General features: G+C 53.2%; 54 protein-coding genes. 39 read left to right on the forward strand and 15 right to left on the reverse strand.

Translation table 11 applies throughout. From position 1 onward, the window contains the following. Nucleotides 1-108: 108 nt before the first annotated feature. The 3 genes from rnjA to CV945_RS17755 form a co-directional block, all read right to left on the reverse strand. Nucleotides 109-1776 (reverse strand): ribonuclease J1, encoded by a 1668-nt coding sequence (gene rnjA / locus CV945_RS07105; protein ID WP_033008479.1) that lies wholly within the window; start codon nt 1774-1776, stop codon nt 109-111. Continuing rightward, nucleotides 1773-1988 (reverse strand): DNA-dependent RNA polymerase subunit epsilon, encoded by a 216-nt coding sequence (locus CV945_RS07110; protein ID WP_033008480.1) that lies wholly within the window; start codon nt 1986-1988, stop codon nt 1773-1775. The genes rnjA and CV945_RS07110 overlap by 4 nt, the downstream gene beginning before the upstream one ends. Nucleotides 1989-2134: 146 nt before the next feature. Further along, the gene (locus CV945_RS17755; RefSeq protein ID WP_255350129.1) at nt 2135-2269 is read right to left on the reverse strand and encodes a hypothetical protein; all 135 of its coding nucleotides are present in this window, start codon (nt 2267-2269) and stop codon (nt 2135-2137) included. Between the two features lie 183 nt (nt 2270-2452). Between CV945_RS17755 and CV945_RS07115 the strand changes: the two genes are divergently transcribed. Then, nucleotides 2453-3229, forward strand: coding sequence for a Cof-type HAD-IIB family hydrolase (locus tag CV945_RS07115; RefSeq protein ID WP_033008483.1), 777 nt, complete (start codon nt 2453-2455; stop codon nt 3227-3229). A gap of 56 nt (nt 3230-3285) precedes the next feature. Here the strand turns inward: CV945_RS07115 and def are convergent, their stop codons facing one another. Beyond that, nucleotides 3286-3840, reverse strand: a complete 555-nt coding sequence (gene def / locus CV945_RS07120) for a peptide deformylase (RefSeq protein ID WP_100659463.1) — start codon at nt 3838-3840, stop codon at nt 3286-3288. A 527-nt stretch (nt 3841-4367) separates the two neighbouring features. Here def and pdhA point away from each other — a divergent pair. From pdhA to CV945_RS07145, 5 genes are all read left to right on the forward strand, one after another. Next, nucleotides 4368-5477 carry a pyruvate dehydrogenase (acetyl-transferring) E1 component subunit alpha gene (gene pdhA / locus CV945_RS07125; RefSeq protein WP_033016215.1) on the forward strand — a complete coding sequence of 370 codons (1110 nt, stop codon included), beginning with the start codon at nt 4368-4370 and terminating at the stop codon, nt 5475-5477. Nucleotides 5478-5480: 3 nt separating this feature from the next. After that, nucleotides 5481-6458: a pyruvate dehydrogenase complex E1 component subunit beta gene (pdhB, locus tag CV945_RS07130; protein ID WP_033008487.1), complete on the forward strand. Its 978-nt coding sequence runs from the start codon at nt 5481-5483 to the stop codon at nt 6456-6458. A gap of 73 nt (nt 6459-6531) precedes the next feature. Then, a complete protein-coding gene (locus tag CV945_RS07135) occupies nt 6532-7818 on the forward strand; it encodes a dihydrolipoamide acetyltransferase family protein (RefSeq protein WP_044741487.1) in 1287 nt (428 codons plus the stop codon). Between the two features lie 4 nt (nt 7819-7822). Next, the gene (lpdA, locus tag CV945_RS07140; protein WP_050368463.1) at nt 7823-9235 is read left to right on the forward strand and encodes a dihydrolipoyl dehydrogenase; all 1413 of its coding nucleotides are present in this window, start codon (nt 7823-7825) and stop codon (nt 9233-9235) included. A 134-nt stretch (nt 9236-9369) separates the two neighbouring features. Beyond that, nucleotides 9370-9612, forward strand: coding sequence for a hypothetical protein (locus CV945_RS07145; protein ID WP_033008528.1), 243 nt, complete (start codon nt 9370-9372; stop codon nt 9610-9612). A gap of 65 nt (nt 9613-9677) precedes the next feature. Here CV945_RS07145 and CV945_RS07150 read toward each other — a convergent pair whose 3' ends face one another. Further along, the gene (locus CV945_RS07150; protein ID WP_033008491.1) at nt 9678-10055 is read right to left on the reverse strand and encodes a DUF1885 family protein; all 378 of its coding nucleotides are present in this window, start codon (nt 10053-10055) and stop codon (nt 9678-9680) included. 202 nt (nt 10056-10257) lie between these two features. On the opposite strand from CV945_RS07150, the gene CV945_RS07155 reads away from it, so the two are divergent. Further along, a complete protein-coding gene (locus CV945_RS07155) occupies nt 10258-10383 on the forward strand; it encodes a GapA-binding peptide SR1P (RefSeq protein ID WP_033008492.1) in 126 nt (41 codons plus the stop codon). 111 nt (nt 10384-10494) lie between these two features. Here CV945_RS07155 and CV945_RS07160 read toward each other — a convergent pair whose 3' ends face one another. Beyond that, nucleotides 10495-11967, reverse strand: coding sequence for an aminotransferase class I/II-fold pyridoxal phosphate-dependent enzyme (locus CV945_RS07160; protein ID WP_033008495.1), 1473 nt, complete (start codon nt 11965-11967; stop codon nt 10495-10497). Between the two features lie 157 nt (nt 11968-12124). On the opposite strand from CV945_RS07160, the gene CV945_RS07165 reads away from it, so the two are divergent. The 4 genes from CV945_RS07165 (at nt 12125) to CV945_RS07180 (ending at nt 14604) form a co-directional block, all read left to right on the forward strand. Then, complete coding sequence (locus tag CV945_RS07165; RefSeq protein WP_033008497.1) at nt 12125-13084, forward strand: NAD(P)H-dependent flavin oxidoreductase; 960 nt, start codon at nt 12125-12127, stop codon at nt 13082-13084. Nucleotides 13085-13100: 16 nt separating this feature from the next. Next, nucleotides 13101-13409 carry a UPF0223 family protein gene (locus CV945_RS07170; RefSeq protein ID WP_047818080.1) on the forward strand — a complete coding sequence of 103 codons (309 nt, stop codon included), beginning with the start codon at nt 13101-13103 and terminating at the stop codon, nt 13407-13409. 84 nt (nt 13410-13493) lie between these two features. Next, nucleotides 13494-13709, forward strand: coding sequence for a hypothetical protein (locus CV945_RS07175; RefSeq protein ID WP_171697956.1), 216 nt, complete (start codon nt 13494-13496; stop codon nt 13707-13709). Between the two features lie 100 nt (nt 13710-13809). After that, a complete protein-coding gene (locus CV945_RS07180; protein ID WP_063330698.1) occupies nt 13810-14604 on the forward strand; it encodes an inositol monophosphatase family protein in 795 nt (264 codons plus the stop codon). 72 nt (nt 14605-14676) lie between these two features. Here the strand turns inward: CV945_RS07180 and CV945_RS17220 are convergent, their stop codons facing one another. Then, nucleotides 14677-14850: a DUF5325 family protein gene (locus CV945_RS17220; RefSeq protein ID WP_158236218.1), complete on the reverse strand. Its 174-nt coding sequence runs from the start codon at nt 14848-14850 to the stop codon at nt 14677-14679. A 119-nt stretch (nt 14851-14969) separates the two neighbouring features. On the opposite strand from CV945_RS17220, the gene typA reads away from it, so the two are divergent. The 3 genes from typA to CV945_RS07195 all read left to right on the forward strand — a co-directional run bounded on the left by typA (nt 14970) and on the right by CV945_RS07195 (nt 17539). Continuing rightward, nucleotides 14970-16814: a translational GTPase TypA gene (gene typA, locus CV945_RS07185; protein ID WP_100659464.1), complete on the forward strand. Its 1845-nt coding sequence runs from the start codon at nt 14970-14972 to the stop codon at nt 16812-16814. A 135-nt stretch (nt 16815-16949) separates the two neighbouring features. Next, on the forward strand, nt 16950-17258 hold the full coding sequence (locus CV945_RS07190; protein WP_033008502.1) for a YlaH-like family protein: 309 nt from the start codon (nt 16950-16952) through the stop codon (nt 17256-17258). Next, nucleotides 17255-17539: a hypothetical protein gene (locus CV945_RS07195; protein WP_033008503.1), complete on the forward strand. Its 285-nt coding sequence runs from the start codon at nt 17255-17257 to the stop codon at nt 17537-17539. Before CV945_RS07190 ends, CV945_RS07195 begins: the two co-directional genes overlap by 4 nt. A 59-nt stretch (nt 17540-17598) precedes the next feature. On the opposite strand, the gene CV945_RS07200 is transcribed toward CV945_RS07195, so the two are convergent. Further along, nucleotides 17599-17799, reverse strand: coding sequence for a YlaI family protein (locus tag CV945_RS07200; RefSeq protein WP_044742649.1), 201 nt, complete (start codon nt 17797-17799; stop codon nt 17599-17601). 215 nt (nt 17800-18014) lie between these two features. Next, complete coding sequence (locus CV945_RS07205; RefSeq protein ID WP_044742650.1) at nt 18015-18611, reverse strand: YhcN/YlaJ family sporulation lipoprotein; 597 nt, start codon at nt 18609-18611, stop codon at nt 18015-18017. 134 nt (nt 18612-18745) lie between these two features. Between CV945_RS07205 and CV945_RS07210 the strand changes: the two genes are divergently transcribed. Beyond that, nucleotides 18746-20077 (forward strand): PhoH family protein, encoded by a 1332-nt coding sequence (locus CV945_RS07210; protein ID WP_033008508.1) that lies wholly within the window; start codon nt 18746-18748, stop codon nt 20075-20077. A 118-nt stretch (nt 20078-20195) separates the two neighbouring features. Here the strand turns inward: CV945_RS07210 and CV945_RS07215 are convergent, their stop codons facing one another. Further along, the gene (locus tag CV945_RS07215) at nt 20196-20702 is read right to left on the reverse strand and encodes a hypothetical protein (RefSeq protein WP_044742651.1); all 507 of its coding nucleotides are present in this window, start codon (nt 20700-20702) and stop codon (nt 20196-20198) included. Nucleotides 20703-20866: 164 nt separating this feature from the next. Between CV945_RS07215 and CV945_RS07220 the strand changes: the two genes are divergently transcribed. The 3 genes from CV945_RS07220 to pyc all read left to right on the forward strand — a co-directional run bounded on the left by CV945_RS07220 (nt 20867) and on the right by pyc (nt 25993). After that, entirely contained in the window at nt 20867-21154 is a 288-nt protein-coding gene (locus tag CV945_RS07220) for an Fpa/YlaN family protein (RefSeq protein WP_033008511.1), read from the forward strand. 121 nt (nt 21155-21275) lie between these two features. Next, entirely contained in the window at nt 21276-22487 is a 1212-nt protein-coding gene (locus CV945_RS07225; RefSeq protein ID WP_100659465.1) for an FtsW/RodA/SpoVE family cell cycle protein, read from the forward strand. A gap of 62 nt (nt 22488-22549) precedes the next feature. Beyond that, nucleotides 22550-25993: a pyruvate carboxylase gene (gene pyc, locus CV945_RS07230; RefSeq protein WP_100659466.1), complete on the forward strand. Its 3444-nt coding sequence runs from the start codon at nt 22550-22552 to the stop codon at nt 25991-25993. An 85-nt stretch (nt 25994-26078) separates the two neighbouring features. On the opposite strand, the gene CV945_RS07235 is transcribed toward pyc, so the two are convergent. Next, nucleotides 26079-27032, reverse strand: a complete 954-nt coding sequence (locus tag CV945_RS07235; RefSeq protein WP_145994815.1) for a COX15/CtaA family protein — start codon at nt 27030-27032, stop codon at nt 26079-26081. Between the two features lie 390 nt (nt 27033-27422). On the opposite strand from CV945_RS07235, the gene cyoE reads away from it, so the two are divergent. From cyoE to CV945_RS07275, 8 genes are all read left to right on the forward strand, one after another. Next, nucleotides 27423-28352 (forward strand): heme o synthase, encoded by a 930-nt coding sequence (cyoE, locus tag CV945_RS07240; RefSeq protein WP_100659468.1) that lies wholly within the window; start codon nt 27423-27425, stop codon nt 28350-28352. Between the two features lie 75 nt (nt 28353-28427). Next, nucleotides 28428-29498 (forward strand): cytochrome c oxidase subunit II, encoded by a 1071-nt coding sequence (gene coxB / locus CV945_RS07245; protein ID WP_100659469.1) that lies wholly within the window; start codon nt 28428-28430, stop codon nt 29496-29498. Between the two features lie 22 nt (nt 29499-29520). Beyond that, nucleotides 29521-31392 carry a cytochrome c oxidase subunit I gene (ctaD, locus tag CV945_RS07250; protein WP_100659470.1) on the forward strand — a complete coding sequence of 624 codons (1872 nt, stop codon included), beginning with the start codon at nt 29521-29523 and terminating at the stop codon, nt 31390-31392. Beyond that, complete coding sequence (gene ctaE, locus CV945_RS07255) at nt 31392-32012, forward strand: cytochrome c oxidase subunit III (protein WP_100659471.1); 621 nt, start codon at nt 31392-31394, stop codon at nt 32010-32012. Before ctaD ends, ctaE begins: the two co-directional genes overlap by 1 nt. 4 nt (nt 32013-32016) lie before the next feature. Next, nucleotides 32017-32349 (forward strand): cytochrome c oxidase subunit IVB, encoded by a 333-nt coding sequence (ctaF, locus tag CV945_RS07260; protein ID WP_100659472.1) that lies wholly within the window; start codon nt 32017-32019, stop codon nt 32347-32349. A gap of 106 nt (nt 32350-32455) precedes the next feature. Then, nucleotides 32456-33358, forward strand: a complete 903-nt coding sequence (ctaG, locus tag CV945_RS07265) for a cytochrome c oxidase assembly factor CtaG (protein ID WP_044742660.1) — start codon at nt 32456-32458, stop codon at nt 33356-33358. A 43-nt stretch (nt 33359-33401) separates the two neighbouring features. Further along, nucleotides 33402-33857, forward strand: coding sequence for a DUF420 domain-containing protein (locus CV945_RS07270; protein WP_033010275.1), 456 nt, complete (start codon nt 33402-33404; stop codon nt 33855-33857). Nucleotides 33858-33928: 71 nt separating this feature from the next. Further along, nucleotides 33929-34222, forward strand: coding sequence for an Asp23/Gls24 family envelope stress response protein (locus tag CV945_RS07275; RefSeq protein ID WP_033010274.1), 294 nt, complete (start codon nt 33929-33931; stop codon nt 34220-34222). A 36-nt stretch (nt 34223-34258) separates the two neighbouring features. Here CV945_RS07275 and CV945_RS07280 read toward each other — a convergent pair whose 3' ends face one another. Beyond that, nucleotides 34259-34618 carry a YugN family protein gene (locus CV945_RS07280; RefSeq protein WP_033010273.1) on the reverse strand — a complete coding sequence of 120 codons (360 nt, stop codon included), beginning with the start codon at nt 34616-34618 and terminating at the stop codon, nt 34259-34261. A 175-nt stretch (nt 34619-34793) separates the two neighbouring features. On the opposite strand from CV945_RS07280, the gene CV945_RS07285 reads away from it, so the two are divergent. The 7 genes from CV945_RS07285 (at nt 34794) to CV945_RS07315 (ending at nt 38358) form a co-directional block, all read left to right on the forward strand. Continuing rightward, the gene (locus CV945_RS07285; RefSeq protein WP_033010272.1) at nt 34794-35219 is read left to right on the forward strand and encodes a CBS domain-containing protein; all 426 of its coding nucleotides are present in this window, start codon (nt 34794-34796) and stop codon (nt 35217-35219) included. Between the two features lie 125 nt (nt 35220-35344). After that, nucleotides 35345-36352 carry a CAP domain-containing protein gene (locus CV945_RS07290; protein ID WP_033010282.1) on the forward strand — a complete coding sequence of 336 codons (1008 nt, stop codon included), beginning with the start codon at nt 35345-35347 and terminating at the stop codon, nt 36350-36352. A gap of 81 nt (nt 36353-36433) precedes the next feature. Then, nucleotides 36434-36817 (forward strand): YlbD family protein, encoded by a 384-nt coding sequence (locus CV945_RS07295; protein ID WP_033010270.1) that lies wholly within the window; start codon nt 36434-36436, stop codon nt 36815-36817. Nucleotides 36818-36829: 12 nt separating this feature from the next. Further along, on the forward strand, nt 36830-37063 hold the full coding sequence (locus tag CV945_RS07300) for a YlbE-like family protein (protein WP_033010269.1): 234 nt from the start codon (nt 36830-36832) through the stop codon (nt 37061-37063). 40 nt (nt 37064-37103) lie between these two features. Beyond that, complete coding sequence (locus CV945_RS07305) at nt 37104-37475, forward strand: hypothetical protein (protein WP_033010268.1); 372 nt, start codon at nt 37104-37106, stop codon at nt 37473-37475. Between the two features lie 148 nt (nt 37476-37623). Continuing rightward, complete coding sequence (locus tag CV945_RS07310) at nt 37624-38070, forward strand: YlbF/YmcA family competence regulator (protein ID WP_033010267.1); 447 nt, start codon at nt 37624-37626, stop codon at nt 38068-38070. Nucleotides 38071-38088: 18 nt separating this feature from the next. Next, the gene (locus CV945_RS07315; RefSeq protein ID WP_044742663.1) at nt 38089-38358 is read left to right on the forward strand and encodes a YlbG family protein; all 270 of its coding nucleotides are present in this window, start codon (nt 38089-38091) and stop codon (nt 38356-38358) included. Between the two features lie 37 nt (nt 38359-38395). Here CV945_RS07315 and CV945_RS07320 read toward each other — a convergent pair whose 3' ends face one another. Next, a complete protein-coding gene (locus CV945_RS07320) occupies nt 38396-38785 on the reverse strand; it encodes a DUF7147 family protein (protein ID WP_033010264.1) in 390 nt (129 codons plus the stop codon). Nucleotides 38786-39145: 360 nt separating this feature from the next. Here CV945_RS07320 and rsmD point away from each other — a divergent pair, with 360 nt between their 5' ends. Together rsmD and coaD are read left to right on the forward strand one after the other, a co-directional pair. Beyond that, complete coding sequence (gene rsmD / locus CV945_RS07330; protein ID WP_044742664.1) at nt 39146-39754, forward strand: 16S rRNA (guanine(966)-N(2))-methyltransferase RsmD; 609 nt, start codon at nt 39146-39148, stop codon at nt 39752-39754. Continuing rightward, the gene (gene coaD / locus CV945_RS07335) at nt 39720-40214 is read left to right on the forward strand and encodes a pantetheine-phosphate adenylyltransferase (protein ID WP_033010262.1); all 495 of its coding nucleotides are present in this window, start codon (nt 39720-39722) and stop codon (nt 40212-40214) included. The genes rsmD and coaD overlap by 35 nt, the downstream gene beginning before the upstream one ends. A gap of 139 nt (nt 40215-40353) precedes the next feature. Here coaD and ylbJ read toward each other — a convergent pair whose 3' ends face one another. Next, nucleotides 40354-41589: a sporulation integral membrane protein YlbJ gene (gene ylbJ, locus CV945_RS07340; protein WP_033010260.1), complete on the reverse strand. Its 1236-nt coding sequence runs from the start codon at nt 41587-41589 to the stop codon at nt 40354-40356. Nucleotides 41590-41722: 133 nt separating this feature from the next. On the opposite strand from ylbJ, the gene CV945_RS07345 reads away from it, so the two are divergent. Together CV945_RS07345 and CV945_RS07350 are read left to right on the forward strand one after the other, a co-directional pair. Beyond that, nucleotides 41723-42511: a patatin-like phospholipase family protein gene (locus tag CV945_RS07345; protein ID WP_100659473.1), complete on the forward strand. Its 789-nt coding sequence runs from the start codon at nt 41723-41725 to the stop codon at nt 42509-42511. Beyond that, nucleotides 42508-43527, forward strand: coding sequence for a SepM family pheromone-processing serine protease (locus CV945_RS07350; RefSeq protein WP_044742629.1), 1020 nt, complete (start codon nt 42508-42510; stop codon nt 43525-43527). Before CV945_RS07345 ends, CV945_RS07350 begins: the two co-directional genes overlap by 4 nt. Here CV945_RS07350 and CV945_RS07355 read toward each other — a convergent pair. Beyond that, nucleotides 43500-44720, reverse strand: coding sequence for a nucleotidyltransferase (locus tag CV945_RS07355; RefSeq protein ID WP_047818092.1), 1221 nt, complete (start codon nt 44718-44720; stop codon nt 43500-43502). The genes CV945_RS07350 and CV945_RS07355 overlap by 28 nt on opposite strands. 327 nt (nt 44721-45047) lie before the next feature. Here CV945_RS07355 and CV945_RS07360 point away from each other — a divergent pair, with 327 nt between their 5' ends. Both CV945_RS07360 and rpmF read left to right on the forward strand, forming a co-directional pair. Further along, entirely contained in the window at nt 45048-45596 is a 549-nt protein-coding gene (locus tag CV945_RS07360; RefSeq protein ID WP_033010255.1) for a YceD family protein, read from the forward strand. Nucleotides 45597-45734: 138 nt separating this feature from the next. Further along, on the forward strand, nt 45735-45908 hold the full coding sequence (gene rpmF, locus CV945_RS07365) for a 50S ribosomal protein L32 (protein ID WP_011230605.1): 174 nt from the start codon (nt 45735-45737) through the stop codon (nt 45906-45908). Nucleotides 45909-46148 lie beyond the last annotated feature (240 nt).

Genomic DNA, 46148 nt, shown 5'->3' on the forward strand with positions numbered 1-46148 from the left:
GAACAGAGTCGGAATTTTGTTCCGTTTGGTAAAATATACAAAAACCAGAGAGGGCTGACTCCAAAAGTCCGCTTTTTGGCGGACTTTTGGGTCAGCCCCATTTTTTTGTTAAATTTCCATAATAATCGGCAAAATCATTGGCCGCCGTCTCGTCCGTTCATACAAGAACGGGGCGAGCGTTTCGGTGATTTCATTTTTAATTTCCGACCATTGATTCGTTTTCCGCTCAAGCACTTTTTCGAGATGTTTCGCAATGAGCGCCTGCGCCTCGCTGATCAAGTCGCCTGACTCGCGCATGTAGACGAAGCCGCGGGAGATAATATCTGGCCCGGCAGCGATTTTGAATTCTTTCATGTTGATGCTGACGACAACGATGACGAGTCCTTCCTCTGACAAAATGCGGCGGTCGCGCAAGACGATGTTGCCGATGTCGCCGACGCCGCTGCCGTCAATATAAACGGAGCCGGACGGAATTTTGCCGACGATGCGCGCCTCGTGTTCACTGATGCCGAGCACCTCGCCATTGTCCATAATGAAGCAGTTTTCCTCCGGCACGCCGCAGTCAATGGCGAGCTTGGCGTGCATTTTTTGCATCCGGTATTCGCCGTGGATCGGCATGAAATATTTTGGCTTCATGAGCCGGATCATCAGTTTTTGCTCTTCTTGCCCGCCGTGGCCAGACGTATGGATGTCGTTAAGCGGGCCGTGGATCACTTCCGCACCGGCTCTGTACAGCATGTTGATCGTCCGGTTGACGCTCACGGTGTTGCCCGGAATTGGCGATGAGGAGAAAACAACCGTGTCGCCTGGGATGATTTGAATTTGCCGGTGCGTGCCGTTGGCGATGCGCGACAACGCCGCCATCGGCTCGCCTTGGCTGCCGGTGCACAAAATCGTCACCCGATTGGCCGGCAGGCGGTTGATTTCGTTAGCGTCAACAAACGTGCCTTTTGGGCATTTGATGTAACCGAGTTCTTGGCCGATTTCAATCGCCGCTTCCATGCTGCGGCCGAAGACAGCGATTTTCCGGTTGTTGGCGACCGCCGCTTCGGTCACTTGTTGAAGCCGATGGATGTTGGACGCAAACGTTGCAAAAATAATCCGGCCGTTCACTTTGCGGAAAATGTCGTGGATGCTCTCGCCGACGCGCCGCTCGGACATCGTGAAATGCGGAATTTCACTGTTCGTGCTGTCCGAGAGCAAGCAAAGCACGCCTTCCTTCCCGATTTCTGCCATTTTTGTCAAATTTGCCGGTTCGCCGACCGGTGTAAAGTCGAATTTAAAGTCTCCTGTGTGGACGATTTGGCCAACCGGCGTTTTAACGACGATGCCGTAGCTGTCCGGAATGCTGTGCGTCGTCCGGAAAAAAGTGACCGCTGTTTTTTGGAAGCGAATGACATCCTCTTCGCGAATTTCAATGAGTTTTGCCTGACGCAGCAACCCGTGCTCTTCGAGTTTATTGCGGATGAGCCCGAGCGCCAGCTTGCCGCCGTAAATCGGGATGTTCACCTGCCGGAGCAAATACGGAATGCCGCCGATATGGTCTTCATGCCCATGGGTAATGAACAGCCCTTTCACTTTTTCCGCGTGCTTGACTAAATACGAATAGTCCGGGATGACGTAGTCGATGCCGAGCAATTCGTCTTCTGGAAACTTGATGCCCGCGTCAATCACAATAATTTCGTCTTGAAATTGTACGCCATATGTATTTTTCCCGATTTCACCCAGTCCGCCGAGGGCAAACACACCGACTTGCTGATCCGTTAATAGTTTCATGATGAGATCTCCAATACTTGAAAATTAGCGCTTTTCTTTTCGTACTCCAAATGCGCCCCCTCTAACGGCTGAATATACTCGATATTGATCGGACGGTTTTGCAGCTTTTGGCGTACTTCCCGCTCTGATTCTGCTTCAATGTAGAGTGTTTTCGTTTTTTCTCTCACGGGCACCTCTTCCGCGTTGTCTTGGTAAAACACTTTGAAAATCATGACCGAATCTCTCCTTATCGTACAATGATTGCTTTTCCATTATATAAAAATGCAACCCCGTTTTCATGTTTTTTGTCGTTCAAAAGCAAAAAACAGGCGGGAGGTGTGCCGACGGTACGTATCATCTTTGACGGATTTTGGCCGTTTCATTCGCCAAAGTGGGAAAGAAGCCCTTCCGTCCGAAGGGCTGTTGTTGGAACAGTTAGGCGATCAATTTTTTCCGGAGCAAATCTTTCCACTGTTGAAGCAGCTTTTTTTTCAGCTTTTTCAACATTTTTCATCACTCCTTACTTTTTATTGTACTCAATTTGCGACGAAAGTAAATGTTTCTATTATATATGTTATGTAGGTGGAGGCTTGTTTTTCATGGGTAAAAATGGAACGAGCCGTGTCTTTCGGTTGACATTCCAATTGTTTTTCAGTACGGTAAACAGTGAATACATTTTCGGCAAGGAGAAGAGAACGTGGGCAGAAAAATCGTGTTTTTCGACATTGACGGCACGCTGCTTGATGAACAAAAACAGCTGCCGCCATCAACCGTTGAGGCGATCCGTCAGCTAAAACAGGCCGGCGTCTATGTCGCCATCGCCACCGGCCGGGCGCCGTTTATGTTTGCGGATGTACGCCGCCAGCTTGGGATCGACTCGTTCGTCAGCTTCAACGGGCAATACGTCGTTTTTGAAGGAACTGTCCTGCATAAGCGTCCGCTCCGCCGCGAGAAAGTGCGGACGTTGGCTGAGGACGCCCACCGCAACGGTCATCCGCTCGTCTTTATGGACGCGGAGGAAATGAGGGCGAGCGTCGGCGACCATCCGCACATTCATGTCAGCATGGGAAGCTTGAAGTTTTCCCACCCGCCTGTCGATCCCCTTTATTACGAAAACAATGACATTTACCAAGCGCTGCTGTTTTGCCGCGCCGCAGAAGAAGAACCGTACGTGCGCAATTATCCAGAATTCCGTTTTGTCCGCTGGCACGATGTGTCGACCGATGTGCTGCCGGCAGGGGGATCGAAAGCGGAGGGGATCCGCCTGATGATTGAGAAGCTCGGGATTGACAAAGGCGATGTGTATGCGTTCGGCGATGGGCTGAACGACATTGAAATGTTGTCGTTCGTCGGAACCGGCGTGGCGATGGGAAATGCCCATGAGGAAGTGAAACGGGTCGCCGATTTTGTAACGAAACCGGTCAGTGAAGAAGGCATATGGTACGGATTGAAACAATTGCAATTGATTCCATAAACAGCCGCCCCGCCGCTCATTCGGCGGGGCGGCTGTTTGGCATGGCCGGCCACGGTTCAGCGCCCGATCGGGATCGCCCCGTCTGGTACTTGGAACGGGTCGTCCGGATTGATGCGGTCATAAAACATAATGCCGTTTAAATGGTCGATTTCATGCTGGAAGACGATGGCTGGCAATCCTTTGAGGCGCAAGGTGACTTCCTCGCCGTCGAGCGTCGTGCCGGTGACCGTGATGCGGGCATAGCGCGGTACGTATCCGGGCACATCACGGTCGACCGACAGGCAGCCTTCCCCCGTCGTCAAATAACATTGCTGCACAGAGTGGCTGACGATTTTCGGATTGAACAAGGCATAGCTGTACAGCGTTCCGTTTTCATCAGTGACATGGACGGCAATCATCCGTTTGGAGACGTTGATTTGCGGAGCGGCGAGGCCGATGCCGGGCCGCAGGCCGTATTTGGCCGCCAGTTCCGGATCTTGGCTCATTTTCACATAGTCAAGCAAGCTTTGCAAAATGCGTTTGTCTTCCTCTGTAGGCGGCAGCGGAACGGGCTCAGCCACTTTCCGCAGCGTCGGATGCCCTTCTTTAATGATATCTTTCATGGTGATCATTCGCCTTTTCACTCCTGTCTCTCGCATCGCGGTCTACAGTGTTAGTCTAACAAAAATGCCTGTGCGCCGTAAATGAAAATGCGGCCGTCTGGAGATATTATCGGCGTATAAGGAATAATCGGAAAAGAAACTTAAGAAAGCGCTGTCAATAACGTGAACGGACATTGCGTTTTGCATTTCCCGAAAAATATAATACAGAATTAATACAGTGTTGTTTCGATGTAATATAACAGATGTTTTCAGGAATGTTCCTGATTCCAAATACAACCAGGAGACAAAAGGGAAAGCAACGGAAAATCAAAGTCGTTGACGGCGTGAAAAATAAAGTGTAAACTAAAACTTGCGAACAGATGCTGTGTTAATGAGGATATAAAAAATAGTAATACAGATGTCGGCGCCGTTTTCGGTTTCCGTTGCGCCAAGCGGCGGCTGCTTTTTATTTCTTCTTTCTTTTGGGTACATTAATAGTATATGGATGAAGACAGCCTGATTTCCAAATTTCTTGATGAAAGGCAGAGGTGAACAAGATGGGTGTAAAGACCTTCCAATTCCCATTTGCGGAGCAGCTCGAGAAAGTAGCCGAGCAGTTCCCGACATTTCAAATTTTGAATGAGGAAGGAGAAGTCGTCAATGAAGAGGCGATGCCGGAGCTGAGCGATGAGCAGCTGAAAGAGCTGATGCGCCGCATGGTGTATACGCGCATTCTTGACCAGCGCTCCATTTCGTTGAACCGCCAAGGGAGACTCGGGTTTTATGCGCCGACCGCCGGGCAGGAAGCGAGCCAAATTGCCAGCCATTTTGCATTGGAAAAAGAAGATTTTATTTTGCCGGGATACCGCGACGTTCCGCAAATCATTTGGCATGGGCTTCCGCTGTATCAGGCGTTTTTGTTCTCGCGCGGCCATTTCCATGGCAACCAAATTCCAGAAGGCGTAAACGTCCTGCCGCCGCAAATCATTATCGGCGCCCAATACATCCAAGCAGCTGGTGTGGCGCTCGGCTTGAAAATGCGGGGCAAAAAAGCAGTGGCGATTACATATACGGGCGACGGCGGCACGTCGCAAGGCGATTTCTACGAAGGGATCAACTTTGCGGGGGCGTTTAAGGCGCCGGCCATCTTTGTCGTGCAAAACAACCGCTTTGCCATCTCGACGCCGGTCGAAAAGCAAACCGTTGCCAAAACATTGGCGCAAAAAGCAGTCGCCGCCGGCATTCCGGGCATTCAAGTTGACGGCATGGACCCGCTTGCGGTCTACGCAGCGGTCAAAGCTGCTCGCGAGCGCGCCATTAACGGCGAAGGGCCGACGCTCATTGAAACGCTCTGCTTCCGCTATGGCCCGCATACGATGTCCGGTGACGATCCAACGCGCTATCGTTCGAAAGAGTTGGAAAACGAATGGGCGAAGAAAGACCCACTCGTGCGTTTCCGCAAGTTTTTAGAGGCGAAAGGCTTGTGGAGCGAAGAAGAAGAAAACAACGTTATTGAACAGGCAAAAGAAGAGATTAAAGAAGCGATCAAGAAAGCGGACGAAACGCCGAAGCAAAAAGTAACCGACTTGATCAGCATCATGTTTGAAGAACTGCCGTTCAATTTGAAGGAGCAGTATGAAATTTACAAAGAGAAGGAGTCGAAGTAAGCCATGGCGCAAATGACAATGGTTCAGGCGATCACCGATGCGCTGCGCATCGAGTTGAAAAATGATCCGAACGTGCTCATTTTCGGGGAAGACGTTGGGGTCAACGGCGGCGTATTCCGGGCGACGGAAGGGCTGCAGGCCGAATTTGGCGAAGATCGCGTTTTTGACACGCCGCTCGCCGAATCAGGAATCGGCGGCTTGGCGATCGGTTTGGCGCTGCAAGGGTTTCGCCCGGTGCCGGAAATCCAGTTTTTCGGCTTCGTGTATGAAGCGATGGATTCGATTTGCGGGCAAATGGCGCGCATCCGCTATCGTACGGGCGGACGCTACCATATGCCGATTACGATCCGTTCTCCGTTTGGCGGCGGCGTCCATACGCCGGAGTTGCACTCAGACAGCTTGGAAGGGCTTGTCGCCCAACAGCCAGGCTTGAAGGTTGTCATTCCGTCGACGCCGTATGATGCGAAAGGGCTGCTCATCTCGGCGATTCGCGACAACGACCCGGTCATTTTCCTTGAACATTTGAAGCTGTACCGTTCGTTCCGTCAGGAAGTGCCGGAAGGGGAATACACGATTCCGATCGGCAAGGCGGACATTAAGCGGGAAGGAAAAGACATCACGATCATCGCGTACGGCGCCATGGTGCATGAATCGTTAAAAGCGGCGGCAGAATTAGAGAAGGAAGGCATTTCTGCCGAAGTCGTCGACTTGCGCACCGTGCAGCCGCTCGATATTGAAACGATCATCGGTTCGGTCGAAAAAACGGGCCGCGCCATTGTCGTTCAAGAAGCGCAACGGCAGGCTGGCATCGCCGCCAACGTCGTGGCGGAGATTAACGAACGCGCCATCTTAAGCCTTGAGGCGCCGGTGTTGCGCGTGGCCGCTCCGGACACGGTCTATCCGTTTGCTCAGGCGGAATCGGTATGGCTGCCGAACTTTAAAGATGTAATCGAAACGGCGAAAAAAGTGATGAACTTCTAACAGCGGACAAATTCGGGGGAGCGGAACGCCTTCCCCCGCCCATTTTCGGCAAACGATAGGAGGTAGACAGACAGTGGCTTTTGAATTTAAGCTGCCGGACATTGGCGAAGGCATCCACGAAGGTGAAATTGTCAAATGGTTTGTGAAACCGGGCGATGAAGTGAACGAAGACGATGTATTGTGCGAAGTGCAAAATGACAAGGCGGTTGTCGAAATTCCCTCCCCGGTCAAAGGGAAAGTGCTTGAAATCCTCGTCCCGGAGGGAACAGTGGCAACGGTCGGGCAAACGCTCATCACGCTCGATGCGCCGGGTTATGAAAACATGACGTTTAAAGGACAAGAGCAAGAAGAAGCGAAAAAAGAGGAAAAAACGGAAACGGTGTCGAAAGAGGAAAAGGTTGACGCTGTCGCTCCCAATGCACCGGCAGCTGAAGCGGAGGCTGACCCGAACCGCCGCGTCATCGCCATGCCGTCCGTGCGCAAGTATGCGCGCGAAAAAGGCGTCGATATTCGGCTTGTCCAAGGAACGGGCAAAAACGGCCGCGTCCTGAAAGAAGATATTGACGCTTTCCTTGCCGGCGGCGCAAAACCGGCACCGGCCGCAGCGGAGGAAAAAGCGGCGCCGGCGGCAGCGAAACCGGCGGCGCCAGAAGGCGAATTCCCGGAAACGCGCGAGAAAATGAGCGGCATCCGTCGGGCGATTGCCAAAGCGATGGTGCATTCCAAACATACCGCTCCGCACGTGACGCTGATGGACGAAGCCGATGTGACGAAGCTTGTTGCTCACCGGAAAAAATTCAAGGCTATTGCCGCGGAAAAAGGCATCAAGCTGACGTTTTTGCCGTACGTCGTCAAAGCGCTCGTTTCCGCGCTGCGTGAATACCCAGTGTTGAATACGTCCATTGATGATGAGACGGAAGAAATCATCCAGAAGCATTATTACAATATCGGCATCGCCGCTGATACGGACCGCGGCTTGCTTGTGCCGGTCATTAAACATGCCGATCGCAAGCCGATTTTCGCCTTGGCGCAAGAAATCAATGAGCTCGCCGAGAAAGCGCGCGACGGCAAACTGACGCCGGGAGAAATGAAAGGCGCTTCGTGCACGATTACAAACATCGGTTCGGCCGGCGGGCAATGGTTTACCCCGGTCATCAACCATCCGGAAGTGGCGATTCTTGGCATCGGCCGCATTGCGGAAAAGCCGATCGTCCGTGACGGTGAAATTGTCGCTGCCCCGATGCTGGCGCTCTCGCTCAGCTTTGACCACCGGATGATCGACGGGGCGACAGCGCAAAAAGCGCTCAACCATATCAAACGGCTGTTGAGTGACCCAGAATTATTACTAATGGAGGCGTAAAACGATGGTAGTTGGCGATTTTGCAATTGAAACGGAAACGCTTGTCGTCGGCGCCGGTCCTGGCGGGTATGTCGCCGCCATCCGCGCCGCGCAGCTCGGACAAAAAGTGACGATTGTGGAAAAGGGCAATTTAGGCGGCGTCTGCTTAAATGTTGGCTGCATCCCGTCAAAGGCGCTGATCTCCGCAAGCCACCGCTATGAGCAGGCGAAGCATTCCGAAGAAATGGGCATTAAGGCGGAGAACGTCACCGTCGATTTTGCCAAAGTGCAAGAATGGAAAGCAAGCGTCGTGAAAAAATTAACGGGCGGCGTCGAAGGGCTGTTAAAAGGAAACAAAGTAGAGATCGTCAAAGGGGAAGCGTATTTTGTCGACGCCAATACGGTGCGTGTCGTCAACGGCGACAGCGCGCAGACGTATACGTTCAAAAACGCGATTATCGCCACCGGCTCGCGCCCGATTGAGCTGCCGAACTTCAAGTTTTCCAACCGCATTCTTGACTCGACGGGAGCTCTCAACCTTGGGGAAGTGCCGAAATCGCTCGTGGTCATCGGCGGCGGCTATATTGGCATCGAACTCGGTACGGCTTACGCCAACTTTGGGACGAAAGTGACCATTTTAGAAGGGGCCGGCGAAATTTTGTCCGGTTTTGAGAAGCAAATGGCCGCCATCATCAAGAAGCGCCTGAAGAAAAAAGGCGTTGAAGTCGTGACGAACGCATTGGCGAAAGGGGCCGAAGAACGCGAAGACGGCGTCACGGTCACGTATGAGGCGAATGGCGAAACGAAAACGATTGACGCCGACTATGTGCTCGTCACCGTCGGCCGCCGGCCGAATACGGACGAGCTTGGGCTCGAGCAGCTCGGCGTGAAAATGACAGACCGCGGCTTGATCGAAGTCGATCATCAATGCCGCACGAGCGTGCCGAACATTTTTGCGATCGGCGACATCGTTCCAGGTCCGGCGCTCGCCCATAAAGCGTCGTATGAAGGAAAAGTGGCTGCGGAAGCCATCGCCGGCCATCCGTCGGCAGTCGATTACGTGGCCATTCCAGCCGTTGTCTTCTCCGATCCGGAATGCGCGTCGGTCGGCTATTTTGAGCAGCAGGCGAAAGACGAGGGCATTGACGTCATTGCCGCGAAATTCCCGTTTGCTGCCAACGGCCGCGCCTTGGCGCTGAACGATACGGACGGCTTCTTGAAGCTCGTTGTCCGCAAAGAGGACGGCGTCGTCATTGGTGCGCAAATCATCGGTCCAAATGCTTCTGACATGATCGCCGAGCTTGGGCTCGCCATTGAAGCCGGCATGACGGCGGAAGACATCGCTTTGACGATCCATGCCCATCCGACGCTTGGCGAAATCGCCATGGAAGCGGCGGAAGTGGCGCTTGGCACACCGATTCATATCATTACGAAGTAACTGTGAAACGACCGGGCTTGGCCCGGTCGTTTTTCTTATCATGCGGAAATGACGCATTTCTTGTCCTGTTTTTCATACTATTTTCCGCTTTCGTTTCATATCGTTATGGTAAAGAAAAGCAGGAGATGGAAATGATGAAAGCGTATGTCGCCTTTTTGCTGCAAATGATGATTTGGAGCAGTTTTTCCTTGATCGAGTGGCTGTCGGGGCGGGACCGGCCGTTTTTCCGCGGCTTGATGTTGTGCGTCTTCATGTACATAGCGTTTTTACTGGCGCGCCAGCTCGGCTTGGCGACGCGCAAAGCGCTCCTTACAACAGCTGCCACGGCGGCGGTGTATTTTGCCGGCCAGCATTTCATATGGCAATCTATTCCATGATCTGTCCCTTGGGTGCGGAAGCGGCGCGGTTCGGCGAACAAAAAACAGCGGTCCCATGCCGCTGTTTACGCGCGGCCGAACGACATCGTCCGGCCGCTGAATAAACGCAGTTCGCCGCCAAGCGTTTTGGCCATCCATTTGCTGAATTCGTTTGCTTTTCCTTTGTCCCCGTGCGTTGCTCCCGGCGCCAATGCCAGCTCAATCCATGTTTCTTCTCCGGCTGTCCGCACGGCAATGGCCATCCCTTTGTATAAGCGTCCGTCGCCTTGCAAATAAAGAACGTGGTCGCGTTCATGCACCGTGTATGGAAAGGCTGCCTGCTCGTACGCCCATCCAAGCTGCTCCCCCGTTTTGCGCAGCGCGGCTCGGTAACGTTCGAGCAACTGTTTGATTTCCTCGATGCTGATCGATTTTCCCCCCGGCAGCTTTAGGCTTGCATTCAACGCCCTTCTCTCCTTTCGCCATCTTTTTGTCTCTCTCGTCTTCATTGTACCATGTTTTTCCGGACTGCGGTGAAAAAGTTTGGTGTCATAAAAGAGCCGTCATAATTCGAAATGTGACATACAAATTGGGATTGACAATCTAAATATGATATATTATTATAAAACCAACAACAACATTTATCATCATAAAGGGGTTTTGGGGATGGGCACGATCGTATGCCAAACGTGTGAAGCGACAATTGCGTATTTTGAAGATGAAAAAGTGACAACGCTTTACGGGAAATGCGATTGCTGCGGTCATGACCGCGAGGACGGAGAAAAAGAATAAGGCGGGCAAACAAACGGGGGAAGGAACGGATAGGCGCGCATGTGGGGTAAAGCACATGCGCGCCGTTGATTTTGGCCCAAAAAAACAAGCCGGGAAAACCGGCTTGTGCATTCAACGAATCGGCTTATATTCTTTGATGACGCGAAACGTCTGCAGCGTATCGTCCTCAGGGCCTTGCACCGGCAGGCCGGCGGCCAAGTTTGTCTCGATATACTTCAAATTTTCCTCCGTAATGATTTCACCGGGAATAAAAATCGGGATGCCCGGCGGATACACCATCACAAATTCCGCGATGATCCGTCCGGCTGACTCGTGAAACGGCACGACTTCTGTTTCTGCATAAAAGGCGTCGCGCGGCGTCAAGGCTAAGGCCGGGATATCCGGAAGCAGCACTTTCGGTTTGACTCCTTTTTCCGCCTGATGGCTGAACTCGTCCGACAGGCGGCGGAGGGCCGAAACGAGCAGCCCGGCTTCCCGCTCGCTGTCGCCTGGCGTGATGATGCACAAAATGTTATACAAATCCGAAAGCTCCACTTCGATGTTATACGTTTCGCGGAGCCATTGTTCGACATCATGGCCGGTCAAGCCGAGCTCCTTGACGGAGATGATCAGCTTCGTTGGATCGTAGTCGTACGTCGCTTCCGTGCCTAAAATTTCTTCACCGACGCAGTACAAATATGGAATTTCGTTGATTTGCCGCCGTGTCCATTCCGCGAGGCGGATCGCCTTGTCAATGAGCTCCCGCCCTTTCGTCGCCAGCTGTTTGCGGGCGACATCGAGCGAAGCGAGCAACAAATACGACGTCGACGTCGTCGTCAACATGCTTAAGATCGCTTGCACGTGCTTCGCGGAGACGAGCCCTTCGCGCACATTTAAAATCGAGCTTTGCGTCAGCGATCCGCCGAGCTTATGGACGCTTGTCGCCGCCATATCGGCCCCGGCTTGCATCGCGGAGAGCGGCAAGTCCTCATGAAAATGAATGTGCACGCCGTGCGCTTCGTCGACAAGCACCGGAACGTTGTACGAGTGGGCGATCTCGACGATTTTTTTCAAATCGCCGGCAATGCCAAAATACGTCGGGTTGATGACGAGCACCCCTTTGGCATCCGGGTGTTGGTGGAGCGCTTTTTCCACTGCCTGTGGCGTAATGCCGTGGGAAATACCGAGCTCCTTGTCAATTTCCGGATGGATGAAAATCGGCGTCGCCCCAGAAAAGACGATTGCAGACATGACCGATTTATGGACGTTGCGCGGCACAATAATTTTATCGCCCGGTCCGGCGACCGACATGACCATCGTCATGATCGCCCCGCTCGTCCCTTGCACTGAGAAAAACGTGTAATCGGCGCCGAACGCTTCGGCGGCGAGCTCCTGTGCACGTTTGATCATCCCTTTCGGATGATGCAAATCGTCGAGCGGACTGATGTTGATTAAATCGATCGCCAAGGCGTTTTCTCCGATGAAGGCGCGAAACTCCGGATCCATGCCGGCCCCTTTTTTATGGCCGGGGATGTGAAATTGAACCGGATTTTTTTTCATATGCTCCAACAGTCCGGTAAACAATGGTGTTTCGAGTTGTGACAATGGTTCCCCACACCTCTTTACCTTAAAAATAAAACAAATGCATTATAGCATTTATTTGTTCGTTTGCAAAGAAGAAAAGAATGTTGCACCAAAAAAGGAGAATGGCGATCAAAACAAGAAGTAAAAGAAGGATAACATCAAAAGGGGGAATGAATCGATGGAATGGAACACGAGAGTGACCGAGTTGCTCGGCATTACATATCCAATCATTCAAGGGGGATTAGCCTATCTGGCGTACGCCGACTTGGCCGCCGCCGTCTCCAACGCCGGCGGGCTCGGCCAAATTACGGCGATGTCGCTTGAAAGCCCGGAGCGCTTGCGCGAGGAAATCCGCAAAGTGAAAGAAAAGACGGACCGGCCGTTTGGAGTTAATTTTGCCATCGGCCAGCACGGCCGCCCGTTCGCTCATATGCTTGAGGCGGCGCTTGATGAGGGCGTGCCGGTCGTCTCGGTCACAGGCGGCAATCCGGCGCCGTTTTTTGAACTGCTGAAAGGAACGAACGTCAAAACATTAGTGCTTGTCGCAGCTGTTCGCCAAGCGGTCAAAGCGGAAGAGCTTGGCGCCGATGCGGTGATGGTCGTCGGGCAGGAAGGGGGCGGCCACCTTGGCAAATATGACACCGGCACGTTCGTCCTCATCCCGAAAGTCGTTGATTCCGTATCGATTCCGGTCATCGCTTCGGGCGGGATCGCCGACGGGCGCGGGCTTATGGCGGCGCTGGCGCTTGGAGCGGAAGGAATTGAAATGGGCACGCGGTTTATCGCCACGAAAGAATGCGTTCACGCCCATCCGATATACAAAGACATGATCGTGAACGCCAGTGAGCATGACACAGTGGTCATCAAACGGTCGCTCGGAGCGCCGGGGCGGGCAATTGCCAACAAGTGGACAGAAAAAATATTGGAAATTGAGCGCCAAGGCGGCACGTATGACGATTTGAAAGAATACATTAGCGGAGAGGCGAATCGGCGCTTTATTTACGAAGGGAAGGTGGATGAAGGGTTCGCTTGGGCCGGACAGGCGATTGGGCTTATTCACGACATTCCGTCGGTCGCTGAACTGTTTGCCCGCATGATCGGCGAGGCGGAACAAATTCGGCGCCGTTGGGCAAACTAACGGCGGAGGTGAAACAATGGGCTATTCGTACCCGTTTTCGTATGATTGGTCGACGCAAGAAATCATTGATGTCATTAAATTTTTTACGGCGGTCGAAACGGCGTATGAGCGGGGGATGAAACGCGAAGAATTAATGGAGATATACCGCCGTTTCAAAGAGATCGTCCCGTCGAAAAGCGAGGAAAACCGGCTGTATGCCGAGTTTGAAAAAGAAAGCGGCTATTCATCGTACGCGGTCATCAAGCAGATGAAAGAGGCAAAAAACGGTGACTGGATTCACATCGGGCCAAGCGGGCGAAACGCGGTAGGTAAACGCACAAATTAGTTGCATACACCCCTTTTTCCACATAATATAATATAAAACAAAACGAAGCAGCACATTCCGTGAGGGGCGCCGGAAGTTTAGCGGATGATCGAGAAAGGGGTGCGGACGAAGATGAAAAAAACCGCCAATTCGCTGAAACGGCCAGACGGAGACAAACGCATGGCGGTGTTGCGGCTCGAACTTGATTATGAATTGGCGACGCTGTATGAAGCCATGATGGAAAACGATGAAGAAAAGAAAAGAGAATGCAAACGGCGGCTTGAAAAGCTGCGCCAAGAACTGATGCGCCTTCAAGTATGACCATTTTTAAGGCGAACCATCTTTGCGGTTCGTTTTTTTCTTGAGCGGTGCCCACCCCTTTCCGGCTGCTGCGTACATAATAAAAGCGGGAGGAATAGACATGGCAGGAAAATGGGAAGAGATCGACCAGTATGCCCGGCAATGGATTGCAGAAGCGGGACAGCGCATCCGCGCCTCGTTTGCGGAGCCGCTGACTGTGGAAACGAAGGAAAACCGCAACGACTTGGTGTCGAACGTCGACCGCGGCATTGAGCAGTTTTTCGCCGAGCACATCCGCCGCCAATTTCCCGGCCATCGCCTGTTGGGCGAAGAAGGGTTCGGTGATGAGCTGGCCGCATTGGACGGCGTTGTATGGGTCATTGACCCGATTGACGGAACGATGAACTTTGTCCATCAGCGGCGCCACTTTGCCGTGTCGGTCGGCATTTTCGAAGATGGCGTCGGCCAGCTTGGCTATGTGTATGACGTTGTCTTTGACGAGCTGTATACCGCGCAAAAAGGGAAGGGGCTGTTTTTGAACGGCGAGCCGCTCGGCCGCTTGCAGCCGGCACCGGTGGCGGAATCGATCATCGCCATTAATGGCACATGGCTCATGGAAAATAAACGTCTCGACCATCGTCCACTCGTGAGGCTGGCCAAAGATGCGCGCGGCACGCGTTCGTACGGGTCGGCGGCGCTCGAGCTCGCCTATGTCGCAGCCGGCCGCTTGGACGCCTACATTTCGCCGCGCCTGTCGCCGTGGGATTTTGCCGGCGGGATGATTTTAATTGAAGAGGCGGGCGGAATCATGACGAACCTCGACGGAAAGCCGATCGATCTGCTCAACCGCAGCTCTGTGCTTGCCGCCAAGCCGGGCGTGCATGAGGAAATTTTGCAGCGCTACCTTCGGGGCTGACGAGAAGGAGGCTGCGGCAAGAAAAGGGGCTGATCCAAAATGCGAGTGCGTTTTCGGATCAGTCCCGTTTTTTTATTCGCGCATCCGCTTTTTGCGAACGAACCCGGCGCCCATGATGGCGATAAACGTGAGCGTCGAGACGGCGATGCCGGTTGCGCTTTGCTCAGCGATGAAAACGCCGATCGCCATGACGGCGGCGACAGCGAGGATGGCGAGTAGCAGCGGCACAGGTTCGATGCGTTTCATCCGCTTGACTCCTTTCTCGGAAAATGAGGCGTCTTTTTCTAGCGTACCGGAAAACATGCCGATTTTCTATCGGTTGTGATATAATAGACAAGCAGTTTGCCGAACAGGAGTGACCGACATTGACGAACAAACGAATCGATCTTCGCAATATCGCGATCATCGCCCACGTCGACCATGGAAAAACGACGCTCGTCGACCAACTGCTCCGGCAGTCGGGGACATTCCGCGAAAACGAACAAGTCGAGGAGCGGGCGCTTGATCGCAACGATTTGGAGCGTGAGCGCGGCATTACGATTTTAGCCAAAAATACTGCTGTGTTGTATAAAGGGACGCGCATCAACATTTTGGATACACCGGGGCACGCCGATTTCGGCGGGGAAGTGGAGCGGATCATGCGCCTTGTTGACGGCGTCTTGCTTGTCGTCGATGCGTACGAAGGCTGCATGCCGCAAACGCGGTTTGTGCTCAAAAAAGCGCTTGAGCAGCAGCTTGTGCCGATTGTCGTCGTCAACAAAATCGACCGCGAGTTTGCCCGTCCGGCGGAAGTCGTCGATGAAGTGATCGACTTGTTTATTGAACTCGGCGCTTCGGAGGAGCAGCTTGAGTTTCCGGTCGTGTACACATCGGCGCTTCGCGGAACATCAAGCCTTGACCCGGACCGGCAAGGCGGGGACATGACCGCCTTGTTTGAGACGATCATCGAGCATATTCCGGCGCCGGCGGACAATCGCGATGAACCGTTGCAATTCCAGGTGGCCCTGCTCGATTATAACGAATACGTGGGCCGCATCGGCATCGGGCGCATTTTCCGCGGCACGATGAAAACCGGCCAGCAAGTCGCCTTATTGAAGCGCGACGGCACCGTGAGACAGTTCCGCGTCACAAAGTTGTTCGGCTTTATTGGCTTAAAGCGGATCGAGATTGAAGAAGCCCACGCCGGCGACATCGTGGCTGTTGCGGGAATGGAAGACATTAACGTCGGCGAGACCGTTTGTCCGCCGGACCGCCAGGAACCGTTGCCGCCGCTTCATATTGATGAGCCGACGCTGAAAATGACCTTTCTTGTCAACAACAGCCCGTTTGCCGGGCGCGAAGGCAAATATGTGACGGCACGGAAGTTGGAAGAGCGGCTGCTCACCCAGCTTGAGACCGATGTCAGCCTGCGCGTCGAGCCGACCGATTCGCCGGATGCATGGATCGTTTCCGGACGCGGCGAGCTTCATTTAGCCATTCTAATTGAAAGCATGCGCCGAGAAGGGTATGAACTGCAAGTATCGAAGCCGGAAGTTATTGTCAAAGAGATCGATGGCGTTTTGTGCGAACCGATTGAACGAGTCGTGATCGACGTTCCGGAAGAGTATACCGGCGCTGTTATGGAATCGCTTGGCAGCCGCAAAGGTGAACTCGCCGATATGGTGCATGGAGACAACGGACAAGTGCGCCTCGTCTTTCTTGTGCCGTCGCGCGGGTTGATCGGCTATCGAAGCGAATTTATGTCGCTGACGCGTGGGTATGGCATTTTAAACCATTCATTTGACCATTACGCTCCCATGCAGGCTGGCGCGATCGGAGGCCGCCGCCAAGGGGTGCTCGTCTCGATGGAAACCGGCAAGGCGACAGCGTACAGCATTATGCAGCTTGAGGACCGCGGCACGATTTTTGTCGAGCCGGGCACAGAAGTGTACGAAGGAATGATCGTCGGCGAGCACAACCGGGAAAACGACCTTGTCGTCAACATTTGCCGCGAGAAGCATGTTACGAATGTGCGCTCATCGACGAAAGAGCAGACGGTGACGATGAAAAAGCCGCGCCTGCTGACGTTGGAAGAGGCGCTTGAGTATTTGAACGACGATGAATATTGTGAAGTGACGCCGGTTTCCATTCGTTTGCGCAAAAAAATCTTAAGCAAAAGCGAGCGCGAAAAAGCGGAGAAGAGAAAGAAAGCGGCGCAACAGGCAAAATAGAAGCGGCATGCCTTTGGCTAACCGGGAAAGCCCTGGATGCGCCGGCGTGTGCATGCTTCTGCCGCGCGGCGCTTGAGAGGAAACAAAACAGGGCTGCGTTTTGGCGGGCCATTCGGGTGAACGGGAGGGAACAGTATGAACGTGCTGGAACGGCTGACGTTTTTCGCCTCGCTTTATGACGTTGACGGCAATCCCGAGCGCGGCATGTGGCTGCTGTACGCCACGGTTTTGCTGCTGGCGGCGCTTGTTTACCGTCTCGGTTTTGCCCGCCGGCTGCCGCTGTTGAAAAGCGCCGTCATTTACGTCTTGCTGGCGCTCGGCTGCACGGTGTTAACGTTTTTCGCTGTTTTTTTGCCTGTGGCGGAAGGATTGGCGGTCGCCGCGCTCGTATTGCTCATTTACAAAATCCGCCTCAGGCAGGCGAAAGAGGGAGAAAAGCCATGAAATCGGTGCAAGACGCTCTTTACAACTGGCTGACAATCGAAATTGTCGCCGCCGCCCGCCCGCACGATGAGGCGGCGCGCGACACGGCGTCGTTTTTTCTGGCTATCTTGGAAAACAACTTCGGCGTGACGGCGGTGAAGGCCGCCAAAGACGAAGCGAGCGGGCGGTACGTTGTTGAATATAGGTGCGGCGGGGAAACAAAGACGGCTCATTTCCCTGTGGAGCTGGCGGAAGCGATATGGCGGCAGATCGAAGCCGAGCCCGAGAAGTACGGATCATAAAGAAATAAAAAAGCAAAACCGGCACTGGAAAGCGGCCGCTTCTCAGTGCCGGTTTTTGGTTACCAATCGTCATCGGTGCGGTTGCCGCGATAGAAGCGGAATTTTCCTGTCGCCAGCCGCATCCGTGTTTTTTCCGCAATGCGGTCATGACATTGACGGCACATGTACGTATGGATCGGGCGGTTGCGAAGCCGTTTGGCGAGCGGCGATTCATCGTCGATCGTGTCAATTTGTTCGCAAAGCACGCATTTGACTCTCATGGTTCACCTCAACAACTATATCAATGCACGTTGAAACTTTAACGTTTTTTATTTTTCGACTGGCGAGCGGCCGAACAACACCGCCTTCCAGACAAATTGATTTGTCCGGAAGGCGGCTCGTTGTTCGGTTCTCTGTCACGCTAAAGCTTCTCCGGCTGTCATTAAGATCGAAAATGCCCCTCCCGATCCATTATACCACAGCGCAGCAGAATCGTTTAGCGGTTTAAGTGGTGGTTGGACTGCTTTTCTTGACGTTCGTTCAACTGCCGTTCCTCTTGGTTGTTCAACTGCCCGTCGTTTTCTTCGGTCGGATTTGGCGTCGTTTCAAACAGGTCGCTTGGCACTTCCGGCATCACCCGTCCAACGATGTCGGCGATTTCGTTCATGAATGCCTGCACCGGCCGCCCCTCATCAATTTGCCGGCCGATGTTGCGCACGCGCGTGTAAAGGTCCGGATCGGCGATAATAATTGCGTTGGCGCCGTACGGGTCTTTTTGCAGCGCTTCTGCAACGGAATATTTGATCGTGCCGACGCGTGAGGCGTCGACATTGGCGCCGACGTCAATGCCGACGATGGCGTACTTGCCCACAACGATCGCGGTAGCATCGTGAACGTTCGGCACACGGTTCGCGATCTCCGCAATCCGGCGGGCGATCTCCTGGCCCGATTTATTTTCTACCTGCTCATCAACCGTATTTCTGACGCGCACAAGCGAACGGTCCCCATCGTTTGCTTCATTGCTGTTTCCAACATTGCATCCGCCTAAAAGAAGAAGGGAGAAGGCGGCCAGCCATCCGAGTGTTTTCTTCATCTTTGCCCACCTCTGCTTTTTTGACTTTATTTTGCAAAAATCCTTCTATCTTTATACATTTTTTCATATGCTATACCACAGCCATTCCCATCCGGTATACAAGGCGAAAAACGGACGCTAGGGGGAAGCGGAATTTGGGAAAGAAAATCTATGTGCTTGATACAAACGTCCTCTTGCAAGACCCGTATTCAATTTTTTCGTTCGAGGACAACGAGGTCGTCATTCCGGCTGTCGTCCTGGAGGAAGTGGATTCGAAAAAGCGGTATATGGATGAGGTCGGGAGAAACGCCCGCCAGGTGTCGAAGCTGATCGACCGCCTGCGCGAGAACGGCAAGTTGCACGAGAAAATTCCGCTTGAAAACGGAGGGGTGCTGCGCATTGAACTGAACCACCGTTCATTCCATCAGCTTCAGGAAATTTTTGTCGAAAAAACGAACGACAACCGCATTTTGGCGGTGGCGAAAAACTTATCGCTTGAGGAACAAGCGAAAGAGGACGGACGTTCGGTCATTTTGGTGAGCAAAGATGCGCTCGTGCGCGTGAAAGCGGATGCCATCGGGCTGCAGGCCGAAGACTTCTTAAGCGACCGCGTCGTTGACGTCGACCATATTTACACCGGGTTTTTGGAACTGTACATAGGGAGGGATCACCTGCAACGGTTTTATGATAAAGGGGAGCTCGTGTTGGCCGATATCGCTGATCACCCGTTTTACCCGAATCAGTTTATTATTATGAAAGACGCATTCGGCAGTTCAGCTTCGGCGATTGGCATCGTCGACCAAAACGGCAAAAAGGTGAAGAAGCTGATTTTTCATCATGAGCATATATGGGGCATTCGCCCGCGCAACGTGCAGCAAACGATGGCGTTTGAGCTGCTTATGCGCGACGATATTCCGCTCGTGACGTTAATCGGCAAGGCTGGAACCGGGAAAACGCTGCTCGCGCTTGCTGCCGGGCTCATGCAGACTGAAGACTTGCGCACGTACAAAAAGCTGCTTGTCGCGCGCCCGATCGTGCCGATGGGGAAAGACCTCGGCTTTTTGCCCGGGGAAAAGGAAGAAAAGCTGCGCCCGTGGATGCAGCCGATTTTTGACAACCTTGAGTATTTGTTCAACACGAAAAAGCCGGGGGAATTGGACGCCATTTTAGCCGGCATGAGCTCGATTGAAGTCGAGGCGCTCACCTACATTCGCGGCCGCAGCCTGCCGGAGCAGTTCATCATTATTGATGAGGCGCAAAACTTGACAAAGCATGAAGTGAAGACGATTTTGACGCGCGTCGGCGAAAAAAGCAAAATCATTTTAATGGGCGATCCGGAACAGATCGACCATCCATATTTGGATGAATACAACAACGGCTTGACGTATGTGGTCGAGAAATTCAAAGACCAAAAAATCGCCGGTCATATCCGCCTTGTCAAAGGAGAGCGTTCCGCGCTCGCCCAGCTCGCTGCCGACTTGCTTTAGCCCTCGTCTTCCAACCGGCCGCTTGGGAGGCTGCCAATCCTGCGTCACGCGAACGAACAGGAATGGCGGCCCCTCACGGCCGACCGAAAACCGGACGTCCTCTTGACGGAGCGTCTGGTCAGCGGACGATGAGCTGGCGCACATGGGTAATCGGCGCTTCGCGGTTCGAGCCGTCGCCGAAATAAATGTGCACCGGACCGTCATCGCGCAGCGGCTTTCCGTTTTTAGAAAAAGCAAAAATCAAATCGTATGCTTTGTCGAGCGGGATCACCGTTTCCCCGCTTTCCGTCACGACGACAAGTTCGGAAGCGTCTTCGTGCGGTTCAGCGTTTTGCAAAAACGGAGCAAACGGCATGCCGAACGAACCGGTGATGATTTTCTCCTTCAAAAAACGCCGCTCGGTTTTCAATGTGGGCGGAAAGACGGCCCCCTCCTGAATTTCCCGGTCCCAAAACGCCGACCACTTTTTGATTTCTTCTTCCTCTTGCCCTGCCTCGGCCTGATCCGGTTTCGGATGCGAAAAATACGTGTCCAAATCGACTTTTCGGTCATCGAAAATCCAGACGCCAGGGTCGAGCGTAATCGTAAAGTTGACCTTTCCCGTCAGCATGATAATATCGCTCATCAAGACACCCTCTCCTCTGCATGTTGCCGCTGTTTTTAGTATAATAATAAATAAAGCGTTTGTCATGTTCCAAGCCGGATTGCTGTCAATGGTTTCAACTTGCAAAATGGCTTGTTTCACGTTAAGATTTAAAGAAGGATAGGGGAGAGAACGGAGGGATCGATGTGACGGACGAATCGATGGGCTATCGCGAAAAGGCGTACGCGCTGCTGCAAGCCGATGCGGAAAAAATTATTCAGCTCATCCGCGTGCAAATGGATCATTTGACGATGCCGCAATGTCCGCTCTATGAGGAAGTGTTGGACACGCAAATGTTCGGCTTGTCGCGGGAAATCGACTTTGCGGTGCGCCTCGGGCTTGTGGAGGCCAAAGACGGAAAGGCGCTCCTTGACCGGCTTGAGCGCGAGCTTTCCGCATTGCATGAAGCAGTGACAAAAAAGCGCGTACGATAACGATACATGGCAACTCAAACGATTGGCCTGCCGTCGTTTGAGTTTTTCTGTTTTTGGGCAGGAAATCGGCGCGCTGCTGCGAATGATTTATGTACATACGTGCAAACAGGGAAGAGGGACGATGGATCGACAATTACGGAAGAAAGTGTTGAAATGTTACGATTATCCGCTCATGGCCGCGGTCATTATGCTGTCGTTGTTCGGCCTGATTATGGTGTACAGCGCGAGCATGGTGACGGCCGTCATCCGTTTTGAGGTGCCGAGCGACTATTTTTATGAGCGGCAAAAGCATTGGCTCATCGCCGCGCTCGCTGCCTTTGCCATGATGGCTATTATTCCGTATAAAGTGTGGCGAAAAGAACGATTCGTGAAATTCGTTTTCTTCGTTTCCCCGCTGATGCTGATCGCGGTTGCGTTCCTTGGCCATACGGTCAACAATGCGACAAGCTGGTTTCGCGTTGGGGCGCTTTCCATCCAGCCGGCGGAGCTGGCCAAGCTCGGCCTGATTTTGTACTTGTCGGCGGCGTTTGCCAACAAGCGGAAACGGCTGGCTGAGCCGGTGAAAAGCAATTTATTCCCCATTTACTATACGCTGTTTATTTGTGCGTTGATCGCCATTCAGCCGGACTTCGGCACGGCGTTTATCGTTTTTGTCATCGCGGTGTGCATCATTCTTTCGTCTGGACTGCGCCTCACGTTGCTTTTCAAGCAGCTGCTCTTTTTCGCTTTGATCGCCGTGATGCTGTCGCCGCTTTGGCTTCCGTTCATGGGCAAAAAGATTTTTTCGGACGAACGGTTGTCGCGCCTTTACAGTTTTTTGGATCCGTTTCAATATGCGGATACGGACGGCTATCAGCTCGTCAATTCGTATTTGGCGATCGGGCTTGGCGGGCTGAAAGGAGTGGGGCTTGGCAAAGGCATTCAAAAATACGGCTACCTGCCAGAGTCGCACACCGATTTTATTATGGCGGTCATCGCCGAAGAGCTCGGCTTATTTGGTGTAGCGTTCACGCTTGGGTTATTGGCGTTTATCGTGCTGCGCGGGCTTTGGATTGCCCGCCGCTCCCACGATGCGTTTGGGAGCCTGCTTGCGATCGGCATCTCCGTCATGATCGGCTTTCAAACGTTCATTAACGTTGGTGGGGTCGTTGGCCTTATTCCGATTACAGGGGTGCCGCTGCCGCTCGTCAGCTATGGGGGAACGTCGCTTGTCCTGACCATGGCTTCGCTCGGTCTGCTTGTGAACATTTCTATGTTTGCAAAGTACGAACAACGGTATAAAAAAGCGGAAAAAACGATGGTCAGCAAACAGAAAAGAGGTCTGACTTTTTAGAAAGTGTATTTACAAATCGGCAAAACTTTTATACTTTTATTAAATAAAGGAGGAGGGACAGAATGAGGACAAGACGAATTCGCAAAGTGCTGGTAGCCAACCGCGGAGAGATCGCCATTCGCGTTTTCCGCGCCTGCACGGAGCTTGATATCCGCACCGTGGCGATTTATTCGAAGGAAGACGCCGGATCGTACCACCGCTACAAAGCGGATGAGGCGTATTTAGTCGGGGAAGGGAAAAAGCCGATTGAAGCGTATTTGGACATCGAGGGCATCATCGAAATCGCCAAAGCCCACGATGTTGATGCCATCCATCCGGGGTACGGGTTTTTGTCGGAAAATATCCAATTTGCGAAACGGTGCCGCGAGGAAGGGATTATTTTCATCGGCCCGAACGAGGATCACCTCGACATGTTTGGCGACAAGGTAAAAGCGCGCCATGCGGCCATGAAGGCGGGCATTCCGGTCATCCCGGGCAGCGACGGACCGGTCGGCGGCCTTGAGGATGTCGTCCGCTTTGCCGAAACGCACGGATATCCGATCATCATCAAGGCGGCGCTGGGCGGCGGCGGACGCGGCATGCGCATCGTCCGCTCAAAGTCGGAAGTGAAGGAAGCGTTTGAGCGGGCTAAGTCGGAAGCGAAAGCGGCGTTTGGCAGCGATGACGTCTATGTCGAAAAGCTGATTGAAAAGCCGAAGCATATTGAAGTGCAAATTTTGGGCGACCATGAAGGAAACATTGTCCATCTTTACGAACGTGACTGCTCGGTGCAGCGCCGCCACCAAAAAGTCGTTGAGGTTGCGCCGAGCGTCTCGCTGTCGGACGAGCTGCGCCAGCGCATTTGTGAAGCGGCGGTCAAACTGATGAAAAGCGTCGGCTACGTCAACGCCGGTACGGTTGAGTTCCTTGTCTCAGGCGATGAATTTTATTTCATTGAGGTCAATCCGCGCATCCAAGTCGAGCATACGATCACCGAAATGATCACCGGGATTGACATCGTCCAGTCGCAAATTTTAATCGCCGACGGATTTTCGCTCCACAGCCCGGAAGTCGGCATTCCCAAGCAGGAAGACATCCGCATTAACGGCTATGCGATTCAGTCGCGGGTGACGACTGAGGACCCGCTCAACAACTTTATGCCGGATACGGGAAAAATTATGGCGTACCGCTCAGGCGGCGGTTTTGGCGTGCGCTTGGACGCCGGCAATGGCTTCCAAGGAGCGGTTATTACGCCGTATTACGATTCGCTGCTCGTGAAAGTGTCGACATGGGCGTTGACGTTTGAGCAGGCGGCAAGAAAAATGTTGCGCAACTTGCGCGAATTCCGCATTCGCGGCATTAAAACGAACATTCCGTTTTTGGAAAATGTCGTGCAGCATCCGAAGTTTTTGTCAGGGGAATATGATACATCGTTCATTGACACAACGCCGGAATTGTTTGTGTTTCCGCGCCGGAAAGACCGCGGGACGAAAATGCTTACGTACATCGGCACCGTGACGGTCAACGGCTTCCCTGGAATCGGCAAAAAGAAAAAGCCGGTGTTTGACAAGCCGCGCGTGCCGAAGGTGAGCCAAACGGAACCGATCCCAGCGGGAACGAAGCAAATTTTGGATGAACGCGGACCTGAAGGGCTTGTTCGCTGGATCCAAGAGCAGCCGCGCGTGCTCTTGACCGATACGACGTTCCGCGACGCCCATCAGTCGCTGTTGGCGACGCGCGTGCGCACGATCGACATGCTGCGCATCGCCGAACCGACGGCGCGTTTGCTGCCGAATTTGTTCTCGCTTGAGATGTGGGGCGGGGCGACGTTTGATGTGGCGTACCGCTTTTTGAAAGAAGATCCGTGGGACCGGCTGCTCAAGCTGCGCGAGCGCATCCCGAACGTGCTGTTCCAGATGCTTCTTCGCTCGGCCAACGCCGTGGGGTATAAAAACTATCCCGACAACGTCATCCGCGAGTTCGTTGACAAATCGGCGCAAGCCGGCATTGATGTGTTCCGCATTTTCGACAGCCTAAACTGGGTGAAAGGGATGACGGTGGCGATCGATGCCGTCCGGCAAAGCGGCAAAATCGCCGAGGCGGCTATTTGCTATACAGGCGATATTTTGGACCCGAACCGGCCGAAGTACAATTTGGATTATTACAAAGCCTTGGCGAAAGAGCTCGAGCAAGCCGGTGCGCACATTTTAGGCATTAAAGATATGGCCGGCCTGTTGAAGCCGCAGGCGGCGTACGTGCTCATTTCCGCGCTTAAGGAAACGGTCGACATTCCGATCCATTTGCATACGCACGATACGAGCGGCAACGGCATTTACACGTACGCCAAAGCGATCGAAGCCGGCGTCGATATCGTCGATGTCGCCGTCAGCTCGATGGCCGGCTTGACGTCGCAGCCGAGCGCCAATACGCTCTACTATGCGTTGGAAGGAACAGAGCGGGCGCCGCAGGTTGATATTTACGGCCTTGAGCAGTTGGCCCGCTATTGGGAAGACGTGCGCAAATTTTATCAGGAGTTTGAAAGCGGCATGAACGCGCCGCATACGGAAGTGTACATGCATGAAATGCCAGGCGGCCAATACAGCAACTTGCAGCAGCAGGCGAAGGCGGTCGGCCTCGGCGACCGGTGGGATGAAGTGAAAGAAATGTACCGCCGCGTCAACGACTTGTTCGGCGATATCGTTAAAGTGACGCCGTCATCGAAAGTCGTCGGCGATATGGCGCTGTATATGGTGCAAAACAACTTGACGGAGCAAGATATTTTCGAGCGCGGAGAAACGCTGAACTTCCCGGATTCGGTCGTCGAGCTGTTTGAGGGCTATTTAGGCCAGCCGCACGGCGGGTTCCCGAAAGAATTGCAGCGCATTATTTTGAAAGGGCGCGAGCCGATCACCGTCCGTCCGGGCGAGCTGCTTGAGCCGGTGGATTTCGAGCAAATCAAGCGGGAGTTGTACGACAAGCTCAGCCGCGAAGTGACCGACTTTGACGCCATTGCCTATGCGCTTTATCCGAAAGTGTTTTTGGAATATGCCGAAACGGTCGAAAAATACGGCGATATTTCCGTGCTCGATACACCGACGTTCTTGTACGGCATGCGCCTCGGCGAGGAAATTGAAGTGGAGATTGAACGCGGCAAAACGCTCATCGTCAAGCTCGTGTCGATCGGCCAGCCGCAGGCCGATGGCACGCGCGTCGTCTACTTCGAGCTGAACGGCCAGCCGCGTGAAGTCGTCATCCGTGACGAAAGCATTAAAGCTGCGGTCGTCGAGCGTATTAAGGCGGACCGGACGAACCCAAACCACATTGCGGCGACAATGCCGGGGACGGTCGTAAAAGTGCTCGTCGAAAAAGGGGAAAAAGTCGATAAAGGCGACCATTTAATGGTCACGGAAGCGATGAAAATGGAAACGACGGTGCAAGCCCCGTTTGCCGGCGTCGTCAAAGACATTTACGTCAAAAGTGGCGATGCGATCCAAGCGGGAGACTTGTTGATTGAGCTGTCCAAATAAAATCATCGCGACCGCCACAAACCGGTTTGCCAAAAACAAGGGATGCCCAACGTTTGCGGGCATCCTTTTTTGAGGAGTCTGACCGTTATTTTAACGTCGCCGGCGCCGTTTCCCTGACCGGATGGCCAGCGGCCTTCTCCGGCTTGCGGCGGGTGCGGAGCGCCAAGAGCAGCAAATAGCTGAGCACGCCGAACAGGCAGGAGATAAAAAAGGCGTGTGCCAGAGCCACGTATAAGTTCAACTGAGTGAACACAACGAGCGCCCCAGTTGTCATCTGGGCAAGGACGAGAAAAAGAGCAATGATCCATCCATAGTAGATAACCGGTTGGCTTCGGTAATGACGGATGGCGTGCAGCGCCGCGATGGCGATCCAGATGACGATCAGCCCCGCCGCCAGCCGATGGCCCATTTGCACCCACTCGTGAAACTGCATCGGGAGGGGGCGCGACTTGGCGCATAGCGGCCAGCTCGGACAGGCAAGGCTGGCGTTCGTATGGCGGACGAGCGCCCCGGTATAGACGACAATGTATGAGTAAATAATGATCCCGTAAATATGAACGCGCATCGGCCTGTCAAGCGTAAGCGAGACGGCGGAAAACGTTTTGTCCGCTTCAAAAATGAGCAGCGTCAACAGCAGCACAGTGGCAAATGAGATGAGCGAAATGCCGAAATGCAGGGCCAACACAAAATCGGACTGCCCCCAGACGACCGCGGCGGCGCCGATTAATCCTTGCAGGACGAGAAAAACGAATGAGACGACTGCCAAAAACTTTGTCTCCCGCATATGGCCGATGACCCGCCATGCCCAAACGGAAAGAATGAGCACCATGATGCCGGCAAGCCCGGAGACAAGGCGATGGCTCAGCTCAATGACCAGTTCAGGCGTAATGTCATCCGGCACCCACTGGCCGTTGCACAGCGGCCATGACCGGCCGCATCCCATGCCGGAGCCCGTTTTTGTCACGAGCGCCCCGCCGATCAGCACAAACAGCATCACCAGCGTTGTTGCCGAAGCAAACCATTTTAATGAACGTTGCAAAATCTTCACCTTCTTGTATTGAGGAATTATGATTTTGTCCATATTAGTAAAAAGTGGTGCAGTTGATGACGGCCAACGATGTTCCAAACCAAATCTATTTTACACGATGACCACCGGAAACACAAAATGACGTTTGCATATTGAATAAGTCGATTAAGTTTGCTAGAAATATTAATGGGATAGGCAAACGGGCCGGTTTCGCCTAACGGATTCAAAAATTTGACACAAATTATTCAAAAAAAGTTCACATGATAAGAAAAAATGTGATTTAATATAATAGAGAGCTGGGGTTGCTTTTGTTCTTTTTTGCTTTTTTGTTTTTGCATTTTCGGGCATCAGAGCTAAGATCACGGCGCCTGCTGGGCGGCGCAATGAGGAGGAACAGGAGAAATGGCCGATTTGAAAGCGGTGCATGGGGCCGCGGCCGATGCTCGCCATCGTTCGCAGGCAAGCGCAAAGACGATTTGGAGAGAATTGTCGGCAGTTGTCAAAATCGGGATTGTTAATTCGAACTTGATCACGACGTTTGCCGGAATGTGGCTGGCGTTTTATTTTACTGGAGAGCACTTTTTGGAGAATTTGCATCTTGTGTTTTTTACGCTGTTTGGCGCCGCGTTCGTCATCGCAGGTTCATGCGCCATTAACAACTACATTGACCGCGACATCGATCAATATATGGAGCGGACGAAAGTGCGGCCGACGGTAACTGGAACGATGGAGCCGCGGCGCGTGCTTTGGCTCGGAGTTGCCCTGGTCGCCGTCGGCACGGTGAGCTTGCTCATGACAACGGTTACGGCGGCGGTTGTCGGGCTCATTGGCATGGTGACGTACGTCTTTTTCTATACGCTTTGGACGAAGCGCCATTATACGCTCAACACTGTCGTCGGCAGCATTTCCGGTGCTGTTCCCCCGGTGATCGGCTGGACCGCGGTTGACCCAAGTTTCCATGTCGTCCCGCTTGTTCTCTTTTTGATCATGTTTTTATGGCAGCCGCCTCACTTTTTGGCTCTGGCGATGAAGCGGTGTGAAGAATACCGGGCTGCCGGCATTCCGATGCTGCCGGTCGTTCACGGCTTCGCCATGACAAAGCGGCAAATCATCGTCTGGGTGGCATGTTTGTTGCCGCTGCCGTTTTATTTGTTCTCGCTCGGCGCGCCGTTTTTAACGGTCGCGACGCTGCTGAACATCGGCTGGCTGTTTTTGGGGCTGTGGGGCTTGAAAATGAAAGATGACTTAAAGTGGGCGAAGTGGATGTTCGTCTACTCGCTCAATTATTTGACGATTCTGTTCGTGGCGATGGTCATCGCCACGCTTTGGTGAACAGGTTAAAATTCTTTCTCCGCGAAAGAATTTATATACATTTATCCATCAAAGAAAGAGGGGTTTGATTAGGCTATGAACAAAGGGCTGCGTAACTGGCGCTTATTTTCCTTGTTCGGGATGATGGCGCTGTTGCTCGCCGGCTGCGGCAAGCCGTTTTTATCGACGCTTCAGCCTGCCGGTGAAGTAGCGGACATGCAGTATTCGCTCATGTTGTTGAGCACGTCGATCATGGTGCTCGTCATTGTCGTTGTAGCGATCATCTTCGTCTATGTTGTCATCCGCTTCCGGCGGCGCAAAGGGGAAGAAAATAAAATTCCGAAGCAAGTGGAAGGAAGCCATAAACTAGAAATTATTTGGACTGTCATTCCAATCATCCTCTTGCTGATTTTGGCGGTGCCGACGGTATCGGCGACGTTTAAGCTGGCGGATGTCAAGCCGATGAATGACAAGAACCGTGATAAAGACACGGTTGTGGTCAACGTGCGCGCCAACTTGTACTGGTGGGAATTTGAATACCCGGATTACGGCATTATTACGAGCCAAGACTTAGTCGTGCCGACGAATGAAAAAGTCTATTTTAATTTGATTGCGTCAGACGTGAAACACTCGTTCTGGATTCCGCCAGTCGGCGGCAAGATGGACACAAACACCGACAACAAAAACCAGTTTTGGCTCGTCTTTGACCAAGAAGCGACAGACAAAGCAGGCGGCATCTTTTACGGCAAATGTGCGGAGCTTTGCGGTCCGTCCCATGCGCTGATGGATTTCAAAGTGCGTCCGCTGCCGCGCGCGGAGTTTGATGCATGGGTCGAAAAAATGCAAAATGCGAAAAAACCGGTTGTGACGGATCCGGTTGCCAAACAAGGCGAGGCGATTTTCAACAAAAGCTGTATTGGCTGCCATGCCGTGTCGCCGGTGGACAAGCGTCCGGAACAGGCACGCACAGCGCCGAATTTGGCGAACTTTGGCGATCGTGAACGGATTGCCGGTATTTTAGAACACAATGAAGAAAACTTAAAAAGATGGCTGCGTGACCCTGAAAGTGTAAAGCCTGGAAACAAAATGACAGGTACATACGACCAACTGACAGAAGAGCAGCTTGATGCATTGACGAAATATTTAATGAGCTTAAAAGTGGAATAAGGCATAAAAGGGAGGTTTCACTGTGAGTACGATCACTCGCAAAAAGGGTGTCGGCGCCGTTTTATGGGATTACTTGACAACAGTCGATCATAAAAAAATCGCCCATCTGTATCTAATCGCCGGAGGATTTTTCTTCCTGCTTGGCGGTCTTGAGGCGCTGTTCATCCGGATTCAGCTCGCGAAGCCGAACAACGATTTTCTGGTCGGTGGTTTGTACAACGAAGTGCTGACAATGCACGGAACAACAATGATTTTCCTAGCTGCGATGCCGCTTCTTTTCGCCTTTATGAACGCAGTCGTGCCGTTGCAAATCGGCGCGCGCGACGTTGCGTTCCCGTTCTTGAACGCGCTCGGATTTTGGCTCTTTTTCTTCGGCGGCCTGTTTTTAAACTGTTCGTGGTTTTTAGGCGGCGCGCCGGACGCCGGTTGGACGTCGTATGCGTCGTTGGCGCTTGACTCAAAAGCGCATCATGGCATCGACTTTTATACGCTTGGATTGCAAATTTCTGGAATAGGCACGTTAATAGGTGGAATTAACTTTCTTGTTACGATCATTAATATGCGCGCCCCGGGCATGACGTTTATGCGCATGCCGATGTTCACATGGACGACGTTTGTAGCGTCGGCGCTTATCTTGTTTGCATTCCCGCCGCTGACGGTTGCTTTGATTTTCATGATGATGGACCGGTTGTTTGGCGGCAACTTTTTCAATCCAGCCGCCGGTGGCAATACGATCATTTGGGAGCACTTGTTCTGGGTGTTCGGCCATCCGGAAGTATACATTCTTGTATTGCCGGCGTTCGGCATTTTCTCTGAGATTTTCGCGACGTTCTCGCGCAAACGCCTATTCGGCTATTCGTCAATGGTGTTTGCGACCGTGCTCATCGCGTTCTTAGGCTTCATGGTGTGGGCGCACCATATGTTTACGGTCGGGATGGGGCCGATTGCGAACGCCATCTTTGCTGTCGCAACGATGACGATTGCGGTGCCGACCGGGGTGAAAATTTTCAACTGGCTGTTTACGATGTGGGGTGGAAGCATCAAGTTTACGACGCCGATGTACTATGCGGTCGCCTTCATCCCGTCGTTCGTCATGGGCGGGGTGACCGGAGTCATGTTGGCGGCGGCGGCGGCAGACTACCAATACCATGACAGCTATTTCGTCGTCGCTCACTTCCATTACGTCATTGTCGGCGGGGTTGTGTTCTCCTTGCTGGCCGGAACCCATTATTGGTGGCCGAAAATGTTTGGCCGCATGCTGAATGAGACGCTTGGCAAAATGACGTTTTGGCTGTTCTTTATCGGCTTCCATTTGACGTTCTTTATCCAACATTTTCTTGGTCTAATGGGAATGCCGCGCCGTGTGTTCACATTCTTGCCGGGGCAAGGATTGGAGACCGGCAACTTCATCAGTACGGTCGGGGCGTTCTTTATGGCAGCCGCGACGGTTATTTTACTTATTAACATTGTGATTACGACGGTAAAAGGCGAAAAAGCGGCGGGGGATGCATGGGGCGACGGCCGCACGCTCGAATGGGCCATCGCTTCGCCGCCGCCGGTGTACAACTTCGCTCAAACGCCGCTCGTCCGCGGGCTTGATGCTTTCTGGATCGAAAAAATGGAAGGCAAAAAAGAATTGACGCCGGCTGAACCGCTTGGCGATATTCATATGCCGAATTCATCATTCTTGCCGTTTATCATTTCATTTGGCTTGTTTGTCGCGGCATTCGGTTTTACGTATCATCAAGAGGCGGCTTGGGGCTTGCCGGTCGGCGTTCTCGGCTTGCTCATTACGCTCGGTGCGATGTTCTTGCGCTCGGTGATTGATGATCACGGCTTCCACATTCATAAAGAGGAAGTGCTTGAACTTGAGAAGAAGGGGGCGAACGCCTGATGCACGTGGAGGAAAAACTGACGGCCGAGACGTTCCCGGCGGCGCCGGAACGTGCCACCCTTGAGGGGAAAAACAAGTTTCTCGGTTTCTGGCTCTTTTTAGGCGGAGAGACGGTGCTGTTCGCCTCTCTCTTCGCCACCTATTTGGCGCTCAAAGACAAAACGAACGGCGGCCCTTCCGCGGAAGAGCTGTTCCAAATGCCGATCGTGTTTATGGCGACGATGCTTCTGTTAACGAGCAGTTTAACGAGCGTTTATGCCATTTATCATATGAAAAACTTTGATTTTCAAAAAATGCAGCTTTGGTTTGGCATTACGGTACTGCTTGGCGCTGGGTTTTTGGCCTTGGAAATTTATGAGTTTTATGAGTATGTTCATGAAGGCCATAAGTTTACGACGAGCGCCTTCGCGTCCGCCTTTTACACGCTCGTCGGCACGCACGGCGCCCACGTTGCGTTCGGGTTGCTTTGGATTTTAACATTGATGATTCGCAATGCCAAGCGCGGGTTGACCTTGTACAACGCCCCAAAATTTTACGTCGCGAGCCTTTATTGGCACTTTATCGACGTCGTCTGGGTGTTCATTTTTACCGTCGTATATTTAATGGGAATGGTGGGGTGAACGTATGGCGAACCAAACGAACTCCGGAAATGAACGCGTCGATTTGGCATACCGCCGCCGCAAAAATGCGGAAGACATGCGCCATCAACTCATCGCCTTCGTGCTGATGATTTTGTTGACGCTCATCTCTTTCGCCGCGGTCGGCTACGAAGAGTTTTCCCATTGGTTTGTCGTTCCGTTTATTTTGCTTTTAGCTGGCGTGCAAGTGGCGTTTCAGTTGTACTATTTCATGCATATGAGTCATAAAGGGCATGAATTTCCATCGATGTTTATGTACGGCGGTGTGCTTGTCATGCTTCTGCTTGTGTGGGCGTTTTCGACGGTCATTTGGTGGTAAGCAAAGGGGGGATCGGTGTTGCAGCACCGGTTTCCCCTTTTTTTAATAGCGCTCATGCGGCGGCATGTAGTATAATGGGGAAAGGACAAGGCAGGAGGGAATCAGTATGTTTCAATCGCTGCAAATGTTTGGTCCCGTTGCGCTTTGGAGTCCGTTTTTTCTGTTGGCGTTGGCGGCTGTTGCTTTATTATACCTTGGAGCTACCGGACCGTGGCGGCAGCGGTTTGGCCTTGATGCCCCCGTTTCGAGGAAACAAAAAGCGTACTTTTTGACAGGAATAGTGCTTCTTTACGTATGCAAAGGCTCTCCGCTTGATTTGATGGGCCATTTGACGTTCACCGCTCACATGGTGCAAATGGCGTTGCTTTACTTAACAGTGCCGCAATGTTTTATTTTAGGGATTCCGGAGCAGTTTTATGAGCGGATGTTCCGGATTGCAGCGGTTCGCCGTTCGTTTCAGCTGTTGACAAAGCCGATTGTGTCTTTGCTTTTGTTTAATGGGTTATTTTCTTTGTACCACGTCCCAATGGTTTTTGACATCGTGAAAACGAACATGTTTTTGCATGCGTTTGTCACAACGGTCATTTTTATTGCAGCCTTCCTCATGTGGTGGCCGCTTGTGAATAAACTTTCCGGATGGACGACATTATCCGGGTTAAAAAAAATGGGCTATATTTTTGCCGACGGCATGCTCCTTACACCGGCTTGTGCACTTATTATTTTCGCCGGCACCCCGCTTTATGAGACGTACACGGATCCGGAAGCATGGATGACCGGGTTGGCGCTTTGCGTGCCGCAGGGGGTGTTGGCGTCGCTTGATTTGACCGGACCGCAAATGTTTTTGTCGATGTCCCCGCTTCATGATCAGCAGCTCGGCGGAGTATTGATGAAAATTATTCAAGAAATTGTATACGGAGTGATGTTGTTCTTTATTTTTAGCGAGTGGTATCGGAAAGAACGAGAAAAAGAACCGAGCATGGATATGGCGCCGCGGCCGACGAAACTGTAAGGCGCCATACGCCATAAAGAGACGAAGGAAAGGGAGAGAAGCTATGGCGATTTTACCGACGATCAGCACAAGCTGCATCGTGATCAGCGCTTTGCTTGTTGCTTACGGCTGGTATTTGATCAGCCGCAAACGGACGGAAGCGCATAAAAAGGTGATGTTGGCCGCCGCCGTCTTTGCGCTGTTGTTTTTCATCATTTACATGTCGCGGACGTTGTTTATTGGCAATACGAGCTTCGGCGGACCGGAGAATGTCAAAGTCTATTATACGGTGTTTCTTATTTTCCATATCATGTTGGCGACAGTGGGCGCCGTATTTGGCCTTGTGACGATCTGGACGGGGCTGAAAGACAGCCGCTCCCGCCATCGCCGGCTTGGGCCGGTGACGAGCATTATTTGGTTCGGCAGCGCTTCGACGGGGGTCATCGTGTATTTGCTTCTTTACGTCCTGTACCCGGGTGGGCAGACGACCTCGCTGATTAAAGCAGTGCTCGGATTTTAGAGGTAAGTGGCATCGGCCGGCCGGATCGCATAACATAACAAAAATAGCTCATACGCTGCGGGGGGAGTGCGGTGAAGACGTCCCGGCATCGGAAGCGGAGCGCCGTAGAAGCGACGCTGTTGACGATTGTCATGATGTGTGTGCGGGAATGGGAAGACGTTGTAATGGACGATTGCGAAATATTTGTAGCTGTTTCACAAGAGGACCGCTGCCGCATCAGCGTGAAGCTATCCGTCCGGTATGGGGCGTCGGTGCTCGCGGTTTGCCGGCAGCTGCAGCAGCAAATTGCCGAGGAGATCGCCGCGATGACGCCATACAGCGCCGAGTCGGTCGATGTGACGGTCAAACGGCTTGTCGCGACGTAAAAACGCATGAGAAAAGAGCTCTCATGCGTTTTTTCTTTACTCTTTCGTCTTTTCAATTTCGCGTTTGACTTGCTCCAATACTTTTTGGCATTGGCCGACAAGGGAAGATGGAAAATGCTCATCTTCGCCATATTCAACGCCATGCGGATAGTAATGTTTCCCTAAAATCGGTGTGAGCAGTTTAATGAGTGCATAGCGCGAGTCGACATCCCCTTCGATCGCGTACCCTTGAACACGCAAATAGTATGTTCCCTCTTTAATCACGTATTTCCGGTCGTATGTGACCCGTTCGTAATCCCACTGCGCCGCGCGTACAAAACCGTGGCGCGCCATGATGTCATCAAGGCGGGACAGTTCAACCGTTTGATTTTCAAGACCGCTATTGTCAAATTTCATGTTTCTTCCTCCTAACAACGCAGGTATGTAAAGTGCCAAAAAGGAAATCGTCCCCTCATTTATAATAGTACGAAAACGGTTTGCATTTCAACGAATTGTTTGCCATTATTTCCGTTTTGCTTGCATTTTTTCTCGCTGCCGGATGCACAATAAAAGCAGAAAGGAGAGACGGACAATGCAAACGGTGCGGGACATCATGTCGACGGATGTGCAATATTGCACCCCGCTTGACAACATGTATGAAGTGGCTGTAAAAATGCGTGAATTTAATGTTGGCGCCATTCCGATCGTCGATCAAGGCCGCCTCGTCGGAATGATTACGGACCGCGATTTAGTCGTGCGCGGCATCGCGGAAAAACATCCGGGTTCAACGGCGGTGACCGAAGTGATGAGCCGCGAGCTGGTGACGGTGTCGCCGGACGATTCCGTGCAAAAAGCGGCGGACATCATGGCGCGCCATCAAATTCGCCGTCTCCCGGTCGTTGAAGGCGGCCGTTTAGTCGGCATCGTTGCCCTCGGCGACTTGGCGACGAACCGTTATTCGGATGAGAGCGCCGGCCGTGCGCTGAGCGAGATTTCTGAACAACATCGCGTCCATTGACTGAATACGGACAGACATTGTTTCTTGAAGGGAAGGGCGGTCTTTTTGGACGCCCCCTTTTTTTGCCTGTGAAAAACGGCTATAATGGCAATAAGGAGATTGTTGCAGAAAGCGGGAGTTGCCGTGTGAAATGGTTTTTTCTTTTTTTGTTCTTATTGATCGGGTTTTACTATTTTGTGCCGAGTCCGCCGCCGCAAAGCCCTCCGGAGCAGCCCAAAACAAATGGATACACGCTGAAAGAACCGAAAGCAACCGCCGGCGTCGCTGCGTTGATCGGCCGGCCGGCGCAAGAGGCGAAAAAGCAGTTCGGCGCGCCGGATCGAATTGATCCGTCAGCTTATGGCTACGATTGGTGGGTGTACAGCCGCCGCCCTGAATCGTATTTCCAAATCGGGGTGCTTGGCGGCAAAATCGTCACGGCTTTAGTCGGCGGGGAAAAGGTGAACGTCGAGCCGTTTGCGATTGGCCAGCGTCTGCAGACGATTTTCCAAACGATGCCCGTCCTGTCCAACATTAAGATTACACTAAGCAGCGGGACGTACCGGTTTGAGCTGTCGGAACAAGATTATTCCTCAAGACCGGTCGTTAAAGTGGGAGAGGCGTATGCCCAGCTGTACATCGACCGGTTTACCGGCCGTGTGGCCGCTGTTCGCCTCATGGACGCAGAAACGTTTGTGAAACTGCGGCCGTATGAGCTTGTGTACCGCGGCCGCCTGCCCGCGGCTGCCCCGTTGTCAGAGAAAGAACAGCGGCAGGTCGATGCGGCCAATGCGAAGCAAATTTTTGACTGGACGAACTTGATCCGCCGCCGTCATGAGCTTCCCCCCCTTGTCTGGGACAGCAAAGCCGCCATGGCTGCCGCCAAGCATAGCCAGGATATGCATGACCACCAGTTCTTCTCCCATGAATCGCCGCAATACGGCGATTTATCCAAACGGCTTGGCGCCTTGGGCGTTTCATTTCAGCTCGCTGGGGAAAATATTGCCGCTCATCAAGTAGATGGCGTCGAGGCGACGGTTGGGTGGCTGAACAGCCAAAAGCACCGGGAAATTATGCTGAATGCGGAATTTACCCACCTTGGCGTCGGCGTTTATGCCGATTATTATACGCAAAATTTCCTGACGCCGCTATGAAAATTTGGGCGCACCTTTGCCTGCTGGGCGCGATATGATATGGCAGATAGGCATGAGTGGATGAAAGGGATGAAAACGGTTATGGCCAAGCCTCTGCATCCTTCCGTTGAACAGTTCAAACAGTTTGTCAAAAAACACCCGAAACTCATTCAAGAGGTGCGCAGCGGCAAAAAGACGTGGAAGCAAGTGTATGAGGACTGGTACTTGTTCGGAGAGGATGACGACATATGGGAACCGTACCGAGACGCAGGCGGCAAGGAGAAAAGAGAGGAAAAGGGAGCAAGCAAATGGCTTGATAAGCTCGCGGCGATGCTTGGACAGCTTGACGCGGCAGAAGTGCAAAAACACTTGGCAAGCGTCCAACAGGCCCTCGCTGCGATCCAGGGCATTCTGTCTGAATTTCAAGGAGCCAGTCCGCAACGGCCCAACAAAGAGGAGCATCCGTTTTCGTTTCGCCAAGACTAAAGGGTGGTAGCAATGAGAAGAGATGTATGGCAATATGTGCAGGCAAACCCGATGTTGCGCGCGTTTGTGCGTGAACAGCCGCGCTGGTACCGGCTGCTCGCTCGCCGTCCGCACGAGCTGTCGGCGCTCCAGTTGGCCGCCTTGCGCCATTACGGGCAGACGATCCCCGATAAAGTAGAAAAAATTTCCCAATCGTTGCAGATGGCCTCTCTCATGTGGCAAATGTTTAAAGCGCTGCGCGACTAATTTGGCGGCAAACGGCAAAGACTAGCTCTGAAAGGGAGTGATGCCTTTGCCGAAATGGCTTGTATGGTTCGGGTGTGTGGTGCTGTTATGGGCGTATGCCGGCGGACGGCCGGAGACGGCAGCGGCCGCTGTTCATGCGCCGACAGCGAATCACCCATGGCATGTCAAATATGAAGTGAAAGGGCATGACGTGCTCGTGGAATGTTTGGCCGCGCAATTTCCGTTTCGCAAAGGAGAGGGGGGCGGCCATATCAACGTGTATCTCAATGGACAGAAAATGACGGAAGTGTATACGGCCGCCTTTATCGTGCGCGGCCTGCCAAGCGGAAAGCATATGATCCGCCTTGAGCTCGTCTATAACGATGGAAAGATGACCGGCATGATGCATGAATTTGAAGTGACGATCCCGTAAAGCTCGACAGGAGACAAGGCTATCCGGCAGAGTCTCTTTCTGCCTTCGGATAGTCTTTTTTTTTTGCGCTCTTCTTTTCCTTCATGATCTCCTCCCTTTCCATTTTCCTTTTATTCATGGTATGATGAAAGATGGAGGTGCTATATTTGTGAGGATCGCTACTCTCGAGCGCATCGAGATTTTGGATAAAGCAGAATCGTTGGCGAAAATGGTTGTCGAGTCGGAGGTGGCGGATGAATACCGCCGCGCGTTTCGGCGGCTCAAACAAGACCGCCGCGCTCAGCAGCTGATCGCCCGTTTCGTCAAGCTGAAAGAGCGGTATGAGGAGGTGCAGCGCTTCGGCAAATACCATCCCGATTACCGCAACGTGATGAAAGAAGTGCGTGAGGCGAAACGGGAGCTTGATTTGCATGAGACGGTGGCCGCCTTTAAAGAGTCGGAAAAAGCGCTGCAACAGCTGCTTGATGACATTAGCGTGTTGATCGGCAAGGCTGTCTCGGAACATGTCAAAGTGCCGACCGGGAACCCGTACTTCCTGTCAGCCGGCTGTTCCGGCGGCTGCAGATCCGGCGGAGGCTGCGGCTGCCGAGCATAGAAAAAAGGGGAAAGGACTATGTTTCCAAAACGGCAAGGGATTATCGTTTGGCTTCATTCATTGAAATACGGGAAGCAGCTGCGCAAATTCGGCAACATTCACTATATTTCAAAGCGGCTGAAATATGCCGTTCTGTACTGCGACATGGAGCAAGTCGACCATGTGATGAAAAAACTGGCGGCGCTCCCGTTCGTCAAACGCGTTGAGCCGTCGTATCGTCCGTTTTTAAAGCTGGAGTTTGAATCGAAAGGGGAGAAAGAGAAAGACTCCCCGTATTCGCTTGGATGAAAGAAAAGAGCGGGCCTTAGCCCTGCTCTTTTTTTGGCTATTGGAGCGGCGGGATGAAGCGGTTCATTCGCATAATGCCGATTAAGTGCTGATAATATAAGTCGAGTTCCGCGAACATCGTTGACGGCTTGACGTCGAGATGGATGACGCCAAAGCCAAGCTCTTTCGCGGTTTCCGCAAACAAATCGTACCGTTTGTTCGGTTTGACGGAGGGATCGGGAACACCTTCACGGCAAATGTAAAGCGGTTGAAAGTCGCCCGGGTCGGTTGGGTGGAGCACAACAACCAAGGAGACGACCGCCTGGCCTTTTTTCACCGTATGGAAAGCAAAAAAGCCGGATAAACGGTGGCGGTTGGCGCGCGCCAGCTCCATCAGCTCATATATATCGGAATAGCCTTCGCCAAGTTCGATAAAACGCTGGATCATGTACGGTCCTCCTTGCGATCATCGTCCATTCATAACTTTACCGGTCCATTGCAGAAATTGCAATCAAAAAAAAAACCTTGCGGACAAACGGATCCGCAAGGCCCTTTCCAATTCCTTGCCTCCGCGCGGGGCGGAACAGGGAACGGAAAGAAAAAGAAAAGGGAGAGGAGAAACCGGAGGAAGAACTTATGGGGAAACGTAAGTCTTCTCCGTCATTGGCAACAACGCCATCTACGGTGTTGCCATTACTCATTATGGACGGTTTTCTGATTTCTATACACGCGGCTATGAAAAATTCTCAAGTTTGACTATAATAAACATGATAAGACGACCATGAAAACAACGAATTAGGTGAACGCAATGAGAGTCATTTCCGGAACATGCAAAGGCCGGCATCTGCAAGCGGTTCCAGGATTGTCGACGCGGCCGACGACCGACAAGGTGAAAGAAGCGGTTTTTAATATGATCGGCCCGTATTTCGCCGGCGGCATCGGCCTCGATTTGTTCGCCGGCAGCGGCGGCTTGGGCATCGAAGCGCTCAGCCGCGGGCTTGAGCGCGTCATTTTCGTCGATCATGACGGAAAGGCCGTGCAGACGGTCCGAAAAAACGTTGCCGCCTGTGGACTTGAGCGCCGGGCGGAAATTTACCGCAACGACGCCGAGCGGGCGTTGAGGGCGGTGGCGAAGCGAGGCCTGCGCTTTTCCGTCATCTTTCTCGATCCTCCGTACAAGGAGAAAAAGTGGCCGGCGCTGTTATCGTTTATCGCCAGCCACGATTTGTTGGAGGACGATGGCGTTGTCGTTGCCGAACATTTGGCTGAGGCCGAGCTGCCGGAAGAAGTCGGCCGCTTGAAGCAGTGGAAGCGGGAAACATACGGCATCACCGGCGTCACTATTTACCGCCGGACTGACGAACAGAAAGGGGACGAACGCGATGGCGAGCATTGCCGTTTGCCCGGGGAGCTTTGATCCGGTGACATACGGGCATTTGGATATTATCAAACGGGGGGCAAAAGTATTTGACAAAGTTTATGTGGCGGTGTTAAACAATTCCTCGAAAAAGCCGCTGTTTACGGTTGAGGAGCGGATGGAGCTGCTGCGCGAGGTGACGCGGACGCTAGAAAACGTGCATGTCGAATCGTTTCACGGCCTGCTTGTCGACTATGCCCGCAGCAAAAACGCCAACGCCATTTTGCGCGGTTTGCGCGCGGTGTCTGACTTCGAGTATGAAATGCAAATTACATCGATGAACCGCGTCTTGGACGAGAACATTGAAACGTTTTTTATGATGACGAACAGCCAGTATGCGTTTTTGAGTTCAAGCATCGTCAAGGAGGTCGCTAAATATAACGGCGACATCTCCGAACTTGTGCCGCCGGTTGTCGAGGCGGCCCTGAAGCGGAAATTCGCCTCGATGGCCGCCGATTGACGGCTAGGAAAAGGCTGTTCTGTCCAAGGGCGGAACCGATCCGCCGATCCCTTATTTTGCCGGCGGAGAAGCGGGATGCAAAAGCATCGAGAGCCGCCCCGGCGGCCGGATGGCGCCGCGGGGCCGGCAGCGCGGGCAGTCACAAGCGTCCGCGCGTTTTGTTGCTTGCGTTGGCGGCGAGCCATATATAAAGGCACAGAAACAGCATCGTGGCCAGCGGCCCATAGTGCTGCAGCCATTGCCATCTTTCGTGCCAGACGCTCTCTGCGGCGGCGTGCCAAAACACCGGAATGTTGCCGGTTTCGTTGCCTGCCGCCCGAAGGTACAACGGCTCCCAAAGCAAATATGTAAATGAAGCCGCAAAAACTCCATGCAGAAAACGGGCGATGAAAAACGGTTGAAAGCGGATGTTGGCCTCAGCGAGAATGCTGGCCACTTGCGCTTGAACGGAAAAGCCACCGAAAGCCAAGACGAAGCTGACGGCCACCGCCTTTTCCAGCAGCTCGGCTTCATCTGTCTGGCTGATCATTTGGCTGCCGAGCGTAATTTCAAACAACCCGGAAAAAATCGGAATATCAAGCTGCTCCGGAAGCTGGACGAGCCGGAGCAGCTGGCGCAGCAAGGGGGCGAGCTGTTCGGTCAAGTGCATCATATACAACAATTGGTTGACGACGGAAAAGAGAATAATAAAGCCGCCGATCATCAACAACGTTTGAACGGAAGAGCGGACGGCATCGCCGAGCAGCTTGCCAAGCGGCTGTTCATTCTTCAGCCGCGTTTTGTGGAGCGTGCGCAGCGCATACGGGAGCGAAAATGAGCGCGGCCGCCGCTTCGGCTGCCCCCGTTCTTTCCGGATGCCGTGAAAGCGCATCACTAGTCCGACGGCAATGTTCCCTAAATAATGGGAGGCGGCCAGCAACAAACCAAGCTGCGGATTGTTAAAAAACCCAGCTGAAACAGCCCCAAATATAAATAGCGGGTTGGAAGAATTGGTGAACGAAGAGAGCCGCTCGGCCTCGATGGTCGACAGTTGTTTTTCTTGATACAGGCGGGCGGTCAGCTTCGCCCCCGACGGGTAGCCGGATGCCATCCCCATCGCCCAGGCAAACCCGCCGACGCCTGGGACGCGAAAAAGCGGGCGCATCAGCGGCTCCAGCAAGACGCCGAGAAAGCTAACGACGCCAAAGCTGATGAGCAGCTCCGAGACAATGAAAAACGGCAGGAGCGACGGGAACACGACTTCCCACCACATATTTAACCCGCGAATGGATGCTTGGAGCGACTGTTTTGGATAACAAATGAGCGAAAAGGCGAATAACGTCACAGCGGAAGCGAGCAGCGCCGTTTTCAGTTTCGCTCCCCAGTTTCGCTTCAATGTTCTCCCCCCCTTTTTTTTGCCGTGCGGCCTTGCGCGGTACAACCTCATATAACCTAATATACGAGCATAGGGGGGCGGTTTAGACCATAAGATGAAAGCGAGGGAGCGCCGCAGCAAAGGGGGGAGAATCGTGCCGCCGAAGATCGGATTGGCGCTCGGGTCAGGGGGCGCGCGCGGATTTGCTCACCTCGGCGTATTGAAAGTGCTGGAGGAGGAAGGAATCCCTATTTCTTATTTGGCCGGCAGCAGCATCGGCGCGCTTGTGGCTGTCCTTTATGCGAGCGGCCACGGCCTCAGCCGCCTTTATCGGCTCGCCAAGTCGTTCCGGCGCAACGATTTTCTCGATTGGACGGTGCCGAAAATGGGGCTGATCGCCGGTGAGCGCATCACCGAATTCATTCGTTTGTTGACGAAAGGGAGGCGGATTGAAGAGCTTTCTCCGCCGGTGGCGGTCATCGCCGCTGATTTGCAGACGGGGGAAAAAGTCGTGTTTCGGCAAGGGGATGCGGCCCAGGCTGTGCGGGCGAGCATCTCGATCCCCGGCATTTTTGTGCCCGCGGCGGTGGACGGGCGGCTGCTTGTTGATGGCGGTGTCGTGGACCGCGTGCCGGTATCGGTCGTTCGGGCGATGGGGGCTGATCTTGTCATCGCGGTCGATGTCGCCCCGTTGAACAAAGAGGCGGAAATTGCCTCGATTGTGGATGTCATTTGGCAGAGCCTTGATATTTTGCAAGCCGAGCTCGTCGCCCATCGGGAACTCGCCTCGGACGTGATGATCCGGCCGCGCGTAGAGCAATACAGCTCGCGGGCGTTCACCCATATCGAAGACATTATTGCCCGCGGCGAAGAGGAAGCGCGGAAACAAGCCGGGGCGATCCGCCAAGCGATTGAACAGTGGAAGGAGCCAAAGCACCAATGAAGAAACGGACGTATATAGCGGCGTTTTTCTTTGGCGCCGTCCTTGCCGTTTTGCTTATTTTTATGAAATTGCCGTATTACGTGACGATGCCGGGAAGCGCGCAAAAGTTAACGCCGCTTGTTCATGTCGAGCACGGCGACCGCGATGCGGGGGCGTTCATGTTGACGACGGTCCGCATGGGGCGGGCGAACGTCATCGCGTACTTGCTCGCCCATATCCGCCCGTTTTATGAGCTGCATCCGGTTGAAGAGATTAAACAGGAAGGGGAAAGCGACAAAGAATATACGATGCGTCAGCTAGAACTGATGGAACAGTCAAAGGAAGCGGCGATTGTCGTCGCTTACCGGCACGCTGGAAAGCCGGTTTCATATGAGCCGAAAGGTGTGTATGTGATGAACGTTCTCCCTGACATGCCGGCGGAGGGACGCTTGCAGGCCGGCGACCGCCTCGCCGCGGTCGACGGCCGGCCGTTGACAACGTCGGAGCAAATCATCGACTACATTCGGAAGAAAAAAGAGGGAGACCGCGTCCGCATCGCGTTTGTCCGCGAGGGGGAGCGGCGGGAGGTCGAGCTCCGGCTGAAGCCGTTCCCGCACCATCCAAACCAAATCGGCCTTGGGGTGACGCTCATGACCGATTATGACGTCCGCACCGACCCGCCGGTTGACGTTGACTCGGAACAGATCGGCGGTCCGTCGGCGGGGCTGATGTTTTCGCTTGAAATTTACAATCAGCTCGTTGAAGAAGATATGACGAAAGGCCATAACATTGCCGGCACCGGAACGATCGACATTCATGGGCAAGTCGGCCCGATCGGCGGTGTTTCACAAAAAGTCGTGGCCGCTGACCGCGCGGGCGCGGAAGTGTTTTTCGCTCCGAATGAACATGGCTCCCCGTCATCGAACTACCGGGAGGCGGTGCAGACCGCGAAAAAAATCGGGACGAACATGAAAATCGTCCCGGTCGATACGTTTGAAGATGCGATCCGTTATTTGCGCTCCATGCCGGAAGCGTAAATGGGGGTCGTTGCGTATTCTTCTTTGAGCGCGGCGCTGTACAGCGGCTCAGGAAGGGCGGCTGCATAGACGGCGGCCGCCCTTTTTTCTTGCTCGTAAAGCGGATCGCCGTTCAATTTAGCCGCTTTCGTAATCAGCGGCAGCGCCAGCTCTTTTTTCACCCGCTGCAAGTAGCGGCGGCCGGTTTCGCTCATGCCGAGCAGCCTGATGTATGTGGGATCGGATGTCTTCGTTTGTTCTTCCTTTGTGAAGTTGGTCAGCACGTGCGCGCACATTCGCTGCAGCCTTGTCCACGTGTACCGTTTCGTTTTGACGGCGGCGATGAAAGAAGCGAACGTTTCGGCAACGGTAATTTTTTCCTTTAACCGGTGCTCCACGCCTTCCTCGATTCCGGCCGTGCGGCGCAGTTCCTCCTTGGTTGCCGTCAGCAGCCGATACTTCAAGAGCGGAAAATACGCTTCCCAATCATGCCAGCGCCCATACGTTTGCCGATATTGGCGCAGCTGCTCGAGCGTCGTTGGAGGGACGTATGGCGCAATCGACGCAAGCTGCCCAGTTTGTCGCAGCGTCTTTCGCACGCTTGTGGCGCTGGCGATCGATGGATGGGAAAACGACTCGTCATGATAGCCAGCGGCGAGGCGGGGAATCGTGCGCGGCATGATGGAGAGCTTGTGCCGCCAAATGGCTTTCACGTAGGCTAATCCGAGCACGTTGTTTGGCTGCGCCAAATCAAGCGGGACGGAGCGGAGCTGATCCCACGCCTTGGCATTCGCTTTCGGAAAGCTTTGCCCACGCTGAAGTTCGGCGCGGACGAGGGCGTCAAACTCCTCTTTTTGCGCAAACAACGTCTTCGCGGCGGCTAAAAAAGCAGCAATGTCGCCGGATTCGCTCCCAAAGCAAAGCTCTTCGCAGCCGAGGGCATCGAGCAGCCGCACCGCTCCATCGGCAAATCGCTCCGCCGCCTGAACGGCGAAGGCATATGGCAGTTCAATGACGAGATCGACGCCGGCTGCCAGCGCCATTTTGGCCCGCGCCCATTTTGAAACAATGGCCGGCTCGCCGCGTTGCAGAAAATTTCCGCTCATGACGGCGACGAGGCAGTCCGCTCCTGTCTTTTCACGCGTCTCTTGCAAGTGATATCGATGGCCGTTATGAAATGGATTGTACTCGACGATCACGCCAACAGCTTTCATGGCCGCTTCCCCCCATGGAACGGACGTCGCTCGGCGCTGAAACGATGGCTCGTCATAAGCGCACCTCCTGTCTCTCATCTAGTATGGAACATGCGGCGGCAAAGATCAACCTAGGAAGGGCGTCGTGATGTTGTCGTCCGGTTTTGGCGGAACGCGTCGAGCCGCCGGAGGCATATGTGCATGCAAGTAACAGGATTTAGAAATAATGGAAGTATGCCTTTCCTGTTGCCTCTTCTTTTTTCAGGCGTCCGGATGGTTGTAAAGAAAAAACATTGACAAAAATAGAAACGGAACGTATAATTTTACTCGTTGCCTTGAGGTGATTGTATGAAATGGACGGTTCAACAGCTTCGCCGTTTTCAGCACAAGGAAATGGCGATTGACGAGACGGTTGACGTGTCTGATTTGAAACAAATCGACACGTTGATCCGCGATATTTCGCTTGTCCGCGTTCAAGGGAAAGCGGACGTCGGTTCGACAAAGTTTACATTTCATTTGACGCTGTCAGGAACGATGGTATTGCCGTGTTCGCGGACGCTCGTGGACGTGACACACCCGTTTTCCATCAAGACGACGGAAACGTTTTTTGTTGATGGCGGCGACGTCGCTGAAACGGATGAAGACACCCATATCGTAACTGGAAACACGGTTGATTTAAACCCAATTATTCGCGAGCTCATCCTGCTTGAAATCCCGTTGCAGCTCATCGCCGACAACCCGGGGGCTGACGGGGCGCCGCAACACGGGGAAGGATGGGACGTTCTCACGGAAGAACAATGGGAAAAAACGCTGGAAGAGCGGGCGGCGAACAAGGTCGACCCTCGTCTGGCAGGATTGGCTAAGTTTTTTGATGGAACGAAAGAAACTGATGGCTGACCGGCGTTGCCGGCCGATGGCGCCGACCAGAACGCGCACCGTCCGGCAGCTGCCTTGCCTGCCGGCGGACTGCCTTGAACAAGCGGCTGCCCGTCGGCAGCGATACGCTGAATGTGCCGGACAAGGAGGTGGAAAACGATGGCAGTACCTTTTAGAAGAACATCGAAAACGAGAAAACGACTGCGCCGTACACACTTTAAACTGCAAGTGCCGGGCATGGTGCAATGCCCGAACTGCGGCGAATGGAAATTGGCGCACCGCGTCTGCAAAGCATGCGGTACGTACAAAGGAAGAGATGTCGTCAACAAATAATGGCCGACATCAAGCGACAGGCTGTCCGAAAAGCGGGCAGCCTTTTTTATTGGCAGTGAACAATCGACAACGTACGTCCACGCGTTTGTTTTTTTCGCTGCTGGCAGGAAAAAGGGGGGACGATGACCAATTGTCATAAAATAAAGGAGCATTCCCGTTAGGAGCTTTTCCGGGGACTTGATCAAAAAAAGCCCTCTTGGTATGATGCAGGGGTGTCAAACACATCACTCACCATACCAA

It is taken from the genome of Geobacillus sp. Manikaran-105, from assembly GCF_002809955.1.
In the GTDB taxonomy this organism is placed as follows: domain Bacteria; phylum Bacillota; class Bacilli; order Bacillales; family Anoxybacillaceae; genus Geobacillus; species Geobacillus thermophilus.

Bases quoted from the DNA above. Each gene is read 5' to 3' on its own strand.
- CV945_RS07175 (WP_171697956.1), top strand. From the start codon at position 13,494: ATGATCGAGAAAGGGGTGCGGACGAAGATGAAAAAAACCGCCAATTCG.
- CV945_RS07285 (WP_033010272.1), top strand. From the start codon at position 34,794: ATGCAAACGGTGCGGGACATCATGTCGACGGATGTGCAATATTGCACC.
- CV945_RS07295 (WP_033010270.1), top strand. From the start codon at position 36,434: ATGGCCAAGCCTCTGCATCCTTCCGTTGAACAGTTCAAACAGTTTGTC.
- ctaF (WP_100659472.1), top strand. From the start codon at position 32,017: ATGGCGAACCAAACGAACTCCGGAAATGAACGCGTCGATTTGGCATAC.
- CV945_RS07145 (WP_033008528.1), top strand. From the start codon at position 9,370: ATGAAAGCGTATGTCGCCTTTTTGCTGCAAATGATGATTTGGAGCAGT.
- CV945_RS07165 (WP_033008497.1), top strand. From the start codon at position 12,125: ATGGAATGGAACACGAGAGTGACCGAGTTGCTCGGCATTACATATCCA.
- CV945_RS07305 (WP_033010268.1), top strand. From the start codon at position 37,104: ATGCCTTTGCCGAAATGGCTTGTATGGTTCGGGTGTGTGGTGCTGTTA.
- CV945_RS07170 (WP_047818080.1), top strand. From the start codon at position 13,101: ATGGGCTATTCGTACCCGTTTTCGTATGATTGGTCGACGCAAGAAATC.
- CV945_RS07225 (WP_100659465.1), top strand. From the start codon at position 21,276: ATGGATCGACAATTACGGAAGAAAGTGTTGAAATGTTACGATTATCCG.
- CV945_RS17220 (WP_158236218.1), bottom strand. From the start codon at position 14,850: ATGAAACGCATCGAACCTGTGCCGCTGCTACTCGCCATCCTCGCTGTC.
- pyc (WP_100659466.1), top strand. From the start codon at position 22,550: ATGAGGACAAGACGAATTCGCAAAGTGCTGGTAGCCAACCGCGGAGAG.
- CV945_RS07355 (WP_047818092.1), bottom strand. From the start codon at position 44,720: ATGAAAGCTGTTGGCGTGATCGTCGAGTACAATCCATTTCATAACGGC.
- coxB (WP_100659469.1), top strand. From the start codon at position 28,428: ATGAACAAAGGGCTGCGTAACTGGCGCTTATTTTCCTTGTTCGGGATG.
- CV945_RS07155 (WP_033008492.1), top strand. From the start codon at position 10,258: ATGGGCACGATCGTATGCCAAACGTGTGAAGCGACAATTGCGTATTTT.
- CV945_RS07200 (WP_044742649.1), bottom strand. From the start codon at position 17,799: ATGAGAGTCAAATGCGTGCTTTGCGAACAAATTGACACGATCGACGAT.
- ctaG (WP_044742660.1), top strand. From the start codon at position 32,456: ATGTTTCAATCGCTGCAAATGTTTGGTCCCGTTGCGCTTTGGAGTCCG.
- lpdA (WP_050368463.1), top strand. From the start codon at position 7,823: ATGGTAGTTGGCGATTTTGCAATTGAAACGGAAACGCTTGTCGTCGGC.
- CV945_RS07315 (WP_044742663.1), top strand. From the start codon at position 38,089: ATGTTTCCAAAACGGCAAGGGATTATCGTTTGGCTTCATTCATTGAAA.
- def (WP_100659463.1), bottom strand. From the start codon at position 3,840: ATGATCACCATGAAAGATATCATTAAAGAAGGGCATCCGACGCTGCGG.
- ctaE (WP_100659471.1), top strand. From the start codon at position 31,392: ATGCACGTGGAGGAAAAACTGACGGCCGAGACGTTCCCGGCGGCGCCG.
- cyoE (WP_100659468.1), top strand. From the start codon at position 27,423: ATGGCCGATTTGAAAGCGGTGCATGGGGCCGCGGCCGATGCTCGCCAT.
- CV945_RS07190 (WP_033008502.1), top strand. From the start codon at position 16,950: ATGAACGTGCTGGAACGGCTGACGTTTTTCGCCTCGCTTTATGACGTT.
- rpmF (WP_011230605.1), top strand. From the start codon at position 45,735: ATGGCAGTACCTTTTAGAAGAACATCGAAAACGAGAAAACGACTGCGC.
- CV945_RS17755 (WP_255350129.1), bottom strand. From the start codon at position 2,269: ATGAAAAATGTTGAAAAAGCTGAAAAAAAAGCTGCTTCAACAGTGGAA.
- CV945_RS07195 (WP_033008503.1), top strand. From the start codon at position 17,255: ATGAAATCGGTGCAAGACGCTCTTTACAACTGGCTGACAATCGAAATT.
- CV945_RS07205 (WP_044742650.1), bottom strand. From the start codon at position 18,611: ATGAAGAAAACACTCGGATGGCTGGCCGCCTTCTCCCTTCTTCTTTTA.
- pdhB (WP_033008487.1), top strand. From the start codon at position 5,481: ATGGCGCAAATGACAATGGTTCAGGCGATCACCGATGCGCTGCGCATC.
- CV945_RS07215 (WP_044742651.1), bottom strand. From the start codon at position 20,702: ATGAGCGATATTATCATGCTGACGGGAAAGGTCAACTTTACGATTACG.
- CV945_RS07320 (WP_033010264.1), bottom strand. From the start codon at position 38,785: ATGATCCAGCGTTTTATCGAACTTGGCGAAGGCTATTCCGATATATAT.
- CV945_RS07280 (WP_033010273.1), bottom strand. From the start codon at position 34,618: ATGAAATTTGACAATAGCGGTCTTGAAAATCAAACGGTTGAACTGTCC.
- CV945_RS07180 (WP_063330698.1), top strand. From the start codon at position 13,810: ATGGCAGGAAAATGGGAAGAGATCGACCAGTATGCCCGGCAATGGATT.
- CV945_RS07300 (WP_033010269.1), top strand. From the start codon at position 36,830: ATGAGAAGAGATGTATGGCAATATGTGCAGGCAAACCCGATGTTGCGC.
- rnjA (WP_033008479.1), bottom strand. From the start codon at position 1,776: ATGAAACTATTAACGGATCAGCAAGTCGGTGTGTTTGCCCTCGGCGGA.
- rsmD (WP_044742664.1), top strand. From the start codon at position 39,146: ATGAGAGTCATTTCCGGAACATGCAAAGGCCGGCATCTGCAAGCGGTT.
- pdhA (WP_033016215.1), top strand. From the start codon at position 4,368: ATGGGTGTAAAGACCTTCCAATTCCCATTTGCGGAGCAGCTCGAGAAA.
- coaD (WP_033010262.1), top strand. From the start codon at position 39,720: ATGGCGAGCATTGCCGTTTGCCCGGGGAGCTTTGATCCGGTGACATAC.
- CV945_RS07110 (WP_033008480.1), bottom strand. From the start codon at position 1,988: ATGATTTTCAAAGTGTTTTACCAAGACAACGCGGAAGAGGTGCCCGTG.
- CV945_RS07350 (WP_044742629.1), top strand. From the start codon at position 42,508: ATGAAGAAACGGACGTATATAGCGGCGTTTTTCTTTGGCGCCGTCCTT.
- CV945_RS07360 (WP_033010255.1), top strand. From the start codon at position 45,048: ATGAAATGGACGGTTCAACAGCTTCGCCGTTTTCAGCACAAGGAAATG.
- CV945_RS07270 (WP_033010275.1), top strand. From the start codon at position 33,402: ATGGCGATTTTACCGACGATCAGCACAAGCTGCATCGTGATCAGCGCT.